This is a genomic window from Phormidesmis priestleyi ULC007, assembly GCF_003003695.1.
Taxonomy (GTDB): Bacteria; Cyanobacteriota; Cyanobacteriia; order Leptolyngbyales; family Leptolyngbyaceae; genus Phormidesmis_A; species Phormidesmis_A priestleyi_A.
In genome coordinates, this window is the sequence record NZ_PVWG01000038.1 from 1 (window position 1) to 46,245 (window position 46,245).

General features: G+C 48.6%; 46 protein-coding genes, 2 tRNA genes and 1 pseudogene. 27 read left to right on the top strand and 22 right to left on the bottom strand.

What is annotated here, in order from left to right; all coding sequences use genetic code 11:
• Positions 1-154 precede the first annotated feature (154 nt).
• Positions 155-424, top strand: a complete 270-nt coding sequence (locus tag C7B65_RS20790; RefSeq protein ID WP_073074436.1) for a transposase — start codon at positions 155-157, stop codon at positions 422-424.
• Positions 425-512: 88 nt separating this feature from the next.
• Here the strand turns inward: C7B65_RS20790 and C7B65_RS28025 are convergent, their stop codons facing one another.
• A complete protein-coding gene (locus C7B65_RS28025) occupies positions 513-677 on the bottom strand; it encodes a hypothetical protein (RefSeq protein WP_181314462.1) in 165 nt (54 codons plus the stop codon).
• Between the two features lie 136 nt (positions 678-813).
• On the opposite strand from C7B65_RS28025, the gene C7B65_RS20795 reads away from it, so the two are divergent.
• The 6 genes and pseudogenes from C7B65_RS20795 (at position 814) to cas12k (ending at position 4,770) form a co-directional block, all read left to right on the top strand.
• A complete protein-coding gene (locus C7B65_RS20795; protein ID WP_083583144.1) occupies positions 814-1,098 on the top strand; it encodes a hypothetical protein in 285 nt (94 codons plus the stop codon).
• Positions 1,095-1,403: a helix-turn-helix domain-containing protein gene (locus tag C7B65_RS20800; protein ID WP_073074437.1), complete on the top strand. Its 309-nt coding sequence runs from the start codon at positions 1,095-1,097 to the stop codon at positions 1,401-1,403. Before C7B65_RS20795 ends, C7B65_RS20800 begins: the two co-directional genes overlap by 4 nt.
• 93 nt (positions 1,404-1,496) lie before the next feature.
• Positions 1,497-2,123 (top strand): hypothetical protein, encoded by a 627-nt coding sequence (locus C7B65_RS20805; RefSeq protein WP_073074438.1) that lies wholly within the window; start codon positions 1,497-1,499, stop codon positions 2,121-2,123.
• 108 nt (positions 2,124-2,231) lie between these two features.
• Positions 2,232-2,546 carry an HNH endonuclease gene (locus C7B65_RS20810; protein WP_073074439.1) on the top strand — a complete coding sequence of 105 codons (315 nt, stop codon included), beginning with the start codon at positions 2,232-2,234 and terminating at the stop codon, positions 2,544-2,546.
• Between the two features lie 47 nt (positions 2,547-2,593).
• On the top strand, positions 2,594-2,869 hold the full coding sequence (locus C7B65_RS20815) for a hypothetical protein (protein ID WP_073074440.1): 276 nt from the start codon (positions 2,594-2,596) through the stop codon (positions 2,867-2,869).
• A gap of 214 nt (positions 2,870-3,083) precedes the next feature.
• A pseudogene (gene cas12k / locus C7B65_RS28895) lies at positions 3,084-4,770 on the top strand (type V CRISPR-associated protein Cas12k).
• Positions 4,771-6,010: 1,240 nt separating this feature from the next.
• Here the strand turns inward: cas12k and C7B65_RS20830 are convergent.
• The 7 genes from C7B65_RS20830 to pstS form a co-directional block, all read right to left on the bottom strand.
• A tRNA-Thr gene (locus C7B65_RS20830) sits at positions 6,011-6,082 on the bottom strand.
• 67 nt (positions 6,083-6,149) lie between these two features.
• Positions 6,150-6,231 (bottom strand) — tRNA-Tyr (locus C7B65_RS20835).
• Positions 6,232-6,293: 62 nt separating this feature from the next.
• Positions 6,294-7,913, bottom strand: a complete 1,620-nt coding sequence (locus C7B65_RS20840; protein ID WP_073074441.1) for a bifunctional ADP-dependent NAD(P)H-hydrate dehydratase/NAD(P)H-hydrate epimerase — start codon at positions 7,911-7,913, stop codon at positions 6,294-6,296.
• A gap of 59 nt (positions 7,914-7,972) precedes the next feature.
• Complete coding sequence (pstB, locus tag C7B65_RS20845; protein ID WP_073074442.1) at positions 7,973-8,779, bottom strand: phosphate ABC transporter ATP-binding protein PstB; 807 nt, start codon at positions 8,777-8,779, stop codon at positions 7,973-7,975.
• Between the two features lie 95 nt (positions 8,780-8,874).
• Entirely contained in the window at positions 8,875-9,747 is an 873-nt protein-coding gene (pstA, locus tag C7B65_RS20850) for a phosphate ABC transporter permease PstA (protein WP_073074443.1), read from the bottom strand.
• Positions 9,748-9,840: 93 nt separating this feature from the next.
• Positions 9,841-10,791 (bottom strand): phosphate ABC transporter permease subunit PstC, encoded by a 951-nt coding sequence (gene pstC, locus C7B65_RS20855; RefSeq protein ID WP_073074444.1) that lies wholly within the window; start codon positions 10,789-10,791, stop codon positions 9,841-9,843.
• A 66-nt stretch (positions 10,792-10,857) separates the two neighbouring features.
• A complete protein-coding gene (gene pstS, locus C7B65_RS20860; protein ID WP_073074445.1) occupies positions 10,858-11,997 on the bottom strand; it encodes a phosphate ABC transporter substrate-binding protein PstS in 1,140 nt (379 codons plus the stop codon).
• A 533-nt stretch (positions 11,998-12,530) separates the two neighbouring features.
• On the opposite strand from pstS, the gene C7B65_RS20865 reads away from it, so the two are divergent.
• Positions 12,531-12,827 (top strand): RNA recognition motif domain-containing protein, encoded by a 297-nt coding sequence (locus tag C7B65_RS20865; protein WP_073074446.1) that lies wholly within the window; start codon positions 12,531-12,533, stop codon positions 12,825-12,827.
• A gap of 52 nt (positions 12,828-12,879) precedes the next feature.
• Here C7B65_RS20865 and C7B65_RS20870 read toward each other — a convergent pair whose 3' ends face one another.
• Positions 12,880-13,407 carry a DUF937 domain-containing protein gene (locus C7B65_RS20870; RefSeq protein ID WP_073074447.1) on the bottom strand — a complete coding sequence of 176 codons (528 nt, stop codon included), beginning with the start codon at positions 13,405-13,407 and terminating at the stop codon, positions 12,880-12,882.
• A 248-nt stretch (positions 13,408-13,655) separates the two neighbouring features.
• On the opposite strand from C7B65_RS20870, the gene C7B65_RS20875 reads away from it, so the two are divergent.
• The gene (locus C7B65_RS20875) at positions 13,656-15,260 is read left to right on the top strand and encodes a YcjF family protein (protein ID WP_073074448.1); all 1,605 of its coding nucleotides are present in this window, start codon (positions 13,656-13,658) and stop codon (positions 15,258-15,260) included.
• On the opposite strand, the gene C7B65_RS20880 is transcribed toward C7B65_RS20875, so the two are convergent.
• Positions 15,195-15,386, bottom strand: coding sequence for a hypothetical protein (locus C7B65_RS20880; protein ID WP_073074449.1), 192 nt, complete (start codon positions 15,384-15,386; stop codon positions 15,195-15,197). The genes C7B65_RS20875 and C7B65_RS20880 overlap by 66 nt on opposite strands.
• Before the next feature lie 137 nt (positions 15,387-15,523).
• Here C7B65_RS20880 and C7B65_RS20885 point away from each other — a divergent pair, with 137 nt between their 5' ends.
• The gene (locus tag C7B65_RS20885; RefSeq protein WP_073074450.1) at positions 15,524-16,504 is read left to right on the top strand and encodes an ABC transporter ATP-binding protein; all 981 of its coding nucleotides are present in this window, start codon (positions 15,524-15,526) and stop codon (positions 16,502-16,504) included.
• Between the two features lie 146 nt (positions 16,505-16,650).
• Here C7B65_RS20885 and C7B65_RS20890 read toward each other — a convergent pair whose 3' ends face one another.
• The gene (locus C7B65_RS20890) at positions 16,651-18,594 is read right to left on the bottom strand and encodes a pentapeptide repeat-containing protein (RefSeq protein ID WP_083583149.1); all 1,944 of its coding nucleotides are present in this window, start codon (positions 18,592-18,594) and stop codon (positions 16,651-16,653) included.
• A gap of 219 nt (positions 18,595-18,813) precedes the next feature.
• Here C7B65_RS20890 and C7B65_RS20895 point away from each other — a divergent pair, with 219 nt between their 5' ends.
• From C7B65_RS20895 to C7B65_RS20915, 5 genes are all read left to right on the top strand, one after another.
• Entirely contained in the window at positions 18,814-19,050 is a 237-nt protein-coding gene (locus tag C7B65_RS20895) for a hypothetical protein (RefSeq protein WP_073074451.1), read from the top strand.
• Positions 19,047-19,313 carry a type II toxin-antitoxin system VapC family toxin gene (locus tag C7B65_RS28900; protein ID WP_223257459.1) on the top strand — a complete coding sequence of 89 codons (267 nt, stop codon included), beginning with the start codon at positions 19,047-19,049 and terminating at the stop codon, positions 19,311-19,313. The genes C7B65_RS20895 and C7B65_RS28900 overlap by 4 nt, the downstream gene beginning before the upstream one ends.
• 277 nt (positions 19,314-19,590) lie before the next feature.
• A complete protein-coding gene (locus C7B65_RS20905; protein WP_073074452.1) occupies positions 19,591-20,142 on the top strand; it encodes a Uma2 family endonuclease in 552 nt (183 codons plus the stop codon).
• Between the two features lie 67 nt (positions 20,143-20,209).
• Positions 20,210-20,977 (top strand): ABC transporter ATP-binding protein, encoded by a 768-nt coding sequence (locus tag C7B65_RS20910; protein WP_106254113.1) that lies wholly within the window; start codon positions 20,210-20,212, stop codon positions 20,975-20,977.
• A gap of 86 nt (positions 20,978-21,063) precedes the next feature.
• A complete protein-coding gene (locus C7B65_RS20915) occupies positions 21,064-21,678 on the top strand; it encodes a chorismate lyase (RefSeq protein WP_073074454.1) in 615 nt (204 codons plus the stop codon).
• Here C7B65_RS20915 and hpsU read toward each other — a convergent pair.
• The gene (gene hpsU, locus C7B65_RS20920; RefSeq protein ID WP_073074455.1) at positions 21,675-22,274 is read right to left on the bottom strand and encodes a hormogonium polysaccharide biosynthesis acetyltransferase HpsU; all 600 of its coding nucleotides are present in this window, start codon (positions 22,272-22,274) and stop codon (positions 21,675-21,677) included. The two genes, C7B65_RS20915 and hpsU, sit on opposite strands and share 4 nt — an antisense overlap.
• Positions 22,271-23,215, bottom strand: coding sequence for a glycosyltransferase family 2 protein (locus tag C7B65_RS20925; protein ID WP_073074456.1), 945 nt, complete (start codon positions 23,213-23,215; stop codon positions 22,271-22,273). Before C7B65_RS20925 ends, hpsU begins: the two co-directional genes overlap by 4 nt.
• A gap of 176 nt (positions 23,216-23,391) precedes the next feature.
• On the opposite strand from C7B65_RS20925, the gene plsY reads away from it, so the two are divergent.
• Positions 23,392-24,111 (top strand): glycerol-3-phosphate 1-O-acyltransferase PlsY, encoded by a 720-nt coding sequence (gene plsY, locus C7B65_RS20930; RefSeq protein ID WP_244913255.1) that lies wholly within the window; start codon positions 23,392-23,394, stop codon positions 24,109-24,111.
• Between the two features lie 5 nt (positions 24,112-24,116).
• Here the strand turns inward: plsY and lptC are convergent, their stop codons facing one another.
• From lptC to metG, 3 genes are all read right to left on the bottom strand, one after another.
• Complete coding sequence (lptC, locus tag C7B65_RS20935; protein ID WP_073074458.1) at positions 24,117-25,280, bottom strand: LPS export ABC transporter periplasmic protein LptC; 1,164 nt, start codon at positions 25,278-25,280, stop codon at positions 24,117-24,119.
• Positions 25,281-25,430: 150 nt separating this feature from the next.
• Complete coding sequence (locus tag C7B65_RS20940) at positions 25,431-26,048, bottom strand: LabA-like NYN domain-containing protein (RefSeq protein WP_073074459.1); 618 nt, start codon at positions 26,046-26,048, stop codon at positions 25,431-25,433.
• Positions 26,049-26,135: 87 nt separating this feature from the next.
• Positions 26,136-27,740, bottom strand: coding sequence for a methionine--tRNA ligase (gene metG / locus C7B65_RS20945; protein WP_073074460.1), 1,605 nt, complete (start codon positions 27,738-27,740; stop codon positions 26,136-26,138).
• Positions 27,741-28,004: 264 nt separating this feature from the next.
• On the opposite strand from metG, the gene C7B65_RS20950 reads away from it, so the two are divergent.
• Both C7B65_RS20950 and C7B65_RS20955 read left to right on the top strand, forming a co-directional pair.
• The gene (locus C7B65_RS20950) at positions 28,005-28,727 is read left to right on the top strand and encodes a lysophospholipid acyltransferase family protein (protein ID WP_073074461.1); all 723 of its coding nucleotides are present in this window, start codon (positions 28,005-28,007) and stop codon (positions 28,725-28,727) included.
• Between the two features lie 27 nt (positions 28,728-28,754).
• Entirely contained in the window at positions 28,755-29,621 is an 867-nt protein-coding gene (locus C7B65_RS20955) for an alpha/beta fold hydrolase (protein WP_073074462.1), read from the top strand.
• Between the two features lie 159 nt (positions 29,622-29,780).
• On the opposite strand, the gene C7B65_RS20960 is transcribed toward C7B65_RS20955, so the two are convergent.
• Positions 29,781-30,851: a mannose-1-phosphate guanylyltransferase gene (locus C7B65_RS20960; RefSeq protein WP_073074463.1), complete on the bottom strand. Its 1,071-nt coding sequence runs from the start codon at positions 30,849-30,851 to the stop codon at positions 29,781-29,783.
• Between the two features lie 493 nt (positions 30,852-31,344).
• Between C7B65_RS20960 and C7B65_RS20965 the strand changes: the two genes are divergently transcribed.
• Together C7B65_RS20965 and C7B65_RS20970 are read left to right on the top strand one after the other, a co-directional pair.
• Positions 31,345-32,739 (top strand): LCP family protein, encoded by a 1,395-nt coding sequence (locus C7B65_RS20965; RefSeq protein WP_106254114.1) that lies wholly within the window; start codon positions 31,345-31,347, stop codon positions 32,737-32,739.
• 34 nt (positions 32,740-32,773) lie between these two features.
• Positions 32,774-33,325 carry a pentapeptide repeat-containing protein gene (locus C7B65_RS20970; protein WP_083583151.1) on the top strand — a complete coding sequence of 184 codons (552 nt, stop codon included), beginning with the start codon at positions 32,774-32,776 and terminating at the stop codon, positions 33,323-33,325.
• Between the two features lie 7 nt (positions 33,326-33,332).
• Here the strand turns inward: C7B65_RS20970 and C7B65_RS20975 are convergent, their stop codons facing one another.
• On the bottom strand, positions 33,333-34,790 hold the full coding sequence (locus C7B65_RS20975; RefSeq protein WP_073074464.1) for a phosphoglucomutase/phosphomannomutase family protein: 1,458 nt from the start codon (positions 34,788-34,790) through the stop codon (positions 33,333-33,335).
• Positions 34,791-34,934: 144 nt separating this feature from the next.
• Positions 34,935-36,719: a pyruvate kinase gene (pyk, locus tag C7B65_RS20980; RefSeq protein ID WP_073074465.1), complete on the bottom strand. Its 1,785-nt coding sequence runs from the start codon at positions 36,717-36,719 to the stop codon at positions 34,935-34,937.
• A gap of 404 nt (positions 36,720-37,123) precedes the next feature.
• Here pyk and C7B65_RS20985 point away from each other — a divergent pair, with 404 nt between their 5' ends.
• A complete protein-coding gene (locus tag C7B65_RS20985; protein WP_223257463.1) occupies positions 37,124-37,375 on the top strand; it encodes a response regulator in 252 nt (83 codons plus the stop codon).
• Between the two features lie 19 nt (positions 37,376-37,394).
• On the opposite strand, the gene C7B65_RS20990 is transcribed toward C7B65_RS20985, so the two are convergent.
• The gene (locus C7B65_RS20990; RefSeq protein WP_223257460.1) at positions 37,395-38,321 is read right to left on the bottom strand and encodes a COP23 domain-containing protein; all 927 of its coding nucleotides are present in this window, start codon (positions 38,319-38,321) and stop codon (positions 37,395-37,397) included.
• Between the two features lie 237 nt (positions 38,322-38,558).
• On the opposite strand from C7B65_RS20990, the gene crtR reads away from it, so the two are divergent.
• Entirely contained in the window at positions 38,559-39,494 is a 936-nt protein-coding gene (crtR, locus tag C7B65_RS20995; RefSeq protein ID WP_073074467.1) for a beta-carotene hydroxylase, read from the top strand.
• Positions 39,495-39,606: 112 nt separating this feature from the next.
• A complete protein-coding gene (locus tag C7B65_RS21000; RefSeq protein WP_073074468.1) occupies positions 39,607-39,999 on the top strand; it encodes a phage holin family protein in 393 nt (130 codons plus the stop codon).
• Between the two features lie 73 nt (positions 40,000-40,072).
• Here the strand turns inward: C7B65_RS21000 and aroH are convergent, their stop codons facing one another.
• Together aroH and sppA are read right to left on the bottom strand one after the other, a co-directional pair.
• Positions 40,073-40,486, bottom strand: coding sequence for a chorismate mutase (aroH, locus tag C7B65_RS21005; protein ID WP_073074469.1), 414 nt, complete (start codon positions 40,484-40,486; stop codon positions 40,073-40,075).
• Between the two features lie 266 nt (positions 40,487-40,752).
• Entirely contained in the window at positions 40,753-41,589 is an 837-nt protein-coding gene (sppA, locus tag C7B65_RS21010) for a signal peptide peptidase SppA (protein WP_073074480.1), read from the bottom strand.
• A gap of 166 nt (positions 41,590-41,755) precedes the next feature.
• Between sppA and C7B65_RS21015 the strand changes: the two genes are divergently transcribed.
• The 4 genes from C7B65_RS21015 to C7B65_RS21030 all read left to right on the top strand — a co-directional run bounded on the left by C7B65_RS21015 (position 41,756) and on the right by C7B65_RS21030 (position 46,174).
• On the top strand, positions 41,756-42,880 hold the full coding sequence (locus C7B65_RS21015; RefSeq protein ID WP_073074470.1) for a DMT family transporter: 1,125 nt from the start codon (positions 41,756-41,758) through the stop codon (positions 42,878-42,880).
• A 136-nt stretch (positions 42,881-43,016) separates the two neighbouring features.
• Positions 43,017-43,979, top strand: coding sequence for a HEAT repeat domain-containing protein (locus tag C7B65_RS21020; RefSeq protein WP_073074471.1), 963 nt, complete (start codon positions 43,017-43,019; stop codon positions 43,977-43,979).
• 84 nt (positions 43,980-44,063) lie between these two features.
• A complete protein-coding gene (locus C7B65_RS21025; protein ID WP_244913256.1) occupies positions 44,064-45,137 on the top strand; it encodes a spore photoproduct lyase family protein in 1,074 nt (357 codons plus the stop codon).
• Between the two features lie 449 nt (positions 45,138-45,586).
• Complete coding sequence (locus C7B65_RS21030; protein ID WP_223257461.1) at positions 45,587-46,174, top strand: class I SAM-dependent methyltransferase; 588 nt, start codon at positions 45,587-45,589, stop codon at positions 46,172-46,174.
• Positions 46,175-46,245 lie beyond the last annotated feature (71 nt).

The following is a 46,245-nucleotide window of genomic DNA, read 5'->3' on the forward strand; positions in this document are numbered from 1 at the left end:
TGAAATGTTTCTACGCCCTTTCTTTCAGACTTTGAGCTTTTTGGCAACCCCTTGTTGAGACTGGTGCAAGATCTGAGTTACCGTTTTCTAACACCGCTATGATGAATTTGTTTCTTGAACAAGGGGCTGAGGATTTTGCTGATTTTTCGTGGTGATGCAGGTGGATGGTGCTTCTTATCATCGTTCTGGAGATTTGCTCATTCCTGAGAATATTCGCTTGATTTTTCAACCGCCTCGCAGTCCTGAACTTAATCCAACAGAACATATTTGGGAGGAGATCCGAGAGAAACATTTCTACAATCGAGCCTTTGAGACGCTAGATGCGGTCAGCAATACTCTTTGCAAAGGCTTAAAAGAGCTGATGGACTTACCTGAAAAAATCAGTTCGATGACCTACTTTCCACATCTCCAAATGACGACTTAGAACGCGAAACGGTATTAGACATCTATACAATTAATCATCGCTCCAGCAATACCTACCTCTAGTGCATGGCTCTTGCTCTAGACAGCGCTCAGATGCCCTGATCGCTTGTCGGCACCCCTTTCTTCACCAACCAATCTCGAATCGCCTCCTCCAAAGCCGCAGCTTGTGTAAGTTCCATTCGCGCACAAGCCACCTCAAAGGCAATCTTCAGGTCTTTGGGAAGTTTGCCCCGCACTTCTCTAGTTTCCGCCATATGACCCTATTGCTTAATTCGGGCTTCATTCTCACATGACGATTTAGAGAAAGTTCAATCTTCCTTAATGACATTTACGTCATAGCGCCTTTACGTCATAATGTAAGCAGATTTTTGTTCATCTGCTCCACTGCATATGCCGCTTAGTGATCTGCCGAAAGGCTTTCCAGCCACTGTTCCATCTCCCAAATTTCAAATTGGCGATTACATCTGCTGGCAGCCTCAACCGACCAAAGACTTTGGCATAGTTACTGGACTTCACTATGCCTCTGCTCAACCTCTGCATAGCTGGGCTTGGAAATACACCGTTTGGCTATCTCTGTCCAGCCCTTCCCAAAGATGGATTAAAAGCGATATGGCTTGGGAGTCGGATCTTGAGCTTGTTCCTATCACCTACGATCTCACCCCGGAACAGCCATGAGCTTGAGAAATCTGGGAGGACGAGAGCAAGCCTTGCTCAATCTCTATTGCAACTGTCAGTTTGGCATGTCTCCAGCCGATTTCTATGCCAAGTGGAATGTTACCCATGCTCAAATCGCGGCAATCTGCGGCTGCTCTGAATCCACTGTCGATCGCTGGTTCCAGCGCAGCAGAAGCAGTCAGCCTCCCGAAACCATTTATCTTAGACGGCTGGCCGAGATGGACTTTCTCTGGGAGAACTACGAGCCAATTCCAACCCCGATAAGGCAACAGCTTTGCAGGAGCGATCGCCGTCAACCTTCATAAAATTCCCGCACCGTGCGGGTATGAGTTTGCTCTCCTAATCAAAGCCTCCTTTAATGGGTTGAATAGTACAACTGCTCGAACCTCCAGCACCTTATGAGTAAACTTGCACTCCAGGAAAACTCAGCCGCGATCGGCAACCAGTTAAAGGCTGAAATTTTGATTCAAGGAACCAAACCCTTGCTCTGGAATCACCTACAGCCATCCGAATCATTCGGCAAACGTCAAGAGCGCGGTGGCACGGCGGGTAATGACCCAACCGAATGGCAGCGAAATGTTCTGTTCACCGAAGATCGGCAGCTTTATCTTCTGCCCACTCACATCTTTGGCTGCTTCCGCGATGCTGCTAAATACACGAAGCGAGGTAGAAGCAGCCTCATGAGCCAAATGGTTTCTACGTTGCAGGTACAAGACCGCCGCATCTACATCAACCGGTATCTGCCAGAAGAACCCATCAAAGCCAGCGAAGATATTGAGCAGGAAGTCTATATTTTCATGAGGGTTGTCAAAAATATTGCGACTCGCGGACACAATATCCGCTACCGGGTCGCTGCTGCTCCTGGGTGGTGCTGCTCCTTCACCTTGCTGTGGGATAAAACCATCATTTCTAGGCAGGAGATGGAAGCTGTGGCAATTGATGCAGGCAAGCTTGCCGGACTGGCTGACGGGCGATCGATTGGCTACGGCCGCTTCGAGGTTTTGAATTTCTCTATTCAGGCATAGCTACCTAAGAGATCAAAAAGCATTACCTCTTGACTCGGCATGCTTCGGCAAGGCTAGGCGTAGGTTCGGCATGGCACGGTGACACCTTACTTCAACTGAGATTAAAAGATGACTTGGACAAAACGCCAACATCCGGCACTATGGCACGAAACGTGCAAACAAATCTGGCAAAGAGACGAAGGGCGCTGCCAAGGACCACACTGCCAGCATCAGCCACTGAACTCTCTATCTCTGAAGAATGCTCACATTGACCACATTCTGGAAGTTTCAAAAGGTGGCTCAGATGCAAACTCTAATCTGCGAACGCTCTGTCGGCGCTGTCACTGCCTGCGATCCAGCATTGCCCACCAAGGCATGATTGGGGCTGCGCTTAGCGACGGTGTGATTCCTCCAAATTGGCGAACACTCGTCTGGGAAGGCTAGAAAACTCTGCGATTTCCCTACACTTGCACTACTCTCTCTTTAAACCTATGACTGACTCAACCTCCACCCATTATTTAATCGATCGCGAAGAACTCCTGAGAATCCGGCAGATCAAGCTTCTAACCAACGATCGAGACTACGTTTTCTTTGCCCTCCAGATCGACTATCCGGCTAAACTCAACCCCACTATAGAAGTCAGCGCTTTTTGCGAACGATGGGAACTGAGTGATGGAAATTTCTATAAAGCGCTGGGCGAACTCCGCCAAAAAGGGATTGTCGTCTCGATCGCCAACAGCCTAAATTTGCAATTTCAGTCTTCCTAAAATAGTTTAATTGTACTATATTAGTTCTCAAACTCTACATGCACAAATTTTCTGGACTGGAAGTGAGTCGAAAAACAATTCGAGCGCAGTTAGTAGCAACAGAATCCCGTCGCCAAGCCATCTAGCAATTGATGACATAACCCTTATGAGTTTCATCACCGTCCAATGCCGTCTTGTCGCCAGTGAAGAGATTCGTCAGCAGCTTTGGCACCTGATGGCAGATAAAAATACGCCTCTTGTGAACAAATTATTAAAGTCCGTCAGCCAGCACGATGACTTTGAAGTCTGGCAGCGCAATGGTACAGTGCCAGACAAATCAGTCCGAGAACTATGTAACCCGCTCAAGGTTCATCCTCAATTTGAAGAGCAGCCAGGGCGTTTTTACACCTCAGCTAGTTTGATAGTGACGTACACCTACCAATCCTGGTTGGAATTACAGCGAAAACGTCGCCGGAGCCTGGATGGGAGGCAACGCTGGCTCAATGTTGTCAAAAGTGATGCTGAGTTAGTTCAAATGAGTGGCTGTAACATTCATACAATTCAAAACAAAGCAAAAGAAATTTTGGCACAACTCAATGTACAGTCTCCTGGGGCACAGAATCAACCTAAACAGAAACGCAAGAAAAAACAGAATTCAAAAGCCAATGGCGATTTAATGAGCGCGCTGTTTCAAGCGTATGAGACAGTAGATGATGCCTTGAGCCGTTGTGCGATCGCCCACCTACTCAAAAATGATTGCCAGGTCTGTGAACAGGAGGAAGATCCAGAAGCCTTTGCTCAACGCATCCACGGCAAGCAGAGAAGAATCAAAGAACTCGAAGCGCAATTAGCCAGCCGATTACCCAAGGGACGTGACCTCACAGGCGAAGAGTTTTTGGAGGTGTTATCGACTGCGACTGCCAAGGTTCCAGACGATACCATTGAGCAGATGCTCTGGCAAGCAAAATTACTGGCAAAACCTGCAACTTTACTTTATCCAATTATCTTTGGAAGCCAAACTGACTTACGATGGTCAACTAATGAAAAAGGGCGGATCTGTGTTGCTTTTAAGGCAAGAGAGCAAACAAGAGGGGGAACCCTGGCAAGCAAACTACCTCACCTTACACTGCTCTTTAGATACTCGGCTCTTGAGGGCTGAAGGCGTGGAACAGAAACGGCAGGAAGGGATCAGCCGTTTGAAAAAACAGCTAGAAGAGGCTAAAGATCCAGAAGAACTCACTGAGCATCAGCAGGCATATCTCAAACGCCAGCAATCCACTCTGACTCGCTTACAATGCCTTCCTCAACGCCAAGGTAAACCTCGCTATCAGGGGCAACCGGATATCTTTGTAGGGGTCAGCATCGGACTTATTAATCCCGTAACCGTTGCGGTTGTTAACGTCAGAACGGGTCACGTTCTTGCATACCGCAGTGTCCGTCAACTTTTGGGTGACAACTATCGATTATTCAATCGTCATCGGCAACAGCAGCAGCAAAATGCTTTGAAGCGGCATAAGAATCAGACTAAGGGCTATACCCATCAACCTTCAGAATCTGAACTTGGGCAGTATGTCGATCGCCTGCTAGGAAAATCCATCATTGAATTAGCGCAGCAATTCCAAGCAAGCGGTATTGTCTTACCCCATACCCAGAATTTGCGAGAGCATCTGGCGGCTGAAATCAACGCAAGAGCTGAGCGGAAATCCGATTCTAAACAGGTACAAAACAAATATGCTAAGCAGGCTCGGATCAGCATCCATCGCTGGAGTTACGATCGCCTTCTGACTGCAATCCGCGCTCAGGCAGAAAAAGCTGACATGACGACTGAAACTGCAACTCAGCCCCGTCAGGGAACCCCTCAGCACAAGGCAAGAGATGTAGCGATCGCTGCCTATCATTTTCGACAGGTTTCCTCGAATTAAGCAATCAAAATAGTACGACCGAACCTAGACAAGTTAATATGTGAGACAACAGCGCCGCAGTTCATGCTCAAAAAGCCGCTGAGCTGTGAAAAATGAGGGGTCAGTTTGACCGTTGTAAGACGGTCGTGCTTTCCGCCCCTAAATAGTTGCCCGGTCACTGACTGCCATCCTGGCTATTATTCATTTTTGAACAATGGATGGGGATCGGAATAAGTTGCATTGAAAAGAGTCTCTCCTCCAATAGACCTTTTGCGTCGTAAGCTAAAAAATGGCTAAAAGCTTTACGGGTCAGGCATTTCAGCTATTAGTGCCAGAAAACGGCTACAAGTCTTTTGACATATAAGTTTCAGGGCAATTTCTTCGCTATCACGCAAAAGGTCTAATGTAACGCAGGTGCGCACCCAGCAGAAGTGACCCTAGCCTTCAGCGATGAAGGTACAGCTTAGTCTGTAGTAGAGTTGTTGCGAAATAAGCTTGAAAATGCCTAAAAGCCAGTCATGGCAGTCGTTTTAGGCAGTTCAGTGAAAAACCTCTAGAGGCTTACAGCGTAGAGGTTTCAGCGGCTTTGAGCGTTATTTAACAACAAGTCTTTGGCGGCTATTAATTGCCTCCGATCAAGGAGGAGTCCTCCAATTATTTTTGGCAAACCGAAGCGAGGACAAAATCCCTGGGAGGTTAGCCAAAACGTTCCGAATCCTTTTGAGATCTGACTTCTAGAACCTTTGTTGAAGACAACAGGCGATGGTTACTGCAAATGGAAGCTGCTTATTGCAAATGTCAACGCAGCTTTGGTAGTTTCCTTCTAGAAGGGCAGGCTGGGTAAAGGTTCCAGCTCTGGGAGTCGCAGTCAGTCTCCCAGAGAGGGGAGGGCTGAAGGTCTTACGTTCGCTATGACCCCGAAGAGGGCGAGAGTCGCAGTCAGTCTCCCAGAGAGGGGAGGGCTGAAAGCTGCCTATCCCCTTTGAGCAACACCCGCAGATATGGTCGCAATCAGTCTCCCAGAGAGGGGAGGGCTGAAAGCCGTACATCAAATAAAAAGCGAAAACGATCACAATTGCTCTTAGGAGGGCTGAAAGGAGCACACCCTTGGTAGATGGCGACACTAATGCGCGAAAAGCATTCTGTTGGCAACTTACGACATTAATGTGCGAAATAATGAGGTTGTGTAGCAGTTTGACCGAAAACGACACTAATGTGCGAACAGTGACATTTAATGTGCGAACGTACATTTAGATTTGAAAGCCCGTGATCAGGATTGAACTGATGACCTCACCCTTACCAAGGGTGTGCTCTACCACTGAGCCACACGGGCATAAAAATATATATAGATGAGAGAAAACTCTTACTTTTACCTTATCTATATATATCCTACCGTAGAATGGACCGGGTTGGATTTGAACCAACGTAGGCGTAGCCAGCGGATTTACAGTCCGCCCCCATTAACCACTCGGGCACCGATCCGATACCCCACGGATACAAATAGTAGCACATCATAGGGGACGATTTGCAATAGGTTAGCGGAGTTAATTTGAGAAAGTTTTTGAATCAGCAGCATCTACTTGCTGTCGCAGCGCTGGAATCAAGAACTGGGTGAGCGTATAAGCATCGACTCCTAATTCTGTCCGCTCTTGGGCTGCTAAAATTCCTGCTTGAGCGTGCCACCAAGCGCCGGACTGAATCAGATCGACGCTGATCGAGCTTGTCCTTAAATCTTCGCTGGTTTCTTTAGGGAGTTTTGCGATCGCTTGAGCCACTAGCCCACCCATCAGCCCCGTTAAGACATCACCACTGCCGCCCCGTGCCAAAGCTGGAGTGCTTTCTGGATTGATGCGCGTATTGCCTTGGGCATCTGCGATCGCGACTCTTGCCCCTTTGAGCAGGACGATCGCGCCTGTTTGCTGCGCTGCTCTCTGAACGGCTGTCACCCGACACTCTGTCACTGTTGAATCGGGAAACAGCCGCTTAAACTCCCCTAAATGAGGAGTCAGGATGGTGGGAGCCTGACGATTCTGCAATGTTGGGATGGTTCCTTGCTGTGCCAGGATGTTTAGACCGTCGGCATCGAGTACTAGAGGACATTGACTGGCGAGAATTTGCTCAACGATCGCAGTCGCGTCAGATGTTAAACCTGGTCCACAGGCGATCGCGTCGAACGAAGAGTCAAGACTAAAGGACGAAGGGAATGCTGTGATCGCGCCTTCTGGGGTTTCAGGACAATCGATGATCAGGGCTTCTGGGAGTTGAGCAGAGAGCGCGGGTTTGAGCGATTCGGGGGCGGCGATCGACAGCATTCCGACTCCACTTGCCCGTGCGCCAAGACCCGTTAACAGTGCGCCACCTGCATAGCGACGAGAGCCGCAAACCAACAGCAGATGACCCATTTTATACTTGTGAGTGGTGGGCGGTCGCGATAAGGGCAGCGTTGCGATCGCGGCTTGAGCAGTTCCGCGTTGAACCAAAGGCGAATCGCCGACCACTGCCAAAACGTCCGTTAAGGGCAAGTCAAGATCGATTAACTCAGCACTGCCCACGTGTTCTAGTGCCTCTTCTTGCAGAAGTCCCAGTTTCCATAACCCTAGACAAAGAGTTTGAGTCGCCCGAATTGCCACTCCCAAAACCTTCCCGGTGTCGGTATGTAAACCAGAAGGTAAATCAATGCTGAGAATGGGCTGATGCCAATGGTTAACCTGTTCAATCAGGGGGGCGATCGGGTCAGTCAGCGATCGTTCTAGCCCAAAACCAAATAAGCCATCAATTAGCAAATCGCAAGTTTGTAGAGACTCTATTTGTGGATGGCAAGGAATTTCTAAACTCGTTGCGTAGCGCAAATGACCTTCCGTGAGTTCTTTTAGCTTGGAGACTGGGCAGCAGAGCATCACCTCGTAGCCTTTAAAGTGCAACTCACGGGCAACGACTAGCGCATCACCGCCGTTGTGTCCGGGCCCGACTAAAATGCCGACGCGGCGAGGGTTGGGCAGTGGGTAGAGTGCGGCGATACGGTGCGCTAACTTTGAGGCAACTTTTTCCATCAGAGCGGCGATCGGCATCCCGGCAGCAAAAACGCGAGACTCGATCGATCGCATCTGCTCTGCCGTGACAATAATGCGCTGAATCTGCTCTAGTCGGTCTTGTGGAGAGATCACGAGAGAAGTCTTTTGTAAGATCTCTTTTAGGCTAACAGGGAAGTAGAGCGTAGGTTCGTCTAACCAAAACGACCGCTAACATAAGCCTGCGTCGCTTGCTCTTTAGGGCTTTGAAAAATCACTTCTGTGCGATCGTATTCAACGATGTAGCCCGTTCTCTGACCTTTTGCGTTAGCTTCTACGTTAAAGAAAGCCGTGCGATCGGAGGCGCGAGACGCTTGCTGCATGTTGTGCGTCACAATCAGAATCGTGTATTTCTCTTTGAGTTCTTGCAGTAGGTCTTCAACTTTTAGGGTCGAGATTGGGTCAAGCGCCGAGCAAGGTTCGTCCATTAAGATCACATCAGGCTGAACGGCGATCGCTCGTGCGATACACAAACGCTGTTGCTGTCCACCCGATAGGTCAGTCCCCATCGCTTTGAGTTTGTCTTTGATATCATCCCAAAGCGCTGCTTGCTTGAGAGAGCGCTCAACCAACTCATCCATATCGCCTTTATAGCCCAGCAGGCGTGGGCCAAACGCAACATTGTCGTAGATAGATTTGGGAAACGGATTTGGCTTTTGAAACACCATGCCAATCTGTCTCCGCACTTCGACGGGATCGATCTCTGGTGCGTAAAGATCTTGGTCGTGATAGAAGAGCTTGCCATCAAGGTGAAAGGACTTAATCAGGTCATTTAAGCGATTAAAGCAGCGCAGCACCGTGCTCTTACCGCAGCCTGACGGGCCAATAAATGCGGTGATCTTGTTTTTAGGAATCTCGATCGAGATATCTCTAACCGCCAAAAAATCGCCGTAATAGATGTTGAGGTTCTCAGTGCGAAACACCGTCTCGGTTTTGCGAGCGCTTTGAAGTTCGGAAGCCATAAAGTGAGGTTGGGTAGTGGTAAATAGGGTTGACGTAGACTTGAGGATTCGGACTGATCAAGTCGATCAATAGCTGGGTAGAAGTGCCTCAAAAACTACCGCTTTCTAACAATCCAGCGCGAAAGAATGCTTGTCACGAGAACCAATGCCACTAACACGAGAGAACCTACCCATGCTAGCTCTTGCTGGCTTTTATAAGGGGCAGTGGCGAAGTCAAACACCAATCGAGCCATAGTAGCGGTAGGCTCCCAGACCGATCGTACCCAATAGCGACTGGTAGATGCCGTAAACAAAATGGGTGCGGTTTCTCCGGCTGCACGAGCGAGTGCCAGCATCACCCCTGTAATGATTGCCGGAATTGCCGCCGGAAGCACAATCTGCACAGTAGTCTGAAAGCGGGTTGCTCCTAGCCCGATCGCCGCTTGTCTAAAATCTCTGGGCACTGACTCTAACGATTCGGTTGCGGTTCTAACGATCGTCGGCAGCATTAACACCGCCAGCGCAAACCCGCCTGCCACCGCAGAAAAGGTTCCTGTTGCCAGCACCACAAATGCATAAGCAAACGCGCCAATCACGATCGAAGGCACCCCGCTCAACACGTTGGTCAAAAAATTAATCGTCTCTGCCAGTTTTGTATCGCGATAAAACTCTGCCAAAAAAATCGCCGCCAGCACCCCAAATGGAATGCTTAATAGTGAAGCGATCCCCACCGTTAGGAAGGTTCCGACTAGGGCGTTTCCAAAGCCGCCCCCAGTCAAACCCGGTGCGGGAGGAAGTTGAGTAAAGACACTGAGCCTGAAACTAGATGCCCCGTTAATCAAGACGTAGGAAAGCACTGCAACGAGCGGAATCAGCGCCAGAGCCGCACACACGAAGGTGATCACCGTCATCACCGAAGAAAATAAAGTGCGAGGCGACATCGACGATCGCTTCATGTTGAGTGCCGTCGCAAATTCTGGGCTTGCCATCTTAAATAATTCCTATCGAATCGCTAAATCAATAAAGGTGCCAGGTTTCAAACGTCAAGTAGATACTCGATTCTGATCCCTGACCCCTGAAACCTAGAGTTTGAGGCTAAAGCGACGCACAATAATTTCTGCTAATACGTTGACGACTAGAGTCAGCCCAAACAAAATCAATGCTGCATACATCAGAGAAGAGACTTGCAGCCCTCCGGCTTCAGCAAACTGGTTTGCTAACAGCGAAGACACGGTGGAACCCTGAGACAAAATCGAGGGACTAATGGAATTGGAATTACCAATCACCATTGTCACCGCCATAGTTTCGCCCATCGCTCGACCCAAAGCCAACATGATGCCGCCCACAATACCAGAAAATGCTGCCGGAAGAATAACCTGGAAAATGGTTTCCCAGCGTGTTGCCCCTAACCCATATGCCGCCTGACGAATTTCTGCGGGCACTGCAACTAGAGAATCTCGCGAAATCGCCGCAATGATCGGCAAGATCATGATCGACAGAATGATTCCTGCTACATAAATGCCCGGGCCCGAAGGAGCAGTGCTAAAGAGAGGAATCCAGCCAAAGTTGGTGTTGAGCCAAATGCCAAATGGCTTGAGTAGAGGAATCAAAACAAAGATGCCCCACAGTCCATAAACCACACTGGGGATCGCCGCCAGCAACTCGATCAAGAATACGACGGGCTGTTTAATTCGAGGTGGCAGATAGTCTTCGCTGAGAAATAGGGCAACCCCAATGCCGATCGGAACCGCAATCAGCAAGGCTATAAATGAAGTGACTAGGGTTCCATAGATTTGGGTCAGTGCCCCAAATACTTCATCGTTAACGCTCCAGCGACTGGTCGTTAAAAAGCTCAGACCAAATTTTTGAATCGCCGGGAGCGCATCGGTGCCAACTCGAAAGGCGATCGCCAACAAGACAAACCCGACCCCGATCGCAAACGCCCCAGTTAGCCAAACAAAGGCTTTATCTAAAACGCGCGATGACTGCGATCGCTCCGTCGGCATTGCAGTCTGAGAAGGTGACGTAGCCATAAGATCTACTGAAGGGTGAGCAGAATAAAGGTGAGGAGCAAACCAACTGTGTGAGGAGGTCGCCGACTATTTAGCGGACACCTTGATTGTATCTAACGTCGCCGAAACTTTGGTTGCTAACTCGTCAGGCAGAGGAATATAGCCCAACTCGGTTGCATATTGCTTGCCATCTTTGACAGACCAGCGCAAGAATTCTGCCATTTCTTTGGCTTTTGCAGCGTCTTTGGGTTGCTCATAAAGCAGCATCCAAGTCAAGCTGACGATCGGATAAGCCTCTTTGCCTGCCGGATCAGGAACCTGTAGCGCAAAGTCAGCCGGAACCGTTTCTCCTTCAAGGGCCTTTGCCGCTGCTTCTGGCGTGGGAGCAATAAATGCACCTGCTTTGTTTTGCAGCGTGGCAGTTTTAAGCTGAGTCTGTTTAGCGAAAGAAAACTCGGTGTAGCCGATCGCGCCTTTGGTCTGCTGAATACTTGCGGCTACCCCTTCATTGCCTTTTGCCCCGGTTCCGGCAGCAGGCCACTCAACGGTTTTGCCTGATCCTGCTTTCCAATTTGGGCAAGCTTTGACGAGATGTTTTGTAAAAATGTCGGTGGTGCCGCTGCCATCAGAGCGGTGAACGAAGGTAATCGCGTCACCCGGTAGCGTCACCCCAGCGTTGTCTTTGGCAATTTTGGGATCGTTCCAAGTCTTGATCGAGCCGTCGGCAATTCCGCAGAAGGCTTCACGAGACAGCTTTAAGTTGTCAACTCCGTCGAGGTTGTAGGCGAATACCACAAATAAGCCTGTCGTAGGAACTTGGATGGCGCTACCCCGATCGGCAGGCAATTTGCTGCGCTCATCTGGCTTCAACACTGCATCGGTCGCACCAAAGTCAACGGTTTGATCTAAAAATCGCTTAACTCCGGCACCACTGCCTACCGAGTCATAGCTGATTTGAACGGTTGGCTTTAGCTTGTTATATTCCTGAAACCAGCGTTGATAAACAGGGTTAGGAGCTGTCGCTCCCGCCCCGCTAATTGAAAGGGTGGCACCTCCGCCAGCAGCAGGGCTGGCGCTTTCAGCAGGAGCGTTAGCTCCAGGAGGGGCGGTTGGCGTTTGCGGGCTGCAAGCAGCTAACCCCAGGGCAAGGGCGGTCAAGCAGGGAACTTGCTTTGCAAACGCAGGAATTAAGAATCCCCAACGGGTTGCACTTAAGGAAAAGGCCATAAATTATGAACGGTCTAGTAAATAACCCTACCAGGTTACACCGCGAGAGTTAAAGACTCGTTAAGACGAGCAAGAATGTATTTTTGACTGCTGAAAATATTGGTAGAAGTCCGTTTTTATATTCTTAAAATCTTCTATTGTTGGCTTTTGCCCGATTTAAGTAATTATTGATACCTTCAGATCCGTACTTCGCTCAAAACTTATTGAAGTCAGAAGCCTTTAACTTGAGAAGCCATCTTCATAAAATTTGTAGAACTTCATAACTCCTGCTTCGGGCTTCTAACCGAGTTGAATCGAGAGAAACAATTTGCGATCGATTCATTGCAGTTTAGATAAGGGTTAACAACATTGCTAATAAGAATTCGTGTTTTTATAGCTAGACGAAATGCAACGCTTATGCTTCTCTTTCAGAAAAGATTCCGTTATAATAATTCACGAACAAGAGTTCGGCTACAGTTGCTAAGGACAACTAGCATTCTGCTGCATCCAAAGCACTTACCGAGTTCGCCCTCGCATTTGGTTTGGAGAAAACTGTGACTATTTACGTTGGAAATCTGGCATTTCAGGCGACAGAAGACGATTTAAAGGAAGTTTTTGGTGAATATGGCGCAGTCAGCCGAGTCAGCCTTCCCACCGATCGAGAGACGGGCAGAAAGCGGGGCTTTGCGTTTGTGGAGATGGAAGACGAAGCCAAAGAAGATGGGGCGATCGCAGAACTGGATGGGGCAGAGTGGCTCGGTCGGGAGTTAAAAGTCAACAAGGCAAAACCGCGAGAGTCTCGTAGCGGAGATGGCGCTCCTAGCAAAACCTTTACCAAAGCTCGTTATTAGGTTGAATTTAACAAAGATAGGGACACGGCACGCCATGTCCCTACGCAAATGGTTAACCTCGCTGGCTGAGAAACTGTCCTGCCATGCCCATTACGTCTCCTAGATCGACCGATCCATCGTGGTTGGAATCTAGAAATGTATTGAGAACTGGGTTGCCTGCCTGAGCGTCTTGAGGGTTAGAACCACTCTGCAAAAGATTGAGCACGATCGGAACTAAAACGGGCAACATTGCCTGAATGGTGCCTGCATTTAGCCCGGTCTGCTGAGAAATATCGCTGGCAACTTGCTGCTGTTGACCTTGAGAAAATACGGCTTGAACCGCATCAGGATTGTTTCCTAACCCGCCATATTGGTTGACTAGCGATTGCACCTGGTCGCCACCCATTGCAGATTGCTTATCTTGCAAGGACGATCGCACATGATTCCCCAACGCTGACAAAATCGTTTGAGTGGTTCCTGAATCTACTCCGTGGCTGTTGCCCAATTGCTGTGCCATGCCAAAAATCCCCCCTAACTGATCAGGGTTGGCTTGCTGCTGGGGGTTTCCGACCGCGCTGATAATTTGATCAAAAAGGCTCATAAGACTCCTTGCTTTAACAAGTTTGAAAAATCTCCGCAATCTGAACTTTTGCGTTTCAGCACTAATATTCAGTTAGCCTCTAGAGGATAGAAAATTCATAATTCAAAGTCAATCGTTGAAATCTGAGGTTTCGTTTAAGCTCAATTAATCTCATGCTTCAGAGACGCTTTGCAGGGGATGGATAAAGCAGAATAGAAACAAGCACTCTGCTCGCCGATCGCCCATCTGATTAAAACCTGGTTATCTCCATGCCGCTGCCCCGACTTTTGACGCTGATCTTTGGCCTCACGCTCATTTTGGGGCTAATGATCTGGCTGATCGATTCGCTCTCTCGACTGTCTTGGCAACTGGCTTACTATCCATTGCTAGGGCCGATTCTGATCTTCTTGATCATTGCCCTGCTAGGCGTACTGATTGGGGCGTTTATCTACTATTTCTTTCTATTGCCTCGCAAACAACAGCGCAAACGCTCTCGCCGCAGCGCTCCTAAAGTTTCACCCATCAAAGCAGAAGCCGCCGAAGAAAATCTCAAAGCCGTGCGGCAGCAGTTGAAGCAGATTCAAGATGAAGTGACGCGGCGAGAAATGTTGAGCCGATCGCGGGAAATCGAGCAAAATCTCGCCCGTGGTGAACTGATGGTTGTCGTCTTTGGGACGGGATCATCGGGCAAAACATCGCTGGTGAATGCACTGATGGGGCGAATGGTCGGAAAAGTAGGCGCACCCATGGGCACCACCGAAGTTGGAGAAACCTATCGGCTGAAATTGAAGGGAGTTGATCGAGAAATCCTGATCACCGATACCCCAGGGATTCTAGAAGCAGGAGTCGCCGGAACCGAACGAGAAAAGCTTGCTCGCCGACTTGCCACCGAAGCAGACTTGCTGCTGTTTGTGCTAGACAACGATTTGCGGCAGTCAGAATTTGACCCGATGAAAATGTTGGCAGAGATTGGCAAACGCTCGATCGTGCTTGTCAACAAAGCCGATCTCTACACAGAAGCCGATTTAGAAACAATTTTGGCTCGGCTGCGAGAACGGGTGCGCGGGGTTGTCTCAACCAATGACGTGATCTCGATCACGGCTAATCCCCAATCAGTAAAACTAGACACCGGAGAAACCATTCAACCCGAATCGGATATCATGCCGTTAATTCGGCGGATGGCAGCGATTTTGAGAGCAGAAGGCGAAGACCTGCTGGCAGACAACATTTTGCTGCAATCGCAACGGCTTGGCGAAGAGGCACGCCGATTAATTGATGGTCAGCGTCGCAGACAGGCAGAAAAGATCGTCGAGCGGTTTCAGTGGATCGGGGCTGGTGTGATCGCAGTGACTCCGCTTCCGGTCGTGGATTTGTTAGCAACGGCTGCTGTCAATGCCCAAATGGTAGTCGAGATTGGCAGAGTCTATGGCTGTGAAATTAACATGGAGCGAGGGCGAGAACTGGCTCTATCGTTAGCTAAAACTTTGGTTAGTTTGGGAGTGGTCAAGGGCGCGATCGAGCTTCTCAGCACTGCCCTTCAACTGAGTGTTGGCGGGTTTCTATTCGGGCGCGCCATTCAAGGCATCAGTGCGGCTTACCTGACTCGCATCGCAGGCAAAAGCTTTATCGAATACTTCCGGCATGACCAAGATTGGGGCGATGGTGGCATTACCGAAGTAGTTCAGCGTCAGTTTCAACTCAACCGACGAGACGAATTTATCAAATCGTTTGTGCAAGATGCGATCACCAAAGTCATCAAACCCTTGCAGCTCGAAGCCAAAATCGAAGATGACGACGAACCTGGTGCTTTAGTGCAAAGACCAGAACCCTTGGAGATGGAACCCCTCGAAGACACGATCGACGATTGGCGTTAATTCAATAATCGGCGCGGGGATCATCTCACCTCGCATATCCAAAAACTGCACGAGAATCAGATAGCCAATGCCTAAAATTAGGGCGATCGCCCCCGTCAAATAAGCCACAACTTTTGAACGATCCATAAATTACTGAATGACTAGAGTTCTCTTTTAAACTAAGTCTAAGCAAGATTTGCCAAACAAAGAATCTCTGACCTCAAAATCAGCCGAATCGAGAATTCGATAAAGTGGTTTAATATCTACACCTTTGCCGAGACGAAATGGATGCTTCTGTAGATTTACCGAGTCAACCTGCTGAGAACGATCGCCCGATCGTCCTCCAAACTCACGACCTGAGTAAACGCTACCGCACCGGATTCTGGTTAAATCAGACGGTGGCATCGCTCAAAGACGTGAGCTTGACGGTTTACCAAGGCGAGACTTTTGGGCTATTGGGACAAAACGGCGCAGGCAAAACCACGCTGCTCAAAACGCTTTTAGGCATCGTGCGCCAAACTTCAGGGCGGGCAACCCTGCTAGGTAAACCGTTGGGCGATCGCGTCGTCAAACAACGAGTCGGCTATCTGCCAGAAAATCCCTATTTTTATGACTATCTGACAGGCTGGGAAATGCTGAAATTTGCGGCGGGGCTGTTTCAAGTGCCGCAATCGATTCAGCGCAAACGCATTCCCCAACTGCTCGATCTGGTGGGGTTAGCGCAATCAACCGCCCGCAAAAAACAACTGCGGCAATACTCCAAGGGAATGCTGCAACGGATTGGTATGGCACAGGCGCTAATCAACGATCCAGAATTAGTCTTTTTAGATGAGCCGATGTCAGGCTTAGATCCGCTCGGACGTTATCAACTGCGAGAAATTATTCTGTCGCTTAAGTCTCAAGGCAAGACGATTTTCTTCAACAGTCACGTTTTATCGGATGTTGAGAAGATCTGCGATCGCGTTGCCATTCTCGCTCAAGGAGAACTGATTTCTATCGGCTCTCTACAAGATCTGTTGGGCATCGCAGACACCTATCAGGTTAAAGTCAAAGGCGGCAACCCCGACGTTTTAAAGCAGCGAGTGGTTGATTTAGAATTTCAAGAAGGCTATTGGGTAGGACATCTCAAGGGCGACCCCCAAGATTTTATTGCCAGCCTGCGTTTAATGAGAGCGCAATTGATTTCGATTCATCTAGCCCGCCCGTCGCTAGAAGAATTTTTTGTGCAGCAGTTGCACGATCGGGGCATTCACTCCAGCAGTTAACAATGGTTCGGACAGAATTAGACGACGGTAGCACCGTTGCACACATTACAAGGGAATGCCGAGAAGTTTGGCGATCGCAGGTAACAACTTTCCGCAGGCTTCGACTAAAGTTGCGGTGCTGGGAAGTGCTTTGATCGTGGCATCAACTATGGTAAAGGAACTCCGGCTGCTTTGAGCGCCAGTGTGAGAACCATCTTTGCAGCTTCACTCACCGTTGTCTCACTGGCTTTGTTTGCCATTGCTTTGCCCCAAAGCGTCAATTTTTCCTTTAGAGCAGGATTTTCCCCTGCTTCTTTTGCCAAATCAGTTGCAACCTGTTGCTGAGAGTCATCGACGGTTACACCCCGATTTTGAAGATGCTGGAGTAAGTCTTGAATCTGCTGAGCCGCTTGAGTCAGGTCTTGACTCATGTTGATGTACTGAACATTGCTCTGTTGACTGCCAGCTTGAGCAGTATCAACGAAGTTACCAATACTGGAACCCCGGAAGTCATATTTGGGTGGTTGATTCTCAGCCATCGTTTCAACAATCCTCTCGATATTGGTATTACTTTGAAGCAGACTTTGACGCAAGAAGCCTACCTCATCTCGATATTCCGAAACCCGTTCCTCTAGCTGTCGAATTTGCCCTTCATAGAGTTGCTTCGCCTGACGCTCGATCACTGCTTTGTCTGCTTCTGGTGGAACTTCCAAGCGAATTACAACAAAGGCTCCGCCGCTTTTCTTTTCGATCGCCTGAATAGAGATGTTTTCGTCGCCGTACTGCGATCGTAATTCTTGAAAGGATTGGAAGAACGCTTGCCAGTCGATGCCATCGCGAAAAATCAAATCAACCGTGTCTAAGGCTTTCTGGAATAGTGTTGTAAATTCTCCGGGTGCAAACTCGCTGCTGCTCGGTCGGCGCTCTCGTTGATTTTCAAGTAAGTAAACAAACTTGGCATCAACAGATTGAAGGTTCGTGGTGCTGTTAATATTCCAGGCTTCGATACACGCACCTGTGAGGTATGCACCCATGAAATTAGCGCCAATGGCTTGAGCTTCGGTAAGATCGGTGTGTTGCAGATCGGCACAGATTAGAGTGGCATTACTGAGATCAGCATATTTGAGGATTGCGCCATTGAGTTCCGCATCGGTTAAGTCCGCACCTCGAAGATTAGCGCTTTCAAAGTTTTGATTGATGCCTTTGCCTGTGACCAAGAGTTCTCGAACGTTGCGACTTGCCAGAATGGAGTCTCCAACCTGAGCGCGGTTCAATTTCTTGGCATCCTTCCAGCAAACCTGAGTCAAAATTGTTTTCTGCTCGCGGCTATTCGCAAAACTAGTATTTTTGAGCAGTGCGCCTGAGAACGTCGCGCCTGTTAAATCAGCTCCCTGGAAGTTGGTTCCTCCTAAAGCGCTAAGAACAATGCTAAAGCGTCGAGCCAATGCAAACTTTTCATCTTCTTTAGATACTCGCCAAGCAACATAGAAGCTCAGAAGCACCGTCAAGACTGCGACTGCGACCGAGACTACAAATGCGCTTGAAACTGCAAATGCGAATGCAAATATAACTGCGACTGCGACTGCGACTGAGACTGCAACTGCAACTGCGACTGTGCCTGCGAGTGCGACTGCGAATGCGACTATGCCTGATACTGCGACTGCTACTGCGCCTGATACTGCGAATCCGCCTGCACCTGCAACTGCGAGTGAGACTGAGAATGCGGCTGCGGCTACAACGCAGATCAAGATCGTTCCAAATGCTTTAGTCGTTAAACCTTGATGAGCGATTGCGAAGTAAACAGCTATCAACATGAAGAGAAGGGATAATCCTGGGAAAATCGTATATTGATTCCTACTTTCTGGTGTGAGAAAGTAGCCAACGATCCCAGCAGTATAGAAGATTGAAATAAAGTTCAAGATTACTGAAAGCACGAAAGCAATGACGGCTTGGAGAATCACCCAACGCTTTTGCAGTCCTGCCTTTGCCCCAGTAAAGTTTGCGTCTCTCAAAATCGCATTGGTAAACTTTGCCCCTCGAATGTCCGCATCCGAAAAATCTGCGCCAGTCAAATCTTGACCTTTGAAATGCTGACCAGAAAAATCTTTCATATCGGAGCAACGTCAATCGATTTCTCTACAGAAATAACATAGAGATCTCTCAGTTGCTTAAGTGTCGCAGAAATTACTTTTGTTTTATTGAATACCAGCAACTAAAACAAGATCTTTTGAACACCGTGGCAACTTGCACATCGAACTGTCAGAAGCTAACCGCGATATATTGATTTCATCGATTCTTTGATAATCTTCGCCAATTTCTAGGAGAACTCGATGAGTTCCTCGATCGTTACCGAAATCGTACAGCAAGTCCACGATCTCCCCGATCCTCTCCAACAGCAAGTTCTCGCTTTCGTCCTGACGCTTCGACAACAGCACCTTGAAAAAGACCCTGATGCCTGGGACATTCTCGAATCACTGACAGGCACGATCGAAGCCCCAGCCGACTGGTCTACCGAACACGACCATTATTTATACGGTACGCTCAAACGTCCAGCTACAGAATCATGAACCGCGATCGCTTGTTTCTAGATACCGCCTTTATTCAAGCCCTCCTCAACCCTCGCGATAACTACCACAACTCAGCAAAAGCACTATTTCCACGAGTTCGCAGCGCCGACGAGATTTGGATTACAGAAGCAATCTTTGCTGAAGTTGGCAATGCGCTCAGTGCATCGAATCGGGATGGAGCTATCAAGTTCATCCAACAGTGCTATCAAACCGATAACATTAGCGTCATCAACATCGACACAGTACTCTTTAGACAAGCCTAGATCTTTACAACTCCCGCCCCGATAAAACTTGGGTCTTACGGACTGCATCTCGTTTGTAGTCATGACGATAAATGGCTTAACAGACGCTGTAACCGCCGATCGGCACTTTGTCCAAGCAGGCTTTCGCGCCTTAATGCTAGAGCATCCTTCGCCATAAATCCATTCCCAAAGCTAACTTGTTCTCATTCACGAAACAAATTTTGTCCGAAGTATTGAGTTAATGTGAGACCTTATAAAAAAATAGAATGATGGAATCAAGAACCATATTGGAGGGTTTATGCCGCTCACTGCTCACGATCTAGAAATCTTCCAGCAGCAGTTTTCCGATTATCAGATGGAATTAGTAGATGGAGAGATCGTTGTTATGAGTCCGTCTGGATTAGAGCCTGATGAGATAGCGGTTGAGATTTCCCGTCAACTAGCTAACTGGGTCAGACCCCGAAAGCTTGGGCGTGTCTCAGGCTCCAGTGCTGGTTTTAGACTTCCCAATGCCAATGAAGATGTTCGCGCTCCTGACTGCTCTTTCGTCAAAGCAGAGCGACTGAAACGAACAACAAAGGACTTTGCGCGACTGGTGCCCGATCTTGGCTTTGAAGTGGTATCAAAATCAGACTCCCTGGCAAAGCAGCGTCAGAAGGTCAAGTTCTACCTTTCGCTAGGCATGGTTGCTGGAGTGGTGGTTGACCCCAGAACGAGGATTGTTGAACTGTTTCGCCCAGGGGAAGACAATCCCACTGTTTTGAGAGATGGGGATGTTTTGACGGTTCCAGAACTCCTTCCAGGTTGGGAGATGGAGATTGCAAGTATTTGGGCACCAGAGTTTGATTAGCCGTCAATTCTGCTGTTTGACCGCTCCTATTCTTCCCTAAAGTGGCAAATTTTCCTGGAGAATCTTGATGAAAAATTCAACGCCCGTCCTGTCCGCTTCGGGATTAATCAAAAGCTTTGGTGGCGTAACGGCGGTTAATAATGCCTCGATCGAGGTCGCGGCTGGCAGTGTCACTGGGCTAATCGGACCCAACGGCGCAGGCAAAACGACGCTGTTTAATTTACTGTCTAACTTTACTCATCCTGACCAGGGGCAAGTTTTATTCGACGGGGAGCCGATTCAAAACTTGCAGTCCCACGAAATCGCCCAACGGGGCATGGTTCGCACTTTTCAAGTCGCTCGTGTGCTGTCGCGACTGTCAGTGTTAGAGAACTTATTGTTAGCGGCTCAACACCAAACGGGAGAAAAGTTTTGGAACACTTGGCTTTTAGGAAAACAGATTGCTAAAGAAGAACGAGAAGCCCGCGATCGCGCCATGGAAATCCTAGAATCAGTCGGACTGGCAGAAAAAGCCCACGACTACGCGGGTGGACTTTCAGGCGGGCAACGCAAACTGCTCGAAATTGCCCGATCGCTGATGACTCGACCTAAACTTGTGCTGCTCGACGAGCCTGCGGCAGGAGTCAACCCCACCCTGATCAATCAAATTTGCGAATACATCCACTACTGGAACCGTCAGGGACTGTCTTTTTTGATCATCGAACACAACATGGACGTGATTATGTCGCTGTGCGATCGCGTCTGGGTGCTTGCCGAGGGCAGCAATCTCGCGGTCGGTTCTCCTAGCGAAATTCAAACCAATGCTCAAGTCTTAGAAGCGTATTTGGGGCAATGATCCCCGATGTTCTTCATCCCAAGGCGGCTGAGAGAAATGAGTTAGGAACGGTATGATTGAAAAGAAGTTAACTTATGTAACGTTCCTTGACTGCCACCTTTAAACCCACCGATAGCGTGATTCTGCCAGCTAGCTGGAACTTCCTCAGCCCTGTTTGGCAAGGCAACGATCGTGACGTTCAGCAAGGCTTACCCCATAGCCAGTTAGCCCCAACCTGGCAACTGTTGCTTCTAGGCGATGGTTCTCCGACTCGCCACCTGCAACTGCTCACAGGTGAACCCACTGAAGTAGACGTGATTGACATGTCTGCGATCGGGTTTGATCACGACAATGCCCCTGACGCGATCGAGATGGTGCCAGGCCCACGATTGCGGCGACAAGTCTGGTTAAGAACTGCCTCCGGTCAGCGATTAGCTTATGCAACCTCCTGGTGGGAGCAGAGCCATGTGGACGAATATTTGCAGAACCGATCGCTCCCCATTTGGGCGAGTCTGGCGCGTCTGCGAACTGAGCTATATCGAGACGTGAAAGGCATTTGTTATGGTGATTCCAGCGTTTTAGAAGCCGCCTTTGAGCAATCGGGGCCCTTTTGGGGAAGACACTATCTCTTCTGGCATCACGGGCAACCTCTAACCGTGATTTACGAAGTGTTTTCACCCTACTTACAAAAATATCTTGGTGAAATGCAGCTTCACGATTAAGCATCCCGAACAGTTCTGGGATAGCGAGGACGGCAAGGCGTTCCCCAGCAAACTTGTTGTTCTGGCAATGACGAGAAGACGCTGCTTCTTGCTCCTACTAAAGCGTTTGCTCCAATCTGAACGCCTGCACCGATGAAGCAATCGGTCGCGACCCAAACTCCATTGCCGATCGCAATAGGCGCAGTCAACAGCCCAAACTTAGGATCTTGAGCATCGTGACTTCCGGTACACAAGTAGCTCTTTTGAGAAATCACGCAGTGTTCGCCAATCTGAATCGACTCCAAGCTATAGAAAACCACATCATCACCAATCCAGCTATAGTCGCCAATTTCCACCTTCCAGGGATAGGTAAATCGGGCCGTCGGACGAATCAACACCGCTTCGCCAATTTTTGCCCCAAACAACCTCAACAACTGGCACCGCACCGAGTTAAACGGGTGAGGCGTTAACGGAAACGCAACTCCTTGCACGAGCCACCACAGCATCACATACCAACCAGGGCGACCACGATCGAACCCAGTTTGATGATATTGACGCAAATCAATCAGTGGTTTTGCATTCAAAACCGGGGGCAGCTTTGCCGATTCTTGATTCATGATTCGGGGTTGGCGATGGCTTGAGAAGTCGCAATGGGAGCCTCGTTTTTGTTCGTATTCAAAGTGCCACCACATTGACGCAGTTCGTAGAGCTTTACGCCAATTTGGTATTCATATTGACTCAGTAACCGTCCGTAAATGTAGCCTGCTTTTCCGTCTAAAAAGCCTAGACGAATGATGTAGAAAAGCACGAATCGCAAAAGCGGCTTAAAGGGAAGTCTGACCCAAATGTTTTTTAAGAACCGTTTGCGCTGCACAGCATTGCCAAAAAAATTGGCTCCGATCGTGCCCTGCTGATCCTTCCCGTTTAGTCGGTTTAAATAAACCTGAGCTTCCCAATTAGAGTAGCGATTGTGTCGTTCTAGCCAGTGATAGAGATCTTTAAAGTCTATGTGCAGCATATCTTGCTTGAGATATCCGACTTTTCCGGGCAAGATGACGTGTTCGTGAACTTCGTTATCGCCAGTGTTGCGGATCTCCTCGGTTTTCAGGTTTTCATAACGCCCTTTGGAGTGTTGAAACAACCGCAGATTCCAGTCGGGATATTTGCCGCCGTGACGAATCCACTGACCGAGAAAAAAGACTTTGCGGTTGAGATAATAGCCATCACACTCTGACTGCTGAATTGCCGTCTCGATTTCATCCCACAATTCTGGTGGAATGCGTTCATCACAATCGACAATCAGCACCCATTCATTGCGAAACGGCAGATTTTCTAGCGACCAATTTTTCTTTTTAGGCCAACGACCATTGAATTGAAACTGCACCACTTTGGCACCGTGGTTTTGAGCAATCTCGATCGAGCGATCGCTACTCTGAGAGTCAACCATAAACACTTCATCGGCTCTGGCAACGCTCTCAAGACACGCTGGGAGGTTTGCTTCTTCGTTTCGAGCTGGGATCAGGACAGAAACCGGAATTTTGGGGAGCTTAGAGTTCATGGTTCAAAAAATTAGGCGTGAACGCAACTCAGAGTCTAGCTAATATCGCTCTACCCTTAAGTCGAATCGATGTCCTCTAGTGTTCCCATCTCAGAACTAGCGCATCTACCTGCTGACCAATTCTAAAGTTGCAGGCTGTCTCAATTTTGGCTCGATCGGACAAGGACTGATGGATAATGAGTTTTCTAGCCCCTCATCCTTTCCTCTTTATGCTGCCTTGGTATATCAATAATGAACTCCTTTTAATCCTGGCTTATTTGCTGGGTTCATTTCCGACGGGCTATCTGGCAGGACGGTTGCTCAAAGGCATTGATATTCGTGAAGTCGGGTCAGGTTCGACAGGCGCAACCAATGTTTTGCGAACCTTAGGGAAAGTGCCTGCGATCGTCGTCTTATTGATCGATGTTTTAAAGGGAGCGTTAGCGATCGCAGCAGTAAACTTCGCATTTACCCAGCTACCCGGATGGCTTTATTACACCAAGGTCGTAGATGTTAATCTCGCCAACTGGCAGCCCTGGATGATCGTTTTAGCGGGGCTGCTTGCCTTATTGGGGCACAGTAAACCGATCTGGCTCAACTTCAAAGGCGGCAAGTCAGTTGCGACTAGCCTCGGCGTTTTATTAGCAATGGATTGGCGAGTCGGGTTAAGCACGATCGCCGTATTTGCGATCAGTCTCGCCATCAGTCGCATCGTGTCCCTCAGTTCGATTACAGGAGCGATCAGCGTCACGGCATTGATGATCGCGTTTCGCCAGCCGTTGCCCTACTGTCTGTTTGCGATCGCGGGTGGAATTTATGTGATCTGGCTCCACCGCACCAATATTCAACGCTTGCTCACCGGGACTGAGCCTCGCTTCGGACAAGCGCTGCCTGAACAGCCCGAAGATGGCGGGTAGAGGAGTTATTGTTTCGGCTGTGGGGTAATCTGCAACTCGACCCTGCCCCCGTTGACGGCAACTTGCTGATCGTCAAGTTTGCCCGATGCTCTCGGGCCTGCCAGGCTAAAGGGCGGATTCTCCTGACGATAATTGACGTTGCCCGTGGCTTCAAATTGCTGAGTTGTGATGAACCAAAGCACTCGATCAGCATCCAGCTTTGACTGATTTTTCTGTCCGATCCCACGAACATTGCCCACAAGATCGACGGTATTTTTCTGCAAGTCCATTTGTCCCTGATTGGCGTTTAATGTGACTTGTTGAGGCGGATTTATAATGGTAATCGGCTGGCTAGAGTTGATGGTTTGAGCATCAAGGTTCCAGAGCAAATTATTACTACTGACTTGCACCCCTTTTTCTTTAGAGTCTAGTTGAGCATTTTGCTGAAGATTGACGGTTTTGGCTTTCAAATCGACATTGGCTTTGTCAGCAGAGCCGCGATCGGTCAACACTTTGTTTTTGTATTGATCAATCTGAATCGGACGATCGGCGATCACGGTTTCTCCTTTGACATTCCAAGTCAGGTGTTCTGTTCTCATTTGAAGTTCAGGCTTTTTAGAAGAAGCGACGATCTGACGAAATAGCTCCATCGTCCGAGCGCGAGTTAAAACCCGGCCTTCTTGGGCTGAAAACTGCATTTGTTTATGAGTGCCCGTCACATTATTGCGAACCAGCAACATATCTTCGGTGGGTCGCCACTCTAACTCATCGCCCTTTAAGAGCGTGCCGTCTCTGATGTCGGTTGCAATGATCTTTCCCTTGAGCAAAATAGATTTGCCGTCACCTTTGACTTCACCTTTTTGGGCTGAAATCTGAAAGACAGGTTTGCCGTCTTGATAAAGCTCACCTTTTGGGTCTTCAATCACTGCGTTTTTCTGATCTTTGCTATAGCTGGCTTGCTTTGCTTTCACCTTCCACCAGAGCTTGCCCCGATCGTCTGCTTGCTCTAGAGTCACATCGTTAAACGTGGCATTGCTGTCAAATCGCTGAATTTCTTTAGTGTCTTCTCTCAGTTTGTCAGCAGTTCGGTTGCGATTGAGACAGCCGCCTACGCTCGTGAGCAATGTGATTAAAAGTAAGTTAAGAGCGATCGTTCGCTGCAAATTTGTTTTTTTAATAGCAGTCAGCATAGAGATAGTTAAAACACTTATAAAAGCTTAGACGCGATCGGACGCTAAAATGCTCCCTGGCTGCTTCGCCATAAAAACAAGGGAGTGTGGAAATTCCATCACTCCCCTACTATGGCGGCTATGTAGAGTCATCGGTGATCTACTAAATCGCTATCGCATTGAATGGTCATCGTCCGAGTCATCCATGATCCCGATTCCCGTGAGCGGACGGTAAGTATAGCTGCGAGGTGTTTTTTGAATATCTTCTTTGATGTTGTCGAGATCGACGTAGCGATCGGCAACGTTGATCAAACTATCACTGGTCATTGACCGTAGACTGACTACCTCAACCCGCACCCCGCGATAGCTGACCGCATTCACGGCATAAGCCAAATCCCCATCTCCACTCACCAGCACAGCCGTGTCATATGACCCCACCAGCGACATCATATCAATGGCGATCTCGACATCCAGGTTTGCTTTCTTAGAGCCATCGGGTAGCTGCACCAAGTCTTTTGAGATGACTCGATAACCGTTGCGCCGCATCCACAGCAGAAAGCCCTGTTGTTTTTCATTTGTGCGATCGACCCCAGTATAGAAGAACGATCGCAGGAGACGAGAGCCAGCAGTCAGACGACAAAGCAGTTTGGTATAGTCAATTTCGATCCCCAGTTGCAGCGCGGCATAGAAGAGATTGGAGCCGTCAATAAAAATCGCAACTCGACCCCGATTTTCAAGAACTTGCTCTGGTGAAAATACTATTTCAGATTCGTTTATATGATTCAACACAATTGCTAACCTCAGTTTGTTATGAAAAGTATGGATGTTTAATCTGTATGAAATGTAGAAAAACTATGACTTGATCTCTTGACTTAATTAAGAACTTTCCTCTGGAAGCTCTAATTTCTGAAACACAGGATGTGGCTCACCCAGAATTTGTTTAGCTGGAAGAATTCCCCACGTTTGATGGTTTTGAAAAGTGGTTGAAACATCAATTAAACGAGTGTCAGCAAAATCAGCCGAATAGCCTAACTGTTGATAAATTTGAGTGCTGACGTTAGGAATAATGGGCGACAAAAGATAGGCTGCTAATCGAACCGATTCTAAAACCGAGTAAAGAACTTGCTCAACGTCGGCTTGTTTTCCTTGTTTATAGAGTGCCCAGGGTGCTTGCTCGTCAATATATTTGTTGCCCATTCTGACAGAAGTCAAAATCGCATCACAAGCACTGCTAAAGGCAAGATCGTCGTAAGCTTGAGCCACTTTAGATCCTAACTCTGATCCCACCGCTTTCAAGAAGTTATCAGCCGCAATCTCCTCGCCAGAAATATCGGGAACGTGACCTCCACAGTATTTTTGCGCCATCTTTAGCGTTCGATTTAGCAAATTACCTAAATCATTGGCTAAGTCAGCGTTGAGTATATTGACGAAACGAGTTTCATCAAACACCCCATCTCGACCAAACTCGATTTCCTTAAGGAAATAGTAACGAACGGCATCGGCTCCATAGCGATCGACGAGAGGCACCGGATCAATAGCATTGCCCGTACTTTTGCCTATTTTCAAACCATCGCGCACCAGAAAACCGTGCCCAAAGACACGATCCGGTAAAGATAACCCTGCCGACATCAGCATTGCAGGCCAATAGACGGCATGAAAGCGCAGAATGTCTTTGCCAATCAGGTGAATGTTAATCGGCCACCATTTAGACAGGGCATTGTCTAATGTTGGCTCAGCGTCGGGGTCAAGCAGGGCGGTGATATAACCTAGCAGAGCATCAAACCAAACATAGAGCGTCTGCTTGGGATCAACAGGCACCGGAAACCCCCAGTCTAGGTTTCGCCGGGAGATCGAAAAATCTCGCAAGCCTTGTCCCACAAAATTTAGCACTTCGTTGCGACGAGTCGCTGGCAAAATAAAGTCGGGCTGGTCTTGATAAAGCTGTTCGAGTTTTTGTTGATAGTTTGAGAGGCGAAAGAAATAGTTTTCTTCATCACGCCACTCGGCTTGTTTGTTAGGGTGAATCGCGCAGTAGTGGTCGTCAAGAAGTTCTCGCTCTTCTTTAAACTCTTCGCAAGCGACACAATACCAACCCTGTTGCTGGCTCAGATAGATGTCGCCGCTTTCCCAAACGCGTTGAAAGAACTCTTCGACAATGGCAGCATGACGATCGTCTGTGGTGCGAATAAAGCGATCGTAGCGGATGTTGAGTTTATCCCATAGACTTTTGAAGCCTTCTACAATCAGATCGCAGTGTTCTTGCGGCGATCGCCCCAAGCTTTCAGCCGTGCGCTGAATTTTTTGCCCATGCTCATCGCTTCCGGTCACAAACAGCACAGATTTGCCTTGCAATCGCTGGAAACGCGCCATCGCATCGGCTGCGATCGTCGGATACGCGCTACCAATGTGAGGTAAATCGTTTACATAATAGAGCGGTGTCGTGATGGCAAATCTGTGCTTCTCGGCATTTTCAAAACTCATGGATACTATAAAAACAATTCTCTAATCTAAATTAGATAAATAGAGTGACCCCACTCTCACCTAATCAATATGTACTGATTCTAACCATCAATGCTCTGCAAAATTAGAGAGACAATCTTAAATAACTGAGTAGAGTGTTCAGGGAAACTTATCAATTGACTGTCTAAGGTTAAGCAAATATTTACAACTTGAGAGGTTTGTTGCTCTTGCTAAAGTAAAGTTAATAATTAAGTGACTACTCCATAAAACTCTGGTTCGGTGTGCATGGCTTCTGATAGTCCACTTCAAATTTCGCGGTTGTTGCTCTCGGCAATGGGGATTCAAATGTATCTGCATCATCGCGATCGCGTGCCTCAGACGGGTGCCACTTTGGTTGTCAGCAACCACCGCAGTTTTCTAGATGCCCCTTTGTTGATGTCGGCAATCGACCGTCCGATTCGATTTGCTTGCCATCACTACATGGGTCAAGTGCCCGTGATGCGCGAAGTGGTCAAAAAATTAGGCTGCTTTCCGCTAGAAAGCTCAGGTCAGAAACAGCAGAGCTTTTTCCATCAAGCCATTCAGCTATTGAAAACTCGGCAGGCAGTTGGTGTGTTTCCAGAAGGAACTGAGCCAATGGTCAACAGTCCCGCCCGATGCGAGATGGGAGAATTTCAGCGAGGGTTTGCTCATCTCGCTCTCAAAGCCCCGGTGCAAGATTTGGCAGTTTTGCCGATCGCGATCGCCGTTCAAGACGAAATAAAAAGTTCGGCAGTTCCTTTAAAACTGCTGAGTTTTTTTGATCCCTCTGAGCCACTATTTGATCAGGAGGGCTGGCATCCGTTAGTGGTTTATCAGCGAGTCAATGTTTTAGTAGGTCGTCCGTTTTGGATCACACCCTCCGATCGGCAAAAATATCAAGGCAAAGGGGCACGCGCGATCGTTCAGCATTTCACCAGCCATTGTCATGACGAAATCAACAGCCTGCTGATTCGGGGATGCTATTGAGATTTTAAGTTTTTAGTTTTTTGTTCCATGATTCAAAGTCACCCTTGCTTTCTCACGCCCAAGACGCTCAAGCCTAACTATCCGCTATTTGTGTTTTTGCCAGGAATGGACGGAACGGGGCAACTCTTGCGTACCCAGACCGAAGGACTAGAAGCCAAGTTTGATGTGCGATGTCTGGCAATTCCGTCCGATGATTTGACCAGTTGGGACGAATTGGCCCAGCAGGTAGTCGAGCTAGTCAAAGGCGAACTGGCCAGCGATGATCATCCTGATCAAAACCAGCGATCGGTCTATCTGTGCGGTGAGTCATTTGGGGGCTGTTTGGCGATGAAGGTCGCTGTTTTAGCACCAGAGCTATTCCAGCGAATCATTTTGGTCAACCCAGCTTCATCGTTTAATCGCAGACCCTGGATCTCGTGGGGATCACAAATCAGCCGCTACTTACCAGAAGTTGCTTACCAGTTTTCGTCGGTGACGTTTTTACCACTTTTGGCATCGTTTGGTCGCATTGCAGAAGACGATCGACAGGCACTCGTTCAAGCAGTTCGATCTGTGCCTCAAAAAACATCGATTTGGCGAATGTCTCTGCTGCACAAGTTTCAGGTGCCCAGACAGCAGCTAAGACAACTCACTCAGCCCGTTTTGATTATTGCGAGTGCTGATGACAAACTGCTGCCGTCGCTGCCAGAAGCCTATCGGTTAAAACGAGCCTTTCAAAATGCCTACGTGGTGGTGCTTCCAGAAAGTGGTCACACCTGCCTCTTAGAGTCTGGGGTCAATCTCTATGACCTGATGAAAGCCCACGGCTTTTTAGATGAGAATCTCGATACTGAGACAATTTCTGCTGCGGCGAACGGCTCGGTCGATCGTGGATTGGCAGCCAAAAAGATGTGATACTTGGTTTTTTCAAAGATTCTTCTGCGTCTGACGCTTCACTCTTAGGATTCTGGATTAAATAATGGGGGACAGCCGTCTCGGCTGTTTAAGTCAGGCAAGATGCCTGACCCACAAAGTTCTCGGAGTTATTTAATTCACGATCCTGAGCCGATTCTCTTACAATAAATCTTCAAATTCCGATCGCGTGTGCAGCGTTTTAAGAATGGTTTTGATCTCTTGAGTTCGGTCTTTTTTGGCAATCAGAGTGACTTTTCCATCGCGGACAACTACCGTGTCTTCTAAGCCGATCGTCACAATCAGTTCATCGTCATTCGTGGAGTAAAGCAGCGTTCCTTTGGTGTCTAAGCCAACATGCTTTGCCAACTCTACGTTGGGATTGTCTGCATTTTTGAGCAGTCGCTCGATCGCGGCCCAGTCCCCTAAGTCATCCCAGCCAAAGCTAACAGGCAGCACATAAGCGCGGTCAGTTTTTTCCATTAGTGCATAGTCAATGCTTTTTCTGGGAAGGGTTGGATAGGCAGCGACTCCCTTCTCTTCAAGCGGAGTCAGAATTTCTGGCGCATGGCGGTGCAATTCTTTCAGAGCCACCTTTGCCTGAAAAACAAACATGCCTCCATTCCAGCTAAAGCGACCGCTGTCTAGAAATGCTTGAGCCGTTTCTCGATCGGGCTTTTCGGTAAAGCGATCAACGCGATAGGCGGGATACCCGGCTGCGCCATAGAGTCCGATTTTCTCGCCCTGCTCAATATAGCCGTAGCCAGTAGCCGCTTGATTGCAGGTAATGCCTAGCGTCACGATCGCCGCTTCTTTAACAGCAAGATCGACGGCAGCGGCGAGGGTTTCCTCAAAAATCTCTTGGTTATCGATCCAGTGATCGGCGGGAAAGAACCCCACGATCGCGCTTTCGCCATAGCGTTTAGCAATCTCTAAGGTGCTCCAAGCGACGGCAGGTGCGGTGTCTCGTCCTTCTGGCTCGACTAGCAGATTGGCTAGGGGCAATTCGGGAAGCTGTTCTTGAACGCCCTTTGCCAAGTGGGAAGCGGTGACAACCCAAAGATTGTCCCAGCCGTTGGCGACGTGGAGAAGACGATCGGCAGTTGACTGCAAGAGGCTGCGATCGCTGCCGTCAAGACATAAAAACTGTTTAGGACGGCGTTTGCGGCTCAAAGGCCAAAAGCGTTCGCCCTTGCCTCCAGCGAGAATAACGGGCACGAGAGGTTGGGTCATAGTGAATATCTGCTGCGGAGCAAGTCAAATAGGGGGCAAATTTGGTGCCAAAGCTGGGTTGGCGGTGAGAGAGATCGTTAAGCAGATGAACTCACCGTCACAATCTTAATGAATACCAAAACCTTAAAGCTCCTGAATGACTAGATCTTCGCGAAGTCTTTTCAATTCATCCTACCTTTTCAGGTAGGGTGATAAGCTTCGCAAAAAGTTCAGGATGTCACAGTGGGCAAATTACTCTGCTTCTACTGACTAGCCATAAGGTCGGGTTCAAGGGTAGAATTCCCAGAAGGTTACGCAACGTAACATTTTCTTTAATTGCAAAGAAAAATGCTTTCCCAAAAGTGAGCAAAGGGCTTTGCAGTCAACCGCTCGGTCGATTCTATCTGAGTAGAGAGAGAAAGCAGGAAATGTTTGGGTTAGGATATCGAGGAATCATTTGGGATGGTAGTGTAGATAGCTTCTAGTGTCAGGTTAGTTCTTAAGTGGTGGGGAAGTGGAACAGTTGAAGAGTCAATCAACGTCGAGACAGCAAGCTGTGCTGGAAAACCGTGACGGGCAATCTGCGTCCACTGTTTCCACGTCGGTGCCAATTCCTTTAAAGAATCCTGTTAGAAGCATTACAATCTCTCGCTCCCTATTTTGGGGCTTTACATTTCTGATTGCTGCGACCGCTTCTGCCACGATCGGCACCACACTGGCGCTGATCGCTCCGCTACCCGGTGCGGTTGCCCCCGCAGAAGGGCAAAAGATTTTTAATGACCTGTGGCGCAGCGGCTTTCAATATTATGTGGGTCGCCCAGTCAATATTCTGGTGATGGGGATCGATAAAGTCCCTGACGTGCCAGACAACTCAGACGAGGTTTTTTCAGGACGTAGCGACACTATGCTGCTGCTGCGAATCGACCCGTCTGATCAAACGGTCAATTTACTCTCGATCCCCAGAGATACCCAAGTTGAGATTCCAGGAATTGGGGTGACGAAGATCAATCAGGCAAATGCGAGTGGTGGCCCTGCTTTAGCTCGTCAAGTAGTCACCAACACCCTAAGCGGAATTGAAGTCGATCGCTACGTGCGCGTCAGCACCAACGCCTTTCGCGAGTTGGTCGATCTGCTAGGTGGTGTCGATATTTATGTGCCTCAACCGATGTCTTATGTAGACAACACCCAAAAGCTGAAGATCGATCTAGCTCAAGGCTGGCAAACTTTAAATGGAGACCAAGCCGAGCAGTTTGCGCGATTTCGTCACGACAACCTTGGCGATATTGGACGAGTTCAGCGTCAACAAGCATTAATCAAGGCACTGCGATCGAAGTTGGCGAGTCCTTTAATGCTGCCGCGTGTGCCGAGTCTAATCACGATGATGCAGAAGTACATTGACACAAACCTCAGCGTTGAAGAAATGCTAGCATTGGTTAACTTTGGGCTGAAATTAGACAAAAACGATTTTAAGATGGTGATGCTGCCGGGACGGTTTAGCGCACCAAACGAGTTTGCAGCCAGCTATTGGATCATGGATCCGCAGGGGCGCGATCGAGTTCTGCAAGACTATTTCAAAGTGGGGTCAACTGATGGGTCAAGTGCTGTCAGTGCACCTGTCAAAATTGCGGTGCAAAATGCGTCTAGCCAACCCGAAGCAGGCAATCAGTTCGTGAGTTATTTGGCCAGCTTGGGCTATGAGAATGTTTATCTGACTCAAGATTGGGCAGACCATCAGGGCAAGACTCAAATCATTGTGCAGCGAGGAGATTTGCGATCGGCAAACGCTCTGCAATCAGCGATCGGGTTTGGTGGCATTGAAGCTGCCTCGGTTGGAGACTTAGATTCTGATTTAACCATCCGTGTGGGGGATGACTGGTTAGCCCAACAGCCCCTTAAATCTAAGAAGTAAGATAATAAGAATCTGACAGATTTTGCTTTTCCTGATGCATCTGCTCACTCAGAACCCGATTTCTCAGCAAGCTTTTAAAGGGGTCGCACTCGCGTCTTTCTTAATGCGTATTGTGATTATTTTGGTGTTGGCTTGCCTTTGGGTGTTGCTTGCTGCAACGCCTGCCAACGCTCAAAGCAAAACGATTAATTACACCAGCACTCAGCTAGAAAAGCGTGATTTCTCAAATACTGATTTAGAAGGGGGCGTTTTTGTCGCTGCCGAAATGCGAGAAGCGAACTTTCAAGGCGCTAACCTGAAGAGCGCAATTTTGACCAACGGCAATCTTTTGTCAGCAAATTTGGCCGGGGCAGACTTAACTTGGGCACTTGCCGATCGCGTCACTTTCTATAAAGCAAACTTGACCAACACCATTTTTGTAGAGGCGACTCTTACGCGCAGCATTTTAGATGAAGCAGATGTGACGGGGGCAGATTTTACAGATGCGCTGCTCGATCGCTACACGGTCACAAAGCTTTGCAAAACAGCGTCTGGGGTTAATCCAGTCACAGGAGTTGCCACGCGAGAGAGCCTCGGATGTCCCTAAGTATTCATCAAACTGAGCCTGCCCATTCTTTTGCCCAGTTTAAGGTTTGGTTTACCTGCTCGATCGTAGCCGCTTCGCAGTAGAGCCGCAAAACAGGCTCGGTGCCACTAAAGCGAATCAATAACCAACTCTGATCCGCCAACCGAAATTTATAGCCATCGTCAGTTTGACAGTGAATGACTGAGCGTCCGGCAATCTCTTTTAGGGGCTGATTTTGCAGTTGATTTAGAAGCGCTGCCCGAACATCCATGCTGGCGAGGGGCAGATCAATGCGATCGTAAACCGCCGTGAACCCTGTTTTGAGTCGAAGCTGGTGATCTTGTTCGCCTAGATCTTGCCCAGTTTGCACCACGGTTTCTAAAAGATAGAGCGCGGCAAGCAGTGCGTCTCGTTCGGGAATGTGATGCCCATAGCCAATTCCACCCGATTCTTCACCGCCTAAGAGAACCTGAGTTTCTAACATCCGATCGGCGATATATTTATATCCGATCGGAGTCTCAAACACGGGTAGATTGTGCAATTTGGCAACCTGGGGCATCAAGTCAGAGCCACTCACGGTTTTCACAACTTCGCCTCGATAGCCCTTCCGAACAAATAAATGCTCAATTAGAATCGGGATCAATACTTGAGAACTGAGGAAGTTGCCTTGCCCGTCTACTGCCGCGATGCGATCGGCATCTCCATCAAACACCAATCCCACGACGGGGCTATCACTGCGATAGTCTCGAATTGTTTGTAATAGCTTAGACAAATAGCGAGGCAGCGGTTCAGGTGCGCCGCCTTCAAATAGGGGATCACGATCGCTGTTCAATTCCTGAATCGGAACTCCCAGCAGTCTTTCTAATCCTGTCGCAGCGGCACCGTGCATGACATCGGCAAACACCGTCAGCTTACCTTGAGCAATGGCTTCTTGAATGGCGACGATATTCACCTGCGATCGCAGCCCCTCACAATAACTCGTCCAGGGATTAAACATTTGCAGCGAACCCGGCTTCTCGGTCGGTCGTTCTCTGACTTCCGCTTTGATCAAGGCTTCGATCTGCTGCGTCACGTCGGGCGGCACTGATCCCCCAAATGCACCTTTGACTTTCAGCCCAGAATATCCACCGGGATTGTGACTCGCCGTAATCACGAGGGCACCTAGAGCATTTTGCTGCTTGGCGACCCAGCTAAAGGCCGGAGTCGGCGCAAAGCATTCAGATAGCAAGACATCAAACCCGATCGCTCTCACCGAGTCAGCCGTTGCTTGGGCAAACTCTTCAGACAAGAAGCGGCGATCGTAGCCGACGATAATCGTGTTACTCCCGGTTGTGTTGCCATAAACTTTGGCAAGCACCTGAGCCGCAAGCGGGGCAACAAATGTCAGTCGATCGAAAGTAAAGTCGGCGGCGATTAGTCCTCGCCACCCGTCGGTGCCAAATTTAATCGGGTTGATCGTCGTCACGATCGGAGCGGAATGAACCATGGTGCCACAACCTCACTAAAATCTGCCTCGTCTTAGAGTTTATCTAGATGCGCTTTCTGATCTCAGTATTGGGCAGATGCTACACCATAACTTAACAAACCTAGCTCAAAGCATCCGTGAAATCACTGCCTAAATCCTACCGCTTTACACTGGGGAGAGTGCAGCTTCGGTCTGAGTCGAGTTAGCAGCACCCGAATAGACTAAGCCTCGCTGCATATCCAGGGTGATAATCTCGCCGTCTCGAATCACGGCTGTAGCGTTTTTGACTCCCACAATCACAGGCACTCCCAACCGTAGACCAATGACAGCGGCGTGACTCGTGAGACTGCTATCTTCAGTGATGACTCCTGCCGCTTTGCGAATCGCCTCGACATAATCGGCACTCGTGTTAGCCACTACTAAGATCTCTCCGGCATTGAAGTGAGAAATTTCTGAGCCGATCGCCGCCACTCTAGCCCGTCCGCTGACTGAGCCTTGACCGATGGCGACTCCTTTGCCCCGAATGGCAGTGACGACTTCAACTTTGATCAAATCAGTCGAGCCAGCAACGCCTTGCAGGGTTCCGGCGGTCATCACGACTAAATCGCCTTCACACACTAAGTCTTTTTCTTGAGCCACGTTGAGAGCCGCCTGAAAGGTCTGCCAGGTTGAGGGCAAATCTAGCACCAGCAGAGGCTTAATTCCCCAAACAAGCTGAAGTTGCCGGGCCACGTCAACATGGGGCGTGATTGCCAGAATCGGTGTTTTAGGACGAAACTTTGAGACGTTTCTGGCAGTGGCTCCTGTTTTGGTGAGCGTCATGATGGCCCCTGCCCCTAGCTGATCTGAGATTCGCCCCACGGCCTGACTGATGGCGTTGGGAATTGAGCGTCCGGCATCTTCTGAAAGGCGCTTGCCTTCTTCTTTCTCGATTCGCACAGCAATTTGCACCATCGTTGAGACAGCTTCGATCGGGTAGTTGCCCACGGCGGTCTCATTCGAGAGCATCACCGCATCAGTGCCGTCAAGAATTGCGTTTGCCACATCAGAAATCTCGGCACGAGTCGGACGCGGGCTATTCACCATGCTGTCGAGCATTTGGGTTGCGGTGATCACTGGAATGCCTAACCGATTGGCGGTAGCAATCAAGCGCTTTTGCAGAATCGGCACATCCTCGGCAGGAAGCTCAACGCCCAAATCGCCTCGTGCCACCATCACGCCATCTGAAATCGACAGAATGGCTTCCATCTGCTCGATCGCTTCGTGCTTCTCAATTTTGACAATCACCGGAACGGCTTTTCCGGCGCTGGAAATCAATTCTTTGATTTCTAAAACGTCTTGAGGATTGCGGACAAAACTCAACGCAACCCAATCTACGCCTTGGTCTAACCCAAACACTAAGTCTTTGCGGTCTTTATCAGTCAGCGCCTTGATCGACAGATAAACCCCCGGAAAGTTAACCCCTTTGTTGTTAGAAAGTGGGCCGCCGACCACCACGCGGCAATGGAGCGCTTGGGCATCTCGATCGATCGATTCCACCTTCATTTCGACTCTGCCATCGTCTAGCATAATCGTGGCACCCGAAGGGACTTCTTCAGCCAGCAAATCATAAGTGACCGAGCTGATCTCTTGAGTTCCGGGGAGCAAACGGCTCGTAAGCGTGAAGGGATCGCCCTTTTTTAGCACGATGGGCCCGTTTTCAAATCGCCCCAGCCGAATTTTGGGGCCTTGCAAATCTTGCAAAATTCCGACGGGCTGATTTAAGTCGTAAGAGATCTGCCGAATTAGCCGAATGCTCCGCAAATGGTCATCGTGGCTACCGTGGGAAAAATTGAGGCGTAGCGTGGTTGCCCCAGCTTCAATCAGTTCCCGTAAAACTTCTGGACTACTGGTCGCAGGACCGATCGTCGCGACAATTTTGGTTCTACGCTGGGAGGGTTGCAATTGCATGAACAGAATCCGGGAGGCTACAAAGAGTAAAGGATTAAAGTGCGGTGAGGTGATTACCGAGTCTCTTAAATTAAAGGAATACAGAAATTGTTTTCTAGCCTGAAACTACGAGCAAAAATGGCTGCTTATGGTCAACTAGATCAAGTCACTTGATCGCATCTCAGCTTAGATTAAAAAAAGCTTATGCAAGTAGTTTAAGCGAAGACTCGCCCCTATTTGCACTTCTGAGAGCAAAGCTTCTATATAAGCATCAGGGATATTACCATGTTTGGCAACGCTTCAGAAAAAGCATCACAAGAACTTCTCACAGCTAGGCAAGCAATTGGAAAAGTTTGACCTCGATCGTCACGATGCCACTTCTCAAACCCCAAATGGGATAATTAAAAAGAGTCCGATCGCCATTCATCTCTCTTCTCTCAGATCTCTTAGTCAGCGATATCGGAATGCCCGAAATGGATGGCTATATGCTGATGCAGCAGGTGCGATCGTGGTCATTAGAGCGCGGCGGACAGATTCTTGCGATCGCCCTGACTGCCTATGCAGGCGAATATGACCAAGAGCAGGCACTCTCGGCAGGGTTCCGGGCCCATGTATCAAAGCCAGCGGAACCCGATCGACTGATTGCGATCGCGATTCAACTGGCAGGAAAACAGTAGAGTCTTTGGCTCAGAAATTTTAACGACGGAACAGTTTAGGCAGACGAGGTTTGGCATTAGAACGGATGGCAACTCCTCCATTCAGTCGTTCGCCTGTGCCCCCGTCTTTACGGTCGAGAAATGGCTTCAAGTTAATGTCACTTGAGCGCAGAGTTTTAGGGGGAGCGGTTGCACCATTGCGTCCCAAGCCGCGAATTCCTAGCAAGCTACCCAACTGATTGATAATATTGCCGTCTGCGCCGTTTTGCCCATAGGTTAAAACGCCCTGGGTTTGTTGCCCACTATCGGCGATCGTCAAGTTTTGAAACACGCGATCGCGGGTTGTTAAAGGATCTTGTCCGTTGGGTACCGTCAGCACAATGCGACAAGACGGAACTCGATCAGTCGTGACGCAAATCGTGTTGTAACCATTCTCGACGGCGGTTTTCATCTCCAACAACCCATCAGATCGGTAAGACTCTAACCGACGCGAAATCTCATTACAGCGTCGATCAGAACTCCAACCGCCACCTAAAGCACTCGGAACCGCCCAGGGATAGGCTCGATTAGGCTGACTCTCTGGCATATACATCACGGTGTATTGGCTGTTAGAGTTTTGGCAAGCAAACCGCACTCCACTCAACGGTGGGTTAGGAATCGTAGATCCAGGAATGGTAGTTCCGCCAGTTCCTGGCTCAGTGGGGACAATTACATCACCAGAAGGCGACGTGGTTTGTGCTACCAGCACACTATTAGCAGGTGCAGCGATCGCCGCGCTACTCAACAGCATCGCCGCGCCCGTTGCTACGCTAATCTGCAAACCTGTCTTAACCTGCGATCGCAACATTGTAGTCAACCTCAAATATGTAAATAATTTAGACTGGGTGGTGCCCTCGATCGGCGAGAGTTCGCGGCTTCTGGTGGTGCGCCTCAGTCCGATATCAACCTCAAAAACCCCTGAAGCCATAAAGCTTTTCGACGAATACGTTTTGTTCGCATCCTGATTACCCAGACCCCGCTTTTTCTACCAGGTTCCCCAGGCTTTCCAGATTGCTCAACCCGTCTCTTCGTCTGCCGACGCTCGATCGCCACTTGGTTAATGGAATTTCATCTGATTCATCAGTCAAGCTTAACGGGCTTTACTTAAGTTCATGATTTTGCGTATCGTATACTACGCGAGGATACGACAAAGGAGAAAGAAACAATGTCGGCGGCAACAAAGCCCCTGACAGTTCCTAAAGAGTTGCTGGGCCCTCCTGGTGACTTCAATCCAACCCTATTGATTTTTTGGCTCTCGGTGGTTTTAGCGGTGATTTCAACGCTGGGCTATTGGTGCTGGGGTTGGATCGATTGGTGCTGCTTCTGCATGAATGTTTTGGCGCTTCATATGGTAGGAACCGTGATCCACGATGCCTGTCATGGAGTTGCCCATCGAAATCGATTGGTAAACGCTTTACTGGGGCACGGCAGCGCATTTCTGCTGTGTTTCTCATACCCAGTATTTACGCGGGTTCACATGCAGCATCACGCCCATGTGAATGACCCCGACAATGACCCTGACCACGTGGTTTCGACGATGGGGCCGCTGTGGATTATCAACGCCCGATTTATGTATCACGAGTTCTTTTTCTTTAAGCGCAAGCTGTGGCGAAAGAACGAGCTTTTAGAGTGGGGTTTAGCGCGGCTCTCTCTAGGTCTTGTGCTCTATCTGGGATATCACTATGACTTCATTGGATATGTGTTTAACTTTTGGTTTACCCCATTGGCAGTCGTGGGTCTGGTTTTAGGACTGTTCTTTGATTATTTGCCGCATCGCCCTTTTAAAGAGCGCGATCGCTGGAAAAACGCCAGAGTTTACCCTAATCGCTTGCTCAATTGGCTGATTATGGGTCAGAACTATCATCTGATTCATCACTTATGGCCTTCGGTGCCGTGGTATCACTACGAAGGAGCCTATCTTGCAACAAAGCCGCTTTTAGATGCTAAAGGCAGTCATCAATCGATCGGGCTACTCAAAGAAGACTTTCTGGGTTTCGTCTATGACATTTTTCTAGGAATTCGCTTTCATCATAAAAAAGCGCAGGTGGTTGAAGAAATTTTACCGATCGCGAAAACCCCTCAAGAAAACTCTGTCGAATAGGTGAGCCATTTGACAACTCAGAATCTATCTCGATGAAGAGGCTTTTACCTCACTGCTGCGTCAAGATCGGCTTTAGAAAAACTGATTATTTATGTAAGTTTGAGGGAAAAAAATGTTGGGATATTTCTTTGTAATCTTGTCAACTGCGTTGAGTCTGCTAGTCGTCGATATTGTCCTACCGGGCGTAAATATTGCGTCGTTTCCATCCGCTTTGATTGCAGGCGTGTCGATCGGTTTAGTCAACGCTTTTGTGAAGCCAATTCTGTCACTGCTGACTCTGCCTATTAATTTCTTAACGCTGGGCTTGTTTGCGCTCGTCGTCAACGGCATTTGTTTCTCGCTAGCGGCGGCTCTCACTCCAGGGTTTAGCGTTCACGGCACTCTGGCATTTATTCTTGGGCCTGTAATCTTGTCGTTTGCAAGCACCTTCCTGAATAAGTATTTTGCAGAACGTACTTCTGCCCCCAAACTAGAAAGTACTTCTGATCTCAAAACTGAAGTCTAGTCTCGTAAAACTGAATTAAAAAAGGGGGTTCGCCATCAGAGTGAATCCCCTTTTTTTAATATCAAATTGTTTTCTAATCTCGCGTTCTAAGTCTCATCGGTGAAGCGGTGAGTTGAGCGAGCGTCCAATCAGGTCGAAGGCTCTTGGCGTGTCTCATATAGGGATGATAAATTCTGATTTCTGGGTCAGGCGTGTTGAAGTGAATCAAGAAGCGAATGCAGCGCTCTAAACTTCCCTCGACATACATTTGCTGCACGTCTAGCAACGGCACATTTGACCAGTGAGGACGCTCACGAGCGATCGCGGCTGGATAGATGGCATCCAAATCACGAGTTGCGGAAAACGTAGCACTGATGATCTCGTCAAAATCAAGTCGATTATGAGCTTCTAGTTCATCCAGTAACTCAGTGACCGCTTCTCGAATTGCCTCGACGCTATTAGTCGAGACTGTTGTTGCCCCACGAACCGCTCGAACTCTCCACTGCACAGTTTCATCCCTCCAAGTTTTTGCTAGTTGCTAGCCGAATCAATTGTAGTCGTTCGTGCCTTAACCACTAGCTTATCAAGAGAGTGTGAAGGGATCGGGGATCAAGGATAAAGGATGAAAAAGTTTTAATTTAAGCAGGTGAATTTGCTGACCTGTTGAATGGAGAGATGATTTAAGTAGGGGCAATCCCTCCGTGGTCGCCCTCTATACATTGAAGGTAAGCACGGGGGCGCAACCCCTATAGCTATTAAAGGCCCCTTTTTATATCAAGGGCGATATAACCACAACGGAAGCCCGTTCGTAGACAACTCAAACTCTAGCCAATCGGCACCTGCCGCAAGTCCAGGAACGGTGTAAATGGCGTGGGCAAGACTGTTGTTTGATGTGAGACGGCTGACGAGAGGTTTTTTCTCCTCAAAAGTGAAGCACTTGGTTTTTTCGGGATCGAGTCCAGCGAGTTCGGCTGCCCAGCGACGGGCATCTTCTTCGGTGCCTAGTCGATCGACAAGTCCCAGTGCTAAAGCCTGCTGTCCCGTAAAAACGCGACCATCCGCAAAGCTTCTCACAGCTTCGGTGCTCAGATTTCGCCCTTCGGCGACCACTCCCACAAACTGCGAATAGCTGACATCAATCAGTTCTTGCAGAATGTGTTTTTCGGGATCGGTAAGTTCGCGATCGAATGCCAAAATATCTTTATAAGGTCCCGATTTAATCACCTTAAACGATACGCCGACCTTTTCTAGCAAGCGCTCCAAGTTATTGCCCCGTAAAATCACGCCAATGCTGCCTGTGATGGTGCCAGGGTTTGACATGATATGTTGAGCACCCACGCCAATATAAATCCCGCCAGATGCCGAGATGTTGCCAAAACTGGCGACGATTTTGACCTTTTCTTGCAGTCTTTTTAACGCACAGTAGATTTCGTGAGAATCTGCAACGGTTCCGCCTGGGCTGTCGATCCGCAGCAATAGAGCGGGAAAGCGTCTTTCTTCGACCGATTTAAGGTCTTTGAGAACGCGATCGCGCATTGCCCCCGCGATCGCGCCTTTAATTTCAATTCGAGCAATTTGTTTGCGAAACCGGGACTTAAAAAGCGAAATCATGGGCATTAAAGAACGGTGAGTGAGAACGACTTAAACTTCTAGTGTGCCTCAATGCAAGTCGCGAGTGGGAAAATTGGGGATCAGAAAAAATTCAACCGTGGCGTTCGTCACTTAACATAAGTACATAGTCAGATAGAATTAGCCAAAATTTTAGTAGCAGCTAGTCATGCATCTCAAGATCACTGAGTCTCGATCACCGTTTATTCCTGTGCTGCTGATTGCGCCCTTTTTCCTTTGGGGAACCGCAATGGTCGCGATGAAAGGGGTGATTCCCCACACCACACCATTCTTTATGGCAGGTGTGCGATTAGTGCCAGCAGGTGTATTGGTGGTTGTGGCGGGTGCTTTGATGGGCAGACCTCAACCAAAAGGGTGGGCCGCCTGGTTGTGGATTGCGCTCTTTGGCTTGATAGATGGAACCCTCTTTCAAGGATTTTTAGCCCAAGGTTTGATGAGAACAGGGGCAGGTTTAGGCTCTGTAATGATCGATTCGCAGCCGTTAGCTGTGGCACTGCTGGCACTCTGGCTATTTGGTGAAACGATCGGACTTTGGGGCTGGCTCGGTCTAGGAATCGGCGTTTTGGGGATCAGTCTGCTGGGTCTACCAGAAGCCTGGATCGGGTCGGCAGGAGATTGGTTGATGACCGCGATCGCCCACGGGCAATGGACGATCTCTAGTGATCGGTCTATCTCTGACCTTTTTCTCAGCTTGTTTGACAACGGACAGTGGCTGATGCTGTTAGCAGCGTTATCAATGGCAGTCGGAACCGTGATGGTGCGATATGTTTGCCGCCATGCTGACCCCGTAACCGCGACGGGATGGCACATGATTTTGGGCGGCTTGCCGTTATTTGCGCTTTCTAATCAGTTAGAATCCGCGCAGTGGGTCGATCTGACGACTGCTAACTGGATGGCTTTGGCTTACTCGACGATCTTTGGGAGCGCGATCGCTTACGGGCTATTTTTCTATTTTGCTTCTAGTGGTAGCCTGACGAGTCTCAGTTCTTTAACCTTTCTCACGCCTGTTTTTGCCCTTTTATTTGGCAATCTGTTTCTTTCAGAAGTGTTGAGTCAGGTGCAATGGTTTGGGGTGTGTCTGACGCTAGTTAGCATCTATTTGATTAATCAACGAGAGGTGTTGAGCCAGAGATTTAAGCGACTAACTTTCTATGGGGTTTCTCCGGATCAGGAAGATGAAATTCAGAATAGGTCTGTGATACTGCAATCTCCGCTAGAAATCAGTGAGATTACGATCGGGTCATTACCGATCGTAGAATCTGAATCTGAGTGATCACCTAAAGTTGGAGCCTGTCGTTAAGATTCGCGAAACTTTTTTGCGGACAATACAGAGATGGCGGTTAGCATTGAGCTAGCAAGAAAAGACACCTTTATTGGTACGCTAGTCGCACTCCCACCTGAGTTCGCTTATGATTTTTCGTCACTCTGGTTGGCTACTGATTACGAGCTTGGCTTGTTTAGGAGCGTTTCCTCAATCGGTCAAAAGTTTGGTGAGTCAGCCAACCTCACAATTCATAACAACAAATGTGAGCGCGTCTTCGCAAGTTGCTCAAGCTCAGATCTCAGACGGGGCACCTAAAGTTGATCAGTCGTCTAAAAAGTGGTGGCTTTTGGGTATTGTGACAGTCTCTGCTGTAGGGGGCGGGCTGACATTTTTTGCGTTAAGACGACAATCGCCTTCATCAGAATCATCACCGCTGCTCGAACCGTCTACTTTTTCATCAAAACTTATTTTAGAGGATGCGATCGAGCCGCCTGAAGCCAGAGATCTTAATGATGAACCCCCTTCAACTAATGGTCATCATCCCCAACCGATTCCCGTCTCAGAAACCTTTAAACGCAAAGAACTTCCTGAAGTAAGTCCGACCGAAGATCCCCAGGTTTCTGAAACCACTCGACTAGCCAAAATCAGTATTGTTGACGAATTGCTGCGAGAGCTTCGCACCCCTGACCCTGCAAAACGGCAAAAAATCATTTGGGAGTTGGGGCAACGAGGAGACACGCGCGCCGTTCAGCCGATGGTTGATTTGATGATTGATTCTGACTCAAAGCAGCGCAGTTTAATCTTGTCTGCTCTTTCTGAAATTGGCACCCGGACGCTCAAACCTCTCAGTCGAGCGCTGGCGATTTCGCTGCAAGATGAGAGCGCAGATGTGCGTAAAAATGCAATTCGGGATTTGACTCGCGTTTATGACCTGGTTTCTCAAATTAGTCATTTGTTGCATCAAGCGTCTGACGACCCCGATCGAGACGTGCAAGAAACTGCGGTTTGGGCGTTAGGGCAATTAAATCGCATGCGATCGGCTCCTACCAGTGCCGAAAATCTACCCGCTTTTAAGCAGTCGGTAAGCCCACCTGAAAACCTGCCGTAAAGTCGTGAAACCCGCTCATAATCCGGCTTTTCGACTGTGAAAGAAAAGCGACAATAGGGGTAGAACCCAGATGGAGCAGAAAGATTGCTAAGTTCTACAGTTCCTGAGATTTCTTCCCCCAAAGCGCGTTTGTGGATGCCTGAGCAAGTTCTCTTTACCCCTGCTGCCCTGGATGAACCGTGGGGTCAGCAAATTCTTTCGCGAGTCAAGGCGCTAAATTTGCCAGTTGAGGCGTTGCCTAAAAATCGTCTAACTGGTTTGCGTGGCGAGACTGAGCGCGAGACCTATGCAATTTCTAAGCGCACGTTAGCGGTGGTCAATGCACCACCGAGCAGTTTAAAGCTCAGTCCGATTCCGCCGTCTGCTGATTGGCAGTTTCATTTAGCCGAGGGCTGTCCGGCTCATTGTCAATACTGCTATCTGGCTGGGAGTCTTTCAGGTCCACCTGTGATCCGAGCCTTTGCAAATCTGCCTCAGACGTTGCAAAATCTTGGCAACTATGAGCGATCGCAGAGTCAAACTTCTTTTGAGGTGAGTTGCTACACCGACCCGCTAGGCATTGAGCATCTAACGGGCAGTTTAGCCGAGTGCATTCGCTATTTTGGGACACGCGACGATGGTTATCTGCGTTGGGTGTCGAAATTTGACGGGGTTGATGGCTTGCTAGCTCTTCCGCACAATGGTCACACACGCTGCCGATTTAGTGTGAATGCTGCGCCGATCAGCGATCGTCTTGAAGGCGGCACGGCATCAGTCACCGATCGCCTCCAGGCATTGAGAAAGCTGGCGTTGCCCCGCGCCCAAGGGGGAGGCTGCTATCCGGTTGGGTTAGTGATTGCGCCGATTATGCCGATCGAAGATTGGGAAGAACACTACGATCGCTTGTTTGAGTCGATCAGTGCAGTACTAGATTTTGATTGTGACTTGACTTTTGAGCTAATCTCACACCGCTTTACGCCGGGTTCTAAAGAGGTGTTGCAGGGTTGGTATCCTAACAGCAAGCTAGAGATGGATGAGTCTAAGCGAGTGGTGAAACGCAATAAGTTCGGCGGCGTTAAATACGTTTACGATGCCACCACGATGAAGGCGATGCGTCAGTTTTTTGAGGGGCAAATTCGCGATCGCTTCCCTCAAGCCAAGATTTTGTATTGGACTTAGTACGCTGGCAAAGCTGAATTGCTGATCTGTAGAGACGCTCTATAGAACGTTTCTACAGACAGCAACTTTGCACTCTAGTGGGGAAGAGAGAGTTGCGTTTGCGTTAGGCTGAGGCGTAGTTGCGGAGACAGTTCCTAATGGTGAATCAACTTGACTTAAATGATTACAAGCAAGGAATTGTGGACTTATACAATCGCAGAAGTCAAACTTACGACGATAGCGAGTGGCATGTACAGATTTGTTACCGTCTTCTTGAGTATTCACAGGTGATAGGACTTACGCATTGACAGAATAACCGAAATAGCAGTCGTGCTTTTCAGCCCTTTCAGCTTTATTTTTTCATTTCTTTTTTAGGAATTTAAAGTCAAAGAAAGGCCTTGCAAAAGGCTGAAACGACCTATTCTCGTTATTCCATAATATGGCTAATTTGTACAGTGCGTAAGTCCTAGGTGAGTTCTGGGCAGTCTGTACTAGATATTGGAATGGGAACAGGACATCTTGCGATCGCTGCGGCTGAAATCGTTGGAGAGCAGGGTTGGGTAGTTGGAGTAGATCTCTCTGCTGGGATGTTGGAGCAAGCACAAAGTAAAGCTGACGCATTAAGACTCAGTAACGTTGAGCTTCAACTCGTGGATGCTGAGAATCTCAATTGTTTAAGCAATCACTTCGACCACATTTTGTGTGCAAACACATTTCCCTGGATAGAAAATAAAGAAGCTACATTACAGTTGTGGCATCGCTTTCTTAAACCTGGAGGCAGAATCAAAATTCATACTCCTGCCGATACAGCGTACATTGGGGCTGTCATCTTGCGGAAAGTGTTTGCAAAGTACGGCATTTCGCTAGAACTGAGCAATCGCATTGGTTCTAACGAACAGTGTGAAAGATTGTTGACTGAGGCTGGTTTTGAGACAGTTGAAATTACAACAGAACAGCATGGCAACTATACGAGTTTAGACAAAGCCAAGGCAAGTTGGGAAGGAGTTGTTATGTATCCCTCATCTACCTCTTTGAAAATGTCCCCTGATTTAACGTGAGTTGGACGGAAGATAGAAGCGCAAAAGGAAAGCTGAGACTACCTTTGAAAGTCATGTAAACCTTTTGAGTC

What these genes read in the sequence shown, in the direction of transcription:
- C7B65_RS20975 (WP_073074464.1), bottom strand. Translation starts at nt 34,790, where the DNA reads ATGGTTCATTCCGCTCCGATCGTGACGACGATCAACCCGATTAAATTT.
- pstB (WP_073074442.1), bottom strand. Translation starts at nt 8,779, where the DNA reads ATGGCTTCCGAACTTCAAAGCGCTCGCAAAACCGAGACGGTGTTTCGC.
- metG (WP_073074460.1), bottom strand. Translation starts at nt 27,740, where the DNA reads ATGAGTTTTGAAAATGCCGAGAAGCACAGATTTGCCATCACGACACCG.
- plsY (WP_244913255.1), top strand. Translation starts at nt 23,392, where the DNA reads ATGAGTTTTCTAGCCCCTCATCCTTTCCTCTTTATGCTGCCTTGGTAT.
- hpsU (WP_073074455.1), bottom strand. Translation starts at nt 22,274, where the DNA reads ATGAATCAAGAATCGGCAAAGCTGCCCCCGGTTTTGAATGCAAAACCA.
- C7B65_RS20970 (WP_083583151.1), top strand. Translation starts at nt 32,774, where the DNA reads ATGCATCTGCTCACTCAGAACCCGATTTCTCAGCAAGCTTTTAAAGGG.
- C7B65_RS20885 (WP_073074450.1), top strand. Translation starts at nt 15,524, where the DNA reads ATGGATGCTTCTGTAGATTTACCGAGTCAACCTGCTGAGAACGATCGC.
- C7B65_RS20990 (WP_223257460.1), bottom strand. Translation starts at nt 38,321, where the DNA reads ATGGCTTCAGGGGTTTTTGAGGTTGATATCGGACTGAGGCGCACCACC.
- lptC (WP_073074458.1), bottom strand. Translation starts at nt 25,280, where the DNA reads ATGCTGACTGCTATTAAAAAAACAAATTTGCAGCGAACGATCGCTCTT.
- C7B65_RS20815 (WP_073074440.1), top strand. Translation starts at nt 2,594, where the DNA reads ATGACTGACTCAACCTCCACCCATTATTTAATCGATCGCGAAGAACTC.
- crtR (WP_073074467.1), top strand. Translation starts at nt 38,559, where the DNA reads ATGTCGGCGGCAACAAAGCCCCTGACAGTTCCTAAAGAGTTGCTGGGC.
- C7B65_RS20805 (WP_073074438.1), top strand. Translation starts at nt 1,497, where the DNA reads ATGAGTAAACTTGCACTCCAGGAAAACTCAGCCGCGATCGGCAACCAG.
- C7B65_RS21015 (WP_073074470.1), top strand. Translation starts at nt 41,756, where the DNA reads ATGCATCTCAAGATCACTGAGTCTCGATCACCGTTTATTCCTGTGCTG.
- C7B65_RS21000 (WP_073074468.1), top strand. Translation starts at nt 39,607, where the DNA reads ATGTTGGGATATTTCTTTGTAATCTTGTCAACTGCGTTGAGTCTGCTA.
- C7B65_RS20795 (WP_083583144.1), top strand. Translation starts at nt 814, where the DNA reads ATGCCGCTTAGTGATCTGCCGAAAGGCTTTCCAGCCACTGTTCCATCT.
- C7B65_RS20890 (WP_083583149.1), bottom strand. Translation starts at nt 18,594, where the DNA reads ATGAAAGATTTTTCTGGTCAGCATTTCAAAGGTCAAGATTTGACTGGC.
- C7B65_RS20790 (WP_073074436.1), top strand. Translation starts at nt 155, where the DNA reads ATGCAGGTGGATGGTGCTTCTTATCATCGTTCTGGAGATTTGCTCATT.
- sppA (WP_073074480.1), bottom strand. Translation starts at nt 41,589, where the DNA reads ATGATTTCGCTTTTTAAGTCCCGGTTTCGCAAACAAATTGCTCGAATT.
- pstS (WP_073074445.1), bottom strand. Translation starts at nt 11,997, where the DNA reads ATGGCCTTTTCCTTAAGTGCAACCCGTTGGGGATTCTTAATTCCTGCG.
- C7B65_RS20880 (WP_073074449.1), bottom strand. Translation starts at nt 15,386, where the DNA reads ATGGATCGTTCAAAAGTTGTGGCTTATTTGACGGGGGCGATCGCCCTA.
- C7B65_RS28025 (WP_181314462.1), bottom strand. Translation starts at nt 677, where the DNA reads ATGGCGGAAACTAGAGAAGTGCGGGGCAAACTTCCCAAAGACCTGAAG.
- pyk (WP_073074465.1), bottom strand. Translation starts at nt 36,719, where the DNA reads ATGCAATTGCAACCCTCCCAGCGTAGAACCAAAATTGTCGCGACGATC.
- pstA (WP_073074443.1), bottom strand. Translation starts at nt 9,747, where the DNA reads ATGGCAAGCCCAGAATTTGCGACGGCACTCAACATGAAGCGATCGTCG.
- C7B65_RS21020 (WP_073074471.1), top strand. Translation starts at nt 43,017, where the DNA reads ATGATTTTTCGTCACTCTGGTTGGCTACTGATTACGAGCTTGGCTTGT.
- C7B65_RS28900 (WP_223257459.1), top strand. Translation starts at nt 19,047, where the DNA reads ATGAACCGCGATCGCTTGTTTCTAGATACCGCCTTTATTCAAGCCCTC.
- C7B65_RS20950 (WP_073074461.1), top strand. Translation starts at nt 28,005, where the DNA reads ATGGCTTCTGATAGTCCACTTCAAATTTCGCGGTTGTTGCTCTCGGCA.
- C7B65_RS20960 (WP_073074463.1), bottom strand. Translation starts at nt 30,851, where the DNA reads ATGACCCAACCTCTCGTGCCCGTTATTCTCGCTGGAGGCAAGGGCGAA.
- pstC (WP_073074444.1), bottom strand. Translation starts at nt 10,791, where the DNA reads ATGGCTACGTCACCTTCTCAGACTGCAATGCCGACGGAGCGATCGCAG.
- C7B65_RS20910 (WP_106254113.1), top strand. Translation starts at nt 20,210, where the DNA reads ATGAAAAATTCAACGCCCGTCCTGTCCGCTTCGGGATTAATCAAAAGC.
- C7B65_RS20905 (WP_073074452.1), top strand. Translation starts at nt 19,591, where the DNA reads ATGCCGCTCACTGCTCACGATCTAGAAATCTTCCAGCAGCAGTTTTCC.
- C7B65_RS20810 (WP_073074439.1), top strand. Translation starts at nt 2,232, where the DNA reads ATGACTTGGACAAAACGCCAACATCCGGCACTATGGCACGAAACGTGC.
- C7B65_RS20955 (WP_073074462.1), top strand. Translation starts at nt 28,755, where the DNA reads ATGATTCAAAGTCACCCTTGCTTTCTCACGCCCAAGACGCTCAAGCCT.
- C7B65_RS20875 (WP_073074448.1), top strand. Translation starts at nt 13,656, where the DNA reads ATGCCGCTGCCCCGACTTTTGACGCTGATCTTTGGCCTCACGCTCATT.
- C7B65_RS20895 (WP_073074451.1), top strand. Translation starts at nt 18,814, where the DNA reads ATGAGTTCCTCGATCGTTACCGAAATCGTACAGCAAGTCCACGATCTC.
- C7B65_RS20800 (WP_073074437.1), top strand. Translation starts at nt 1,095, where the DNA reads ATGAGCTTGAGAAATCTGGGAGGACGAGAGCAAGCCTTGCTCAATCTC.
- C7B65_RS20925 (WP_073074456.1), bottom strand. Translation starts at nt 23,215, where the DNA reads ATGAACTCTAAGCTCCCCAAAATTCCGGTTTCTGTCCTGATCCCAGCT.
- C7B65_RS20870 (WP_073074447.1), bottom strand. Translation starts at nt 13,407, where the DNA reads ATGAGCCTTTTTGATCAAATTATCAGCGCGGTCGGAAACCCCCAGCAG.